General features: G+C 38.6%; 50 protein-coding genes (1 of these 50 running past the window's edge). 9 read left to right on the forward strand and 41 right to left on the reverse strand.

The genetic code is table 11. The annotated features are described in order from the left end of the window. Positions 1-132: 132 nt before the first annotated feature. Both GVV20_RS03135 and GVV20_RS03140 read right to left on the reverse strand, forming a co-directional pair. Positions 133-876, reverse strand: coding sequence for an endonuclease/exonuclease/phosphatase family protein (locus tag GVV20_RS03135; RefSeq protein ID WP_159741499.1), 744 nt, complete (start codon positions 874-876; stop codon positions 133-135). 9 nt (positions 877-885) lie between these two features. After that, on the reverse strand, positions 886-1,521 hold the full coding sequence (locus GVV20_RS03140) for a M48 family metallopeptidase (RefSeq protein ID WP_159741498.1): 636 nt from the start codon (positions 1,519-1,521) through the stop codon (positions 886-888). Positions 1,522-1,618: 97 nt separating this feature from the next. Here GVV20_RS03140 and GVV20_RS03145 point away from each other — a divergent pair, with 97 nt between their 5' ends. Further along, entirely contained in the window at positions 1,619-2,389 is a 771-nt protein-coding gene (locus GVV20_RS03145) for an HAD family hydrolase (protein ID WP_159741497.1), read from the forward strand. Between the two features lie 8 nt (positions 2,390-2,397). After that, a complete protein-coding gene (locus tag GVV20_RS03150) occupies positions 2,398-2,964 on the forward strand; it encodes a hypothetical protein (RefSeq protein ID WP_159741496.1) in 567 nt (188 codons plus the stop codon). Positions 2,965-3,070: 106 nt separating this feature from the next. Here the strand turns inward: GVV20_RS03150 and glmS are convergent, their stop codons facing one another. From glmS to hrcA, 6 genes are all read right to left on the reverse strand, one after another. Beyond that, the gene (glmS, locus tag GVV20_RS03155) at positions 3,071-4,873 is read right to left on the reverse strand and encodes a glutamine--fructose-6-phosphate transaminase (isomerizing) (protein ID WP_159741495.1); all 1,803 of its coding nucleotides are present in this window, start codon (positions 4,871-4,873) and stop codon (positions 3,071-3,073) included. Between the two features lie 413 nt (positions 4,874-5,286). Next, positions 5,287-7,842 (reverse strand): ATP-dependent Clp protease ATP-binding subunit, encoded by a 2,556-nt coding sequence (locus tag GVV20_RS03160; protein WP_159812786.1) that lies wholly within the window; start codon positions 7,840-7,842, stop codon positions 5,287-5,289. A gap of 75 nt (positions 7,843-7,917) precedes the next feature. Further along, complete coding sequence (dnaJ, locus tag GVV20_RS03165; RefSeq protein ID WP_159812784.1) at positions 7,918-9,027, reverse strand: molecular chaperone DnaJ; 1,110 nt, start codon at positions 9,025-9,027, stop codon at positions 7,918-7,920. Between the two features lie 24 nt (positions 9,028-9,051). Beyond that, entirely contained in the window at positions 9,052-10,854 is a 1,803-nt protein-coding gene (dnaK, locus tag GVV20_RS03170; RefSeq protein ID WP_159812782.1) for a molecular chaperone DnaK, read from the reverse strand. A gap of 15 nt (positions 10,855-10,869) precedes the next feature. Then, positions 10,870-11,409, reverse strand: a complete 540-nt coding sequence (gene grpE / locus GVV20_RS03175; protein ID WP_201287528.1) for a nucleotide exchange factor GrpE — start codon at positions 11,407-11,409, stop codon at positions 10,870-10,872. Continuing rightward, positions 11,390-12,424, reverse strand: a complete 1,035-nt coding sequence (gene hrcA / locus GVV20_RS03180; protein ID WP_159638764.1) for a heat-inducible transcriptional repressor HrcA — start codon at positions 12,422-12,424, stop codon at positions 11,390-11,392. The genes grpE and hrcA overlap by 20 nt, the downstream gene beginning before the upstream one ends. A 215-nt stretch (positions 12,425-12,639) precedes the next feature. Between hrcA and GVV20_RS03185 the strand changes: the two genes are divergently transcribed. Both GVV20_RS03185 and GVV20_RS03190 read left to right on the forward strand, forming a co-directional pair. Next, positions 12,640-13,185: an NADPH-dependent FMN reductase gene (locus GVV20_RS03185; protein WP_159741356.1), complete on the forward strand. Its 546-nt coding sequence runs from the start codon at positions 12,640-12,642 to the stop codon at positions 13,183-13,185. 21 nt (positions 13,186-13,206) lie between these two features. After that, complete coding sequence (locus GVV20_RS03190; RefSeq protein WP_159741357.1) at positions 13,207-13,641, forward strand: MarR family winged helix-turn-helix transcriptional regulator; 435 nt, start codon at positions 13,207-13,209, stop codon at positions 13,639-13,641. 207 nt (positions 13,642-13,848) lie between these two features. On the opposite strand, the gene xerA is transcribed toward GVV20_RS03190, so the two are convergent. From xerA to GVV20_RS03255, 13 genes are all read right to left on the reverse strand, one after another. Continuing rightward, positions 13,849-14,709: a site-specific tyrosine recombinase/integron integrase gene (xerA, locus tag GVV20_RS03195; RefSeq protein WP_236261791.1), complete on the reverse strand. Its 861-nt coding sequence runs from the start codon at positions 14,707-14,709 to the stop codon at positions 13,849-13,851. Positions 14,710-14,716: 7 nt separating this feature from the next. After that, complete coding sequence (trmFO, locus tag GVV20_RS03200) at positions 14,717-16,006, reverse strand: methylenetetrahydrofolate--tRNA-(uracil(54)-C(5))-methyltransferase (FADH(2)-oxidizing) TrmFO (RefSeq protein WP_159741358.1); 1,290 nt, start codon at positions 16,004-16,006, stop codon at positions 14,717-14,719. Then, positions 15,987-18,017: a type I DNA topoisomerase gene (gene topA, locus GVV20_RS03205; protein WP_159741359.1), complete on the reverse strand. Its 2,031-nt coding sequence runs from the start codon at positions 18,015-18,017 to the stop codon at positions 15,987-15,989. The genes trmFO and topA overlap by 20 nt, the downstream gene beginning before the upstream one ends. 16 nt (positions 18,018-18,033) lie before the next feature. After that, complete coding sequence (dprA, locus tag GVV20_RS03210) at positions 18,034-18,762, reverse strand: DNA-processing protein DprA (RefSeq protein WP_159741360.1); 729 nt, start codon at positions 18,760-18,762, stop codon at positions 18,034-18,036. A 41-nt stretch (positions 18,763-18,803) separates the two neighbouring features. After that, complete coding sequence (gene rnhB, locus GVV20_RS03215; protein ID WP_159741361.1) at positions 18,804-19,418, reverse strand: ribonuclease HII; 615 nt, start codon at positions 19,416-19,418, stop codon at positions 18,804-18,806. Next, the gene (gene ylqF, locus GVV20_RS03220; protein ID WP_159741362.1) at positions 19,403-20,242 is read right to left on the reverse strand and encodes a ribosome biogenesis GTPase YlqF; all 840 of its coding nucleotides are present in this window, start codon (positions 20,240-20,242) and stop codon (positions 19,403-19,405) included. The genes rnhB and ylqF overlap by 16 nt, the downstream gene beginning before the upstream one ends. 5 nt (positions 20,243-20,247) lie before the next feature. Then, a complete protein-coding gene (gene lepB / locus GVV20_RS03225) occupies positions 20,248-20,814 on the reverse strand; it encodes a signal peptidase I (protein ID WP_159640187.1) in 567 nt (188 codons plus the stop codon). 63 nt (positions 20,815-20,877) lie between these two features. Continuing rightward, positions 20,878-21,225, reverse strand: coding sequence for a 50S ribosomal protein L19 (gene rplS / locus GVV20_RS03230; RefSeq protein ID WP_159638782.1), 348 nt, complete (start codon positions 21,223-21,225; stop codon positions 20,878-20,880). Between the two features lie 144 nt (positions 21,226-21,369). After that, positions 21,370-21,777, reverse strand: a complete 408-nt coding sequence (locus GVV20_RS03235; protein WP_159741632.1) for a pyridoxamine 5'-phosphate oxidase family protein — start codon at positions 21,775-21,777, stop codon at positions 21,370-21,372. Between the two features lie 133 nt (positions 21,778-21,910). Then, the gene (ffh, locus tag GVV20_RS03240) at positions 21,911-23,209 is read right to left on the reverse strand and encodes a signal recognition particle protein (protein ID WP_159741633.1); all 1,299 of its coding nucleotides are present in this window, start codon (positions 23,207-23,209) and stop codon (positions 21,911-21,913) included. Between the two features lie 20 nt (positions 23,210-23,229). Further along, positions 23,230-24,441: a tRNA uracil 4-sulfurtransferase ThiI gene (gene thiI, locus GVV20_RS03245; protein WP_159741634.1), complete on the reverse strand. Its 1,212-nt coding sequence runs from the start codon at positions 24,439-24,441 to the stop codon at positions 23,230-23,232. Continuing rightward, positions 24,428-25,576, reverse strand: a complete 1,149-nt coding sequence (locus GVV20_RS03250; RefSeq protein ID WP_159812780.1) for a cysteine desulfurase family protein — start codon at positions 25,574-25,576, stop codon at positions 24,428-24,430. The genes thiI and GVV20_RS03250 overlap by 14 nt, the downstream gene beginning before the upstream one ends. Continuing rightward, positions 25,557-27,296: a septation ring formation regulator EzrA gene (locus GVV20_RS03255; RefSeq protein ID WP_159812778.1), complete on the reverse strand. Its 1,740-nt coding sequence runs from the start codon at positions 27,294-27,296 to the stop codon at positions 25,557-25,559. Before GVV20_RS03255 ends, GVV20_RS03250 begins: the two co-directional genes overlap by 20 nt. A gap of 239 nt (positions 27,297-27,535) precedes the next feature. On the opposite strand from GVV20_RS03255, the gene rpsD reads away from it, so the two are divergent. Next, on the forward strand, positions 27,536-28,138 hold the full coding sequence (rpsD, locus tag GVV20_RS03260; protein ID WP_159638818.1) for a 30S ribosomal protein S4: 603 nt from the start codon (positions 27,536-27,538) through the stop codon (positions 28,136-28,138). 83 nt (positions 28,139-28,221) lie between these two features. Here the strand turns inward: rpsD and GVV20_RS03265 are convergent, their stop codons facing one another. The 3 genes from GVV20_RS03265 to GVV20_RS03275 are packed head-to-tail and all read right to left on the reverse strand — an operon-like array spanning position 28,222 to position 31,795. After that, positions 28,222-29,394, reverse strand: a complete 1,173-nt coding sequence (locus GVV20_RS03265; protein ID WP_159741433.1) for a PTS transporter subunit EIIC — start codon at positions 29,392-29,394, stop codon at positions 28,222-28,224. A 53-nt stretch (positions 29,395-29,447) separates the two neighbouring features. Next, positions 29,448-30,485 (reverse strand): MupG family TIM beta-alpha barrel fold protein, encoded by a 1,038-nt coding sequence (locus GVV20_RS03270; protein WP_159741432.1) that lies wholly within the window; start codon positions 30,483-30,485, stop codon positions 29,448-29,450. Then, positions 30,485-31,795, reverse strand: a complete 1,311-nt coding sequence (locus GVV20_RS03275) for a PTS sugar transporter subunit IIC (protein WP_159741431.1) — start codon at positions 31,793-31,795, stop codon at positions 30,485-30,487. Before GVV20_RS03275 ends, GVV20_RS03270 begins: the two co-directional genes overlap by 1 nt. 165 nt (positions 31,796-31,960) lie before the next feature. Between GVV20_RS03275 and GVV20_RS03280 the strand changes: the two genes are divergently transcribed. Continuing rightward, positions 31,961-32,185: a hypothetical protein gene (locus GVV20_RS03280; RefSeq protein WP_207948928.1), complete on the forward strand. Its 225-nt coding sequence runs from the start codon at positions 31,961-31,963 to the stop codon at positions 32,183-32,185. A gap of 47 nt (positions 32,186-32,232) precedes the next feature. Here the strand turns inward: GVV20_RS03280 and GVV20_RS03285 are convergent, their stop codons facing one another. From GVV20_RS03285 to sufC, 12 genes are all read right to left on the reverse strand, one after another. Next, complete coding sequence (locus tag GVV20_RS03285) at positions 32,233-33,231, reverse strand: S66 family peptidase (RefSeq protein WP_159741430.1); 999 nt, start codon at positions 33,229-33,231, stop codon at positions 32,233-32,235. Beyond that, a complete protein-coding gene (locus GVV20_RS03290) occupies positions 33,218-34,510 on the reverse strand; it encodes a serine hydrolase domain-containing protein (RefSeq protein ID WP_159741429.1) in 1,293 nt (430 codons plus the stop codon). Before GVV20_RS03290 ends, GVV20_RS03285 begins: the two co-directional genes overlap by 14 nt. A gap of 62 nt (positions 34,511-34,572) precedes the next feature. Next, positions 34,573-35,169 (reverse strand): membrane lipoprotein lipid attachment site-containing protein, encoded by a 597-nt coding sequence (locus GVV20_RS03295; protein WP_201287527.1) that lies wholly within the window; start codon positions 35,167-35,169, stop codon positions 34,573-34,575. A 10-nt stretch (positions 35,170-35,179) separates the two neighbouring features. Then, a complete protein-coding gene (tyrS, locus tag GVV20_RS03300; RefSeq protein WP_159741428.1) occupies positions 35,180-36,433 on the reverse strand; it encodes a tyrosine--tRNA ligase in 1,254 nt (417 codons plus the stop codon). Between the two features lie 11 nt (positions 36,434-36,444). Then, on the reverse strand, positions 36,445-37,692 hold the full coding sequence (locus tag GVV20_RS03305) for a citrate lyase holo-[acyl-carrier protein] synthase (protein ID WP_159638832.1): 1,248 nt from the start codon (positions 37,690-37,692) through the stop codon (positions 36,445-36,447). 226 nt (positions 37,693-37,918) lie between these two features. Continuing rightward, positions 37,919-39,076 carry an MFS transporter gene (locus GVV20_RS03310; RefSeq protein WP_159741555.1) on the reverse strand — a complete coding sequence of 386 codons (1,158 nt, stop codon included), beginning with the start codon at positions 39,074-39,076 and terminating at the stop codon, positions 37,919-37,921. Continuing rightward, positions 39,063-39,617: a 5-formyltetrahydrofolate cyclo-ligase gene (locus GVV20_RS03315; protein ID WP_159741556.1), complete on the reverse strand. Its 555-nt coding sequence runs from the start codon at positions 39,615-39,617 to the stop codon at positions 39,063-39,065. The genes GVV20_RS03310 and GVV20_RS03315 overlap by 14 nt, the downstream gene beginning before the upstream one ends. A gap of 16 nt (positions 39,618-39,633) precedes the next feature. Beyond that, on the reverse strand, positions 39,634-41,049 hold the full coding sequence (gene sufB / locus GVV20_RS03320; protein WP_159741557.1) for a Fe-S cluster assembly protein SufB: 1,416 nt from the start codon (positions 41,047-41,049) through the stop codon (positions 39,634-39,636). Next, complete coding sequence (sufU, locus tag GVV20_RS03325) at positions 41,042-41,482, reverse strand: Fe-S cluster assembly sulfur transfer protein SufU (protein WP_159741558.1); 441 nt, start codon at positions 41,480-41,482, stop codon at positions 41,042-41,044. Before sufU ends, sufB begins: the two co-directional genes overlap by 8 nt. Before the next feature lie 8 nt (positions 41,483-41,490). After that, complete coding sequence (locus GVV20_RS03330) at positions 41,491-42,699, reverse strand: aminotransferase class V-fold PLP-dependent enzyme (RefSeq protein WP_159741559.1); 1,209 nt, start codon at positions 42,697-42,699, stop codon at positions 41,491-41,493. Next, positions 42,690-43,502, reverse strand: a complete 813-nt coding sequence (locus tag GVV20_RS03335) for a SufD family Fe-S cluster assembly protein (RefSeq protein WP_159741560.1) — start codon at positions 43,500-43,502, stop codon at positions 42,690-42,692. The genes GVV20_RS03330 and GVV20_RS03335 overlap by 10 nt, the downstream gene beginning before the upstream one ends. Then, complete coding sequence (gene sufC / locus GVV20_RS03340) at positions 43,502-44,323, reverse strand: Fe-S cluster assembly ATPase SufC (protein ID WP_159638844.1); 822 nt, start codon at positions 44,321-44,323, stop codon at positions 43,502-43,504. The genes GVV20_RS03335 and sufC overlap by 1 nt, the downstream gene beginning before the upstream one ends. 213 nt (positions 44,324-44,536) lie before the next feature. On the opposite strand from sufC, the gene GVV20_RS03345 reads away from it, so the two are divergent. The 3 genes from GVV20_RS03345 (at position 44,537) to GVV20_RS03355 (ending at position 46,853) form a co-directional block, all read left to right on the forward strand. Further along, the gene (locus GVV20_RS03345) at positions 44,537-45,520 is read left to right on the forward strand and encodes a peptidylprolyl isomerase (protein ID WP_159812776.1); all 984 of its coding nucleotides are present in this window, start codon (positions 44,537-44,539) and stop codon (positions 45,518-45,520) included. 1 nt (position 45,521) lies between these two features. Next, entirely contained in the window at positions 45,522-46,373 is an 852-nt protein-coding gene (locus GVV20_RS03350; RefSeq protein WP_159812774.1) for a lipoprotein, read from the forward strand. A gap of 81 nt (positions 46,374-46,454) precedes the next feature. Continuing rightward, entirely contained in the window at positions 46,455-46,853 is a 399-nt protein-coding gene (locus tag GVV20_RS03355; RefSeq protein ID WP_159740658.1) for an HIT family protein, read from the forward strand. Positions 46,854-46,951: 98 nt separating this feature from the next. Here GVV20_RS03355 and GVV20_RS03360 read toward each other — a convergent pair whose 3' ends face one another. The 5 genes from GVV20_RS03360 to GVV20_RS03380 form a co-directional block, all read right to left on the reverse strand. Continuing rightward, positions 46,952-54,139: a discoidin domain-containing protein gene (locus GVV20_RS03360; protein WP_159740659.1), complete on the reverse strand. Its 7,188-nt coding sequence runs from the start codon at positions 54,137-54,139 to the stop codon at positions 46,952-46,954. A 227-nt stretch (positions 54,140-54,366) separates the two neighbouring features. Further along, positions 54,367-56,517 carry a polyribonucleotide nucleotidyltransferase gene (gene pnp / locus GVV20_RS03365; protein ID WP_159740660.1) on the reverse strand — a complete coding sequence of 717 codons (2,151 nt, stop codon included), beginning with the start codon at positions 56,515-56,517 and terminating at the stop codon, positions 54,367-54,369. Positions 56,518-56,601: 84 nt separating this feature from the next. Next, the gene (rpsO, locus tag GVV20_RS03370; RefSeq protein ID WP_159638196.1) at positions 56,602-56,868 is read right to left on the reverse strand and encodes a 30S ribosomal protein S15; all 267 of its coding nucleotides are present in this window, start codon (positions 56,866-56,868) and stop codon (positions 56,602-56,604) included. A gap of 144 nt (positions 56,869-57,012) precedes the next feature. Further along, entirely contained in the window at positions 57,013-57,522 is a 510-nt protein-coding gene (locus GVV20_RS03375; protein WP_159740661.1) for a DUF3592 domain-containing protein, read from the reverse strand. Between the two features lie 33 nt (positions 57,523-57,555). Continuing rightward, positions 57,556-57,671 carry the 3' portion of a hypothetical protein gene (locus GVV20_RS03380; RefSeq protein WP_159740662.1) on the reverse strand. Its footprint extends 1,177 nt past the window's final position, so 116 of the gene's 1,293 nt are visible here — the last part of the coding sequence; its start codon lies beyond the right edge, outside the window; its stop codon occupies positions 57,556-57,558.

The raw sequence follows: 57,671 nt of genomic DNA on the forward strand, positions 1-57,671 counted from the left end.
AGAATTTTACTAATATCAAACACAATGATACACTTAGAAATAAAAAAACCATCATCATATTTCTATGACGATGGTACTGACTCTAAATATGTCGGACTATCTCACCAACACTAGATTATAAAGAGCCTTTTTTTATGTTTGAGAAATTAAGCCTACAACTGGGAAATGATCCGAATTATAACGTCCTTGTTCATTCACTGCGACAACAATATCACTGGCATGAATTGTCCACGAATCGTCCAAGAAAATGTAATCAATTCGTTCCATATCCATGACATCCTTTTGAGTATCAAAATCATTAAACGTTCCAAACTTCGAATCTTTCGCAACACTCTGGTACTTTGCTTCTAAAAGTTGAATCGGGGCTGCATCAGGCGTCAAGTTAAAATCACCAGTGATAATTACAGGTAAATTTTTGTCCATCAATGTCATTAAAACATATATTTGTTTTGCTTGTGCATCCGTTACAATATGGTCAATGTGACATGACGCAAATTGAAATACAATATCTGAATTCTTAATTCGAAATGTCCCAATAGTCGCGACACGATTACAAGCTGAATTCTCAAATTTACTTGGCACATCTGGTGTATCAGACAACCAATACGTTTTGTCCTCAAGGCATTCCAATGTCTGTTCATGAAAAAGAATGGGAGATGCTTCACCTAAACCATCAACCTCACGGGCCTGTCCAACAAGCCGATATCCTGGAATCTGCGCTAAATCATGGTATTGCTTTGGGGTTACTTCTTGTAAACCAATGACATCATAAGCATCATTTTGCAAGGTTTCCATCAAGTACTGTGATCGATATTTCCAAGAATCAACACCATCATCGGCTAATAAACGAATATTATATGTTCCAACTTTCAACATTATAGTCTCCTAACGCCCCTTGCGTTCTTTAATTACATATTTATAGTCTGGCATTTGTTTTTCAATTATCGCATAGAAAGCTGCACTATGATTAAACTCTAAAATATGTGCACATTCATGCAACACGACATACTCAATGAAACGGTGATTTTCATGAAATAGGTACGTGTTAAAGGCTAACTCGCCACCACGGTTGCAGCGACCATGGATTCGCTTGTATTTTCTGATTTTATACTGTGGTACTTGGATTCCCAGCGCCAAAGCATAGTGGGTCACCAAAGCGTCAAGCTGCTTCTCCAACAAATCTTTAAAGTGAAGAATCACCATACGTTCTAACCGATCCACACTCCATGATGTCGGATACCTTAATATTAACGTATCTTCCTCCAGTTGAATTTCAAATTTAGCACTGGCATGATACGTGATTGGGTATGTCATACCAAATACCTTTAATGACGGTTGTTCCCACGTGAATCCTGCAGGTTCATATGCATCTAGATGTTTCATAATCCATTGTTCTTTTTCTTTCACGAATGATTCAATCAATGGTTTTGGAGTTTGATGTGGTGCCCGTACAAATACTGCCCCATCTCTAACATGTAACGCGAGTGTTTTCCTATTTGAGTATACAATTTCTATTTTCATAGACTTATCATATCATGTTCATTATGAATTATTAACGAAATTAATAAGTCCAACTTTTTCATTGCATAAACGTGGTATAATACGTTAGGTGATAAAAATGAAAAATTCAGAGATATTTTACTTTGACGTAGATGGGACGCTCTTAGACAACAAGAGTCATACAATTCCCGAATCTACAATTGAAGCTTTAAAGCAATTAAAAGCCGCTGGTTACAAAATAGCTTTATGTACAGGACGTAGCCTTTCTGGCGCATATGAGGTTGGTGTCGTTGATATGATGCATTGGGATGGATTTGTTCTCGCAAATGGTTCACAAATCTTAGATGCTTCTTTAAATACCATTAAAGAAACACCGCTTCCTGTAGCATGGCTTCATGACTTACTTAAAGTCCATGATGGTCCATTTTTAATGGAAGGTGATTCCCTCTTTTTAAGTAGTGAACCCAATCAACGTCTTGTTGATTCATTTGCACATTTTCACATTGATACTTACTACCCTGTACAAGCGTACAATGATGAAAAAATCTTCAATTTAATGTCGTATGCTTTTGATACAATTCCTGAAGCAATGCGCGAGGAATTGTTCAAAGATACAATAACCGTTCTTGATCAACTTGGAAATACAGAAATTATGAGCATTGAATCCGGAAAACATAATGGAATTCAATATCTAAATAAACATTTAAAGACTACACGTTATACAATGTTTGGTGATGGCGAAAATGATATGGATGCGCTCGCAGGTGCAACCTATTCTGTTGCTATGGGAAACGCAGTTGCTCACGTCCAAGAAAAAGCAAAATATGTGACCAAACCGGTAAATGAAGATGGAATCTACCATGCACTTAAAGCGCATGATGTCATTTAGGAGATACTATGAGTAAGAAAAAAAATGGATTAAGTGAACTAGAAGAATTATACCAATTTGGTATTATCAAAGATAAGAGACGCCGATTGATTTTAGTGATTCCCAACAAACAAGAAGGCTATCACCTTCAAGCGGGAGATATGACTAAAGTCCGTTTGCTTGATGGACAATATATTTGGGCGGCTTTACTCTTTGTTTTAGGGATTGGACTTTTAAAACTTCCGTTAATTGCCGTGACTGTATTTGCGGTTGCCGTAATTGTTGGATTTGAAGTGTTCAAACGTTTTGTCTTCCTTAAAGATAAGCAAATCATCAAAATTTCAGATACTGATTATGCTAAACTTGAATCTGAAGAAGCACTCCGTGCACTCAAGTCAGATCGCTTTATGGATTTCATCTTACCTATTTTCGTTGCTCTTGTCCTAATATCAAGACAATTCGAAATCGGGGGCTACCAAGGTATTGAAGCTACTGTCTTTAGTTTCCTCATCGCATTATCAGCAGGATTCTTTGCTTACAACTTCTTTAACTGGTTGAAGATTCTCAAAAAACTTAAAGCATTCAAAAAGAAATAAGCATAAAGCACATCGAGAGATGTGCTTTTTTAATAAAAAGCGATATCGAGCAGGATATCGCTTTTCGTCGTTCAGCGCAATCAGAAAGTGAGGACTGATTACTGGTTTATTCTACAGTTACTGATTTTGCAAGATTTCGAGGTTTATCGACATCAAGACCTTTCAGGTCACTGATCATATAAGCAATGACTTGCAATGGGATAATTGCCACAAATGGTGCGACCATCGCCGGAACATTCGGAATGATAACAATTGAGTCCTCCGGATCCAAGCGATACGCCTCCTTTTCTGTAATAACACAGAGAATTTGACCATCGCGCGCCTTTATCTCTTGAATGTTACTGATTGTTTTTTCGATTAAATGCGATTGCGTTGCAACTGCAACCGTTAATATTTGGTCATCTATAAGAGCAAGGCTGCCGTGTTTGAGTTCACCCGCTGCATAAGCCTCACTATGAATATATGTAATCTCTTTAAGTTTCAAAGACCCTTCGACGGCTAAGGCACTATCCAAACCTCTCCCCACATAAAAGGCACTATTTAGGTTAATATACGGTTGGACGATTACCTCAATATCGTTTCTATGTTGAATCATTGTGTTCATCGCATCTAACATTGTATTCACATCTGTCATGTTGATTGATGTTTGGGATAACTTGTGTGCGAGTAAATAGAAACATGTTATCTGACTCATATATGCTTTGGTACTCGCGACTGAACGTTCAATGCCAGCCTTTGTGAGTATCAATGCATCGACATCACGCGCAATTGATGAACCATCTACATTAACGATTCCCAGTGTTCTAATATTTTTAGATTTAGCCAAAGCTAAACATGCTAGTGTATCTGCAGTTTCTCCAGATTGACTTACAACGATTACTAAGTCTTGGGGATTTAGAATTGGATTGCGATAACGAAATTCACTTGCAACGTCAACATTTACTGATTTGCGCGCAAGCGTCTCAATCCAGTGCTTACCAACTAACCCTGCATGCATTGCAGTACCACAAGCAACAATATGAATCGTTTCAATGTTATCAAAAAATAGGTCATCAATTCCATCTGCTTCAAACGTTACAAATCCATCTTGAATACGATTTTGTAGGGACCGCCTTACAACCCTTGGCTGTTCAATAATTTCTTTCATCATAAAGAATTTCTCGCCTTGCAGGCCGACTTCATCAATATTCCATGATGCATGTTGTACATCAAATTGCTTCTCTTCACCACTGTCAACATCAAAAATTTCGAGCTTATTTGATGATACCATCGCAATGCTCGATTCATCCAATAAAACAAAATCTCGAGTATAGTCCAAAATTGGTGTCATATCAGATGCAATGAAATGCTCTTGATTGCCAATCCCAATAAGGAGTGGACTCCCCTTTCGAATTGCATAGATTGTGTTCGGTACATCTTTAAACATCACTGCAATTGCATATGAACCCTCGATACGTTTAAGAAACGCTTGAATCGTCTGTAATGGATGTTTGATCGTCGCATACATACTATCTAAAAGTTTAGCTGCCACTTCGGTATCTGTTTCAGATTCAAAATGGTACCCTTCGTTTACTAATTCTTGCTTTAATGATTGGTAGTTTTCAATTATTCCGTTATGAACCAATGTCACCAATTTACCACGGTGGGGATGCGCATTGTGCTGCGTTGGTTTTCCATGAGTTGCCCATCGCGTATGTGCAATTCCTACGCAAGGTTGAAGCAATTGAACCGATCGACTGGGTTCAACAATGTTTGCTACACGTCCCAGTACTTTGACCGTGCTAAAATCTGTATCCGTTGCAACAGCAAGTCCTACAGAATCGTAACCACGATACTCCAAATGAGACAAGCCCGCAATTAAAACATCGACTGCATTTCGTGCGCCGACATATCCTACAATTCCACACATAAAAAAATCTCCTTCGATTATGATTATATTTAAGTTTTAATATCGTTGATCGTATTATTATGATTGAATCAACATTGTAATGGTTAATAAGGGTTTTGTGTCTTTGTCCTTATCTAACGGTCCATTAACCGAAGAGGCATCCGCCGATATTCGATACTCCTCTTTCCTCGTCACTCTACTTTGAGCCGGGCGCTATAATTATCGTCTTTTTTATCTCCTTTCATTAGGGTAAAAGAATATCACATGCACTATCAAAGCACAATAAATTGGTATAAGTTTTCAATATTTTTCAAAATTATGTCCCTATTTAGTGGCGCATCGCTACGGCATTTTTATTTTTCATTGACTGAATGTATCGTTTTAAATATTTTTTTCAAAAAAAAAGACCGACTTGTGTCGGTCTTTCGATGTTCTTAATTTAGTAATTCAGCTGCATTGACTATGGATAAAACAAACGCACCATCTTCAACATCAACGACTATGGTTGCGTGTGGCGCAACATCTTGTTCAATTAGCAAATACGCGATACGTGTTTCGATTTCACGTTGAATAAAACGTTTCATTGGTCGCGCACCGTAAGTTACATCACTTCCCTGCTCAACGATTGCATTGATAGCTTCCGAAGTTACATCTAAGTTAATATCACGACGTTGAATTCGAAGTGCTAACTCGTGAACAAACTTAATTGCAATGTCACGTAAGACCACGTCATTTAATGCATTAAAGACAATAATCTCATCAATACGGTTGATGAACTCTGGTTTGAAGTGACTTTGAACTGCTTGCATATAATTGTTGTTGCGGATTGATGTATCCTTTTCAAATGCAAACTGACTTCCTAAGTTTGAGGTCATAATAATAATTGTGTTTTTAAAATCCACTGTAACACCTTTACTATCTGTGATTCGACCATCATCAAGAATCTGTAATAAGACATTAAATACGTCTGGATGAGCCTTTTCAATTTCATCCAATAGCACGATTGAGTAAGGATGACGACGGACTTGTTCCGTTAATTGTCCCCCTTGCTCATAGCCAACATATCCTGGAGGCGCACCAATTAAACGTGCCACACTGTGTTTTTCCATGTACTCACTCATGTCAATCCGTATGATTTGGTTTCGATCATCAAACAACTGTTCAGCAAGGACACGGGCAACTTCAGTTTTACCAACACCTGTTGGTCCCAAGAACATAAAGGATCCTAACGGACGGTTCTCATCTTGTATTTGTGCTTTCGATCGTAGTATCGCATCCGTTACGATTTGTAATGCATCATCTTGACCCTTAACAGATTTTTGAAGCTCAGCTTTGAGATTCAAGAGTTTTTCTCGTTCTGATGCTACAAGTTTGGTAATGTTGATACCTGTCCATTTCGAAATAATTTCAGCAATTAATTCCTCAGTAACGACCTCTTGGATCATACCACCTTCTTTTTCAAGCTCACTGTCCGTTTGGATTTGTTTCTCCAATGCAGGAATCGTTTCATATTGAAGGCGCGCAGCATCTTCATACCGTGCTTCATTTTGAGCACGCTCGTAATCTAATTTTGCTTTCTCGAGTTCTTCTTTAGCATCTTTTATACCATCGACAGCTTGCTTTTCTTTTTCCCATTGTGCAAATAAAATATCATGTTCTTCTTTTAGATTACTGAGCTCTTCCACTATTTCATCTAAGCGATCAAGTGCCCGATCATCCGTTTCATCTTTCAATGAAATCTCTTCAATTTCAAGTTGACGGATACGGCGTGTTAACTCATCCAACGCTTCAGGCATTGATTCCATCTCAACTCGAATCGAAGCACTCGCTTCATCAATCAAGTCAATCGCTTTGTCTGGCAAGAATCTGTCAGTAATGTATCGATCTGATAATTTCGCTGCGGCAACGATCGCTTCGTCCAATATGGTAACACCATGGTGAGATTCAAAACGATCTTTAAGTCCACGTAGGATGGAAATGGTGTCGTCTACAGTTGGCTCTAAAACTGTAACACGTTGGAAACGACGCTCTAATGCTGCATCTTTTTCAATGTTTTGACGGTATTCATTAAAGGTGGTTGCTCCAATCAAATGAAGTTCACCACGTGCAAGCATTGGTTTTAGTAAGTTTGCCGCATCCATGGATCCTTCTGTCTTACCTGCACCAACAAGATTATGTATCTCATCAATAAAGAGGATGATATTTCCATCTGCTTTTTCAACTTCTTCAAGTACCGCTTTGAGTCGCTCTTCAAACTCACCACGATATTTAGCACCAGCAATTAGAGATCCCATATCCAGTTCGATAAGCTGTTTGTTTTTCAAACTGTACGGAACATCACCACGCATAATACGCCATGCTAAACCCTCCGCAATCGCTGTTTTACCAACCCCAGGTTCACCGATTAAAATTGGATTATTCTTTGTTTTTCGACTCAAAATTTGGATGACGCGACGAATTTCATCATCGCGACCAATGATTGGATCGACTTTACCGTCACGAACATCTTTAACGAGATCGCGACCATATTTTAATAGTGCATCGATGTTATTTTCTGCTTGCGGTGAATCAATAGTTCGTCCACCACGATGCTCAAGCATCACTTTCTCAACTTCATTGTAAGGCAGTAAGTTTTTATAGACTGATTCTAACTCGACAATGGCTAAGAAAATTGCATACAAGGATACATAAACATCGCCTTGTTTCTTTGACCATTCCGTAGCTTTCATCATCATCTGTCCAAATTCATTACTTGCACCAAGCTGAGCTCCTTGAACCTTTGGCAAACGCGATAATGCCTCTTCAGTTATATTTGATAACGCAGCTTTCTCGACATTGCTTTCCATAAGAATAATGTCGAGGTCATTGGTGTTTAAGATTGCTTTCATCACATGAAGTGGTGTCAGCGAACTATGACCCATTGCGGTTGCGTAGTTTACAGCCTCCATAATGGCTTGTTGAGATTTTTCAGTTAAGTTATCGTTGTTCATTGCTTTACCTCCTTTGTGTTTTAGCAATTAAACTCTATGAGTGCTAATTGATAGTTTAAAGAAAAGTGATTTGCATCACTTGAACGCGTTTTTAAAACGGTCAAAGACGCTCTCACCTTTTTCTTCTCTTAGTGTTTCATAAGTTTCACGTTCTTGACGTGAAAGTTTTGTTGGGACTTCCAATTTAACTTCTACGAATTGGTCTCCCATACGTGAGGAACGTAAATCTTTAATTCCCTTATCACGCATTCTAAATTTCGTATTTGGTTGGGTACCAGCAGGAATTGTAAGCGTCACATCCCCATGAACTGTTGGAACATCAATTTCAGTTCCCAAGGCAGCATCAACTACTGAAAGTGGGATTTGAATGTGGATGTTGTTTCCATCACGTTTGAAGTGTTTATGCGGTTTTACACCAATCTCTACGAAGAGATCACCATTCGGACCACCATTTAAACCACGTTCTCCTTTACCAGAGACGCGAAGTTGTTGGCCTGATGCAATACCCGCAGGAATTTTAATATCAACGTTTACACGTTTGCTATTGAATCCTTTACCACCACATTCTTTACAGAATTTCGTGATTGTTTTACCCGTTCCACCACAATCTGGACATGTTGTCGCAGTTTGGAATGTACCAAACGGTGTTCGTTGTTGTGTTACAGTTTGACCAGTTCCACTACAACGGGAACATGTTTTAATATCTTCTTTTGAATGGGCGCCTGTTCCGTGACATACATGACATTGTTCATCAACATTTAAAGTAACTGTTTTCTCTACTCCAAAAACAGATTCCATAAAGTCAATGTTCATACTCATGAAGCGATCTTGACCTTTTTGTGGTGCATTTGGATCGGCACGGCGTGTACCGCCGCCACCGAATCCGCCACCAAAGAAGGAACTAAAGATATCGCCAAAGTCATCGAAGCCTGCAGCACCACCGCCACCATATCCAGCGTTTTGATCAAATGCAGCATGACCGAATTGGTCATAATTTGCACGTTTAGAACTATCCGAAAGAATATCATATGCTTCCTGAACTTCTTTAAATTGTGCTTCTGCTCCATCTTCTTTATTGACATCTGGATGATACTTTTTCGCAAGCTGACGATAGGCCTTTTTAATTTCTTGATCAGATGCACCTTTCGATACACCCAAGACTTCATAATAATCGCGTTTAGCCATATCTAACCTCCGTATTCAAATTCATTAATTTTTTTCTTCAAATTCAGCATCAACGACTGTTTCATCAGTTTCAGGTTGTGCTTCACCTGCTTGTTGTGCTTGTTGCTCATACATTGCTTGTGACATTGCTTGAGCAGCTTGTTCGAGCGCATCAAGTTTTTCACGTAATGTATCCATATCATTTTCGTCTAATGCTGATTGTAATTCATCACGTAGTTTCTTAACTTCTTCTTTTTGTGCCTCATCAACGTTTGCATCTTCATTTTCTAATGTTTGATCAATTTGGTTGATAAATTGTTCTGCACGGTTTTTGAGCTCTGCTTCTTCACGAAGTTTAGCATCTGCTTCAGCATTTTCTTCAGCTTCACGAACCATACGATCGATTTCTTCATCGCTTAATCCTGAACTGTTTGAAATTGTGATTGATTGTTTTTGGTTAGTACCTTTATCAAGTGCTGACACGTTAACAATACCGTTAACGTCAATATCAAATGTAACTTCGATTTGAGGAACACCACGACGTGCTGGTGCAATACCATCAAGTTTAAACAAACCAAGTGATTTATTATCTTTCGCCATTGGACGCTCACCTTGTAAGACATTAATATCTACCGCTGGTTGATTATCCGCATAGGTTGAGAAGACTTGTGATTTCGATGTTGGAATCGTTGTGTTACGTTCGATCATTGCAGTCATAACACCACCTGCAGTTTCGATACCTAAAGATAATGGCGTTACGTCTAATAGTAAGACGTCTTTAACATCACCTGAGATAACACCACCTTGAATAGCTGCTCCCATAGCAACAACTTCATCAGGGTTTACTGATTTGTTTGGTTCTTTACCAAGTTCTGATTTAACAGCTTCAACGACAGCAGGAATACGTGTTGATCCCCCTACCAAGAGAACTTGATGAATGTCATTGCGTGTTAATCCTGCATCTTTCAATGCTTGGCGTACAGGAATCATTGTGCGTTCCACTAAGTGTTTTGTCATTTCTTCAAATTTAGCACGTGATAATGTTGTTTCTAAATGGAGTGGTCCTGCTTCACCAGCTGAGATAAATGGTAATGAAATTTGTGCATTTACAGTTGATGATAAGTCTTTTTTCGCTTTTTCAGCTGCTTCTTTGAGACGTTGCATTGCCATTTTATCATTTGTTAGATCAATGCCATTTTCTTTTTTGAAAAGTGCTACTAAATGATCCACGATAATGTGGTCAAAATCATCTCCACCAAGTTTGTTATCACCTGCAGTTGATAATACTTCGAAAGTTCCATCTGCTAATTCTAAGATTGAAACGTCAAATGTACCACCACCTAAGTCAAAGACTAATACTTTTTGTTCGATATCTGTTTTATCGATACCAAATGCTAATGCTGCTGCTGTTGGTTCGTTAATAATACGTTCTACTTCTAATCCAGCAATACGTCCCGCATCTTTTGTTGCTTGACGTTGAGCATCGTTGAAGTATGCTGGTACTGTAATAACAGCTTTTGTTACTTTTTCTCCAAGATAATCTTCTGCATATGATTTAATGTATGACAAGATCATTGCTGAGATTTCTTCAGGTGTATAGTCTTTACCTTCAAGATGTACTTTTTCACCTGTACCGATTAAACGTTTAACGGATACTGCTGAGTTTGGGTTCGTTACAACTTGACGCTTTGCAGCATCCCCAACGATACGCTCTCCGTTTTTAAAACTTACGACTGAAGGCGTTGTACGATTTCCTTCAGGGTTTGTAATAACTTTAGCTTCGCCGCCTTCCATGACAGCTACAGCTGAGTTTGTTGTTCCTAAGTCAATTCCAATTACTTTACTCATAATTTATATTCTCCTTTACTGACTCACTTTTACAAGACTCGCACGTAAAATGCGATCTTTTAACATATAACCTTTTTGTAATTCCATAACGACGGTGTTCGGTTCAACACCTTCGACTTCTTCCATCATCATCGCTTGATGAATATTTGGATCAAAGGGTTGGTTCAATGCTTCGATTGGCTCAACACCCTCTGCCAGCAATGAAGCCATGAGCTGATCATAAATCATTTTCACACCTTCACGGAAGGCTTCATCACTTGTATCTTGACTCAAAGCGCGCTCCAAGTTATCAATCACTGGGAGGACACTCAACGCAAAGCTTTGGATACGATACTTGCGTGTTTGTTCATGTTCGCGTTGTAATCGTTTCTTCAAGTTTTCTGTGTCTGCAAACGTTTTAAGATAATCATTTTTTAATGTTTCAATTTCAAGCAACAATGCTTCATTGATTTCTTCCAGCGTCGGCTCTTCTGTTGCCTCTTCTACTTTTTCAGCAACTATAGCTTCTGTTTCTAAATTTTCTTCATTTGTTGTTTCATTCTTCGTTTCGTTCATTTGGACCACCTTTCCCATACACTTCATTTACCAATTCTGAGACGTAATCAATGAGCGACACGACTCTGCCGTATTCCATACGGTTTGGACCAACTACCATCAACTGGTGTTCAGAATCATCACCAAGTTTTAAGGTGCTTGATACAACCGCCATATCATCGACCCACATTAATTCACTATGCGTTCCTTTTTGGAGTCGAATATTCTCATGATTAATTGAGAGTTCTTGCCACATTTGACTGTTTTCCAACATGGCCATGAGCTGTCTCAATTTCTCAATATTTGAGAACTCTGGTTGATAGAGCATATTATGTTCACCACTTAAGTAAACTTCACTTTGGGCAAACTTCACAAACGCACCGACAAAGGCCTCAAACAGCACCTCATATTGGTGTAACTTCGCAGCTAGCAAAGGACGAATGCTTTCCATTTTTTCAACGACATCACCCAAACGTGAACCTTTTAAGCGCTCATTAAGGATAATTGTGCATTGTTCGATATCTTCAATACTAACTTGTTGTTCAAAATTAAAGATTCGATTCTCTGCATGGCCAGTCTCTGTAACAAAGACTGCCATCGCTGACAATTCATTCAACGGAATCAGCTGAACACTTTTTAGAATTTCAGCTTCTGCACTAGGACCTAACACAACAGCTGTTAAGTTGGTCATATGTGAGATAATATCACTACTTTGACGAATGGCTTCATCGATATCTAAACGACGGTCAGAAAAGACTTGGGCAATCGCATGTTCAACGCTGGCATTCTCTTGGTCTTCCATGAGATGTTCAACGTAGAAACGATAACCTTTTGTCGAAGGAACCCTTCCAGACGATGTATGTGTCTTTTCAATAAGTCCCATTTTTTCTAGATCTGACATTTCATTGCGTATCGTCGCAGACGAGTACGGTAAGTTAAATTTATCAATCAGTGTATTTGAACCAATTGGTTCTGCTGAGTTAATAAATTCCGTAACAATCGCTTTAAATATTTCTACTTTACGCGGTGTTAGCATATTTTTTCTCGCCTCCTAAACACACATTTCTGTGCCTGTTATTATTATAGTACACGAGTTTAGCAGTGTCAACGCCAAAGTGCTAAAAGTTCCTTTTTTTATCTAAAATCATCATGATAAAAATTATTGTGAGCAAGTTAGTTGAAAAGTGGACTATTTTTGATTTACACTACTTACATAGTTCGTGATACAAAAACTAACAGGAGGTACACACTATGAATATCGGAGTTATTTTAGGAAGCGTTCGCGAAGGACGCAATGGCGAAGCCGTAGGAAAATGGGTAATGGATTATGCAGCAACTCGTTCTGACGAAAATGTTACATATGAACTCGTTGACCTTAAAGATTATGACCTGCCACTTTTAGGAACACAACCCACAGAAGCTCAGGGACAAGCAATCCAAAATTGGTCATCAAAGATCGCTTCATTCGACGGATATGTTATTATTACTGCAGAATACAATCGTGCAGTTCCTGGAGCATTAAAAAATGCACTTGACTATTTACATCCAGAAGTACACAATAAACCAGTCGGATATGTTGCTTATGGCGGACTCGGCGGTTTATCTGCAATTCAGACACTTCGCTTAGTCGCAGCTGAACAAGAAATGGCTTCAGTACGAACAATGGTAACATTCTCATTAATGGCAGACTTTGAAAACATGTCAGTATTTAAACCACATGACTACCATGCCGTTAATGCTGAGAAAATGTTCGATCAAGTCCTTCTTTGGGCTAAAGCATTTAAAACCATTCGTTAATTTTAAAATAAGGGGGTAATTATGGACACCAACGATCTTTCTATTATTTATGATAAATTACTTGTCATTCACCAAATGATGAATAATAACTTAAACGAGCAAGCAAGATTATTGGGCTACAATACCTCAGAGTACCTTGTGCTGATGGATCTTGCAGTTCACCCTGATACAGATTTAACCAGTCTCTACAGTCGCTTAGGCATGAAGAAAAGTGCTGTTTCCAAAATTGTACAAAATCTTGTAGAGCGGGATATAATCACACGTCAGGAAGATCGTGACGATAAACGTAAAGTTCATCTCGCGTTATCTGAGAGTATCGCAAATACAATTTGCAAACACAGTGCGGTCAAACAAGCTTTTGCAGGCATTGAACAAAAACCATGTGACCTTGCAAATATTCAAAATGCACTGGATGACGTCATTGCGATGCTAGACTCGAAAAATCAAACACTTTAAACCTCTTCTTACCAAGAGGTTTTTTTATTACAAAAAAGCACTATGTTGGGGACATAGTGCTTTTTTCATATTTTTGGGGAAAGAATATGTGTATGCGTGTTATTTCTGATAGGAGAAGAAATATTCATACTTAGTAAGATGTATTATCTCTTACACCTACGAGTATACACATGCAATGTGTTAGTAAAACGATAGCACAATGTTAGATTATGTGAGTGGCAATTGTTTCATTGCCGCATCATACGCTTCACGAATTTTTTGAATCGATACATGAGTATATATTTGAGTTGTACTCAATGATTCATGACCGAGTAGTTCTTGTACAACGCGAAGGCTTGCACCATTATCCAACAAATGGGTCGCAAAACTATGTCTTAGCATATGGGGGTGAACTTTTTTCCGTAGACCTGCTTTCTCCCCTTGTTTTTCGAGAATGTACTGGATACCCCGAGGTGTTAAAGGTTTCCCCGAATTATTTACAAAGAGTTGTTCAACATTGTCATGAACAAAAGACGATCTATAAAAGTCTATGTATCGACTTAGCTTTGGCACAAGCTCTGGATAGATAAACAAGATACGCTCTTTGTTACCTTTACCAATAACACGAATTGTTCGTGCCCCTAAATCAAGATCTGATATACGAAGATCAACCGCTTCACTGACACGTAACCCAGCTGCATACATAACTTCAATAATCATTTGATTTCGGACACCTAAACCATCATTCTCACAACTCAAAAGTAATTTCTCAATTTCATCATACATCAGAAAATCTGGCAACTTTCGACTTCTTGATTTAACTTTAATTAGTGTAAACGGATTGTTTAAAGCACCATAGTTAAGTTGTAGGAATTTTAAAAATGAACGCAAGCTCGAAACCTTTCGCGCAACACTTGCTGATGAAAGACCGCTTTCGTATAGTTCACTCAGAAATCCATACGCAACTTCTTGGGGTAAATTTAGTACATCGTAATCTGAACCGATAAATTCTAAAAATTGAGACACATCACGGTGATAAGCATCCGTCGTATGATCCGAAGATGTGTTTGTCAGCGCAATGTGTCTCAAAAATTCATCAAGATAATTGTTCAAGTAGATGATTAATATGTTCCAGACTACGAACTGCCATCGCTTCACGATCTTTAAGTCGGTTCCCTAAAAGACCAAAGTTAGCATTCATAGGTTGGAAATGATTCGGATTCGCATTCGCAATATACTGTGCCATCGAACCCATAACAGTTTCAGCGGATAAATTAATTAGTTCTTTACCTTCAAGGTAATGCATCATATTCAAGGCAGCATATAACCCACTTGCCGCCGATTCCACATACCCTTCAACACCACTTATTTGTCCTGCGAAGAACAAGGAGTCACGTTTCAGCGTTTGAAAGTGTTTATTAAGAATTAGTGGTGATTTAATAAATGTATTTCGATGCATTACACCATAACGTACAATCTCAGCATTTTCGAGGCCAGGAATCATTTGGATGATTCGTTTCTGATCACTCCACTTGAGGCGTGTTTGGAATCCTACTAAGTTATAGAGAGAACCCGCAGCATTATCCTGGCGCAATTGAACTACGGCATAAGGTCGTGTCCCATCAGGTTTCTCAAGACCAACTGGTTTAAGTGGACCAAATAGCATCGTTTTAATGCCACGACGGGCCATAACTTCAACTGGCATACACCCTTCAAATACTTTAATGTCTTCGAAATCACGGGCCGCTCCTTCTTCCGACTCAAGAATTGCACGATAAAATGCATCAAACTCATCACGCGTCATTGGACAGTTAATATAATCTTGCCCATCCCCTTTGTCATATCGTGATTTACGATATGCAATATCAAAGTTAATACCTTCTACCGATACAATAGGCGCTATTGCATCATAAAAATGTAATTCACTTTGTCCCAAATAGTTCATTAAGTATTCCGAAAATGCATCCGAGGTTAAAGGACCAGTAGCTACAATTGTTGGAACATCATCGAGTTCTACAACTTCTTGATTTATTATTTGGATATTATCCATTGTTCGAATTGCCTCAGATACTGCTTCACTGAATCCAACACGGTCAACGGCGAGGGCACTTCCCGCAGGAAGCTTATGCTGTTCACTCATACACATAATTAGACTATCAAGCATTCTCATTTCCTGTTTCAATAATCCTACAGCATTCGTGATGTCGTCGGAGCGAAATGAGTTTGAGCATACAAGCTCCGCAAAGTTTTGAGTAACGTGCGCAGGTGTCATTTTAACAGGTCGCATTTCAACGAGTTCAACATGATATCCGCGTTTCGCTAATTGATATGCTGCTTCACTACCTGCTAATCCTGCTCCAATAACTCTAACTTGCGCTTGTTTCATCTTCTGCCTCTTTTTTCTTTGCTTTTTTCTTACTATTTTCATTTGGTTGAATGTAACGACATTTAGGGAATGATGAACATCCTACAAACCAAGTTCCATAACGACTCTTGCGCTTAACTAAATCACTTCCACATTCTGGACATAGTTCACCCGTTTTTTCTGGTTCCGGACGACTTTCTTGCTCCAATGCACGGTTATAGCGACATTCTGGGAAATTCGCGCAAGCAATAAACTTACCATAACGTCCGAAACGGTAGACAAGCTCTCCACCATCTAGAGGACATACTTCACCAACTTTTTCGACTTCAACTTTTTCCATTTTTTCATCAGCTTCAGCAAGCAATGGATAGAATTTATCAACAAATCGTTGAAGTGCTTCGATATTATTCATATCTCCCTCTGCGATTTGATCCAATTCACTTTCCATTTCCGCTGTATAGTGAACATTAATCACTTCAGAGAAATGCGACTGAAGGCTATCGTTGGTTAAAACACCTTGTTCTGTAGGTTTGAATACTTTCGTACGCGATGTCTCAGAAACCGCACCAAATGTCGCATAAGCGCGATAAACTATAGTATCAAGAATCATTGAATAAGTACTTGGACGACCAATGCCTAGTTCCTCAAGTTCTTTAATGAGACGGGCTTCAGTATAACGAGATGGTGGTTGAGTAAAGTGTTGGTTTTGTTCGATTTTGCGAGCTTTATAGGCTTTCGCTTCATCAAGTTCACCAAGCATTTTATCGGTACTCTTCTCATAATCATAAACTTTGAGGTAACCGTCAAATTTCAACGTGGATCCACTACCATTAAAGTCGTAGTCATTTTGACTGAAAACAACACTTACCGCATCATATTTCGCGGCCGACATGAGTGATGCAACAGCACGATAATAGATAAAGCGATATAATTTATACTCGTCAGGTGTTAGATATTGTTTAACGGATTCTGGTGTACGATCAATGCTTGTTGGACGGATTGCCTCATGGGCATCTTGTGCATTATCATTTTTTTTACCTTCACGGTATTTACCGACATATTCTTTGCCATGTGTTTTTAAGATATATGCTTTGGCATCAGAAACAAATGAGTCACTTAGTCGAGTTGAGTCGGTACGCATATAAGTAATCAAACCTTCTGCTTCTGAGCCCATTTGAATTCCCTCATAGAGTTTTTGTGCAACACGCATCGTTTTCTTTGCTGCAAAACCAAGTCGCGTTGAAGCCTCTTGTTGCAGCGTTGATGTAATGAATGGTAATTTCGAATCTTTCTTACGTTCTTTTTTCTCAAGTTTTGTAATCGTAAATTCGCCTTGAACCGCATCATACACGACTTGAGCCGCTTCAGCATTTTTTATTTCGAGTTTTTTTCCTTTATATCGTTCCGCACTGGTTTCAATTAGGTATTCTTGATTCTCAAAGAACGCCAAGACTGACCAATACTCTTCAGGAATAAATGCATCAATTTCTTTTTCACGATCGACAATCAGTTTTAAAGCAACCGATTGGACACGACCAGCACTTTTACTTTTAATTTTTGATTGAAGTAATTTCGAAAGTTTAAAACCGATAATTCGATCAAGGATACGACGCGTTTCCTGTGATTTGACTAAGTCCATATCGATTTTACGTGGCTTTTCAAAAGCACTAAGAACTGCATCTTTTGTGATTTCATTAAAAACAACACGATTGGTTAAATCCGTGTCAATTCCCAATTCATCTGCCAAATGCCATGAAATAGCTTCCCCTTCACGATCGGGGTCAGTTGCGAGATAAACATTATCTACTTTTTTTACTTTCGCTTTTAATTCTTTAACGACATCTTTTTTGTCTTTACTAATTTTGTATGTTGGTTCAAACTCATTTTCAAAATCGACACCTAAACCATCTTTACCACGTGTGGCAAGATCACGAATATGTCCTTTTGATGAAACGACTTCAAAGTCACTTCCCAAATATTTTTCTATCGTTTTTGATTTTGATGGTGACTCAACAATTACCAGATTTTTCATAGTTGTCACTCCTTATTTATATATTGGATAATTCTTTAATATTTGTCAATACCGTCGCACCTTCTTGTATGAGTTGGTTACAACCGCTCCCAGATTCATCATGAATTGGATGTGGAAGGACGACAATCTCGCGATTTAATGATAACGCAATGTCAACAGTACCCATTGTACCACTTTTTTGACGCGCACTCATAATGTATATACATTTACTTAAACTTGCGATTATACGATTCCGAAACGGAAAATGATACCGCTCAGGATTCACACCTCTAGGATATTCCGAAATAATGAGATGATGCTTTCCTATTTGATTGAAGATATCACGGTGAGCCATGGGATAACAAATATCCAAACCACATGCTACTACCGCAATAGTATGATGATGTATCGCACAAAGATGGGCACATACATCAATGCCATACGCTAAACCCGAAACAATCGTGTAGCGTTCTCGAAGTACCGCAACCGCTTCATACGTTGCTTTAACGGCATATAAAGAGGGTTTGCGACTACCAACCACACCAACACACGAACTGTTCAATAAACTCAAATCACCTTGATAAAACAATATGAATGGCGGTTGGTCTAACTCCAACAGACGTTTCGGATAGGCTGCATCTACAATCGTCAAATACGTATCTACACACGGATAATTGGCTACTGGCTTCTTTTCAAGGAGATGCCGGTGCATTTTAGCATAATCACCTTTGCACAAAATTGCAACATTTTTTATATAATTTCTCATAACTATCACCCATAACAAATAGTTATAAAAAAAGATAAGTCCTAAATATCCAGTGATATTTGATCCTCATCTTTAAACTTGAATGTTTTACGATGGTGTTTCGTGCGTCCATACTTTAAGATGGCTTCACGATGTGCTTTCGTACCATATCCCTTGTGTTTAGCAAAGCCATATTCTGGATACATTCGGTCAAGTTCAACCATTAATGCATCCCGATACGTTTTAGCGAGGACACTAGCGGCAGCAATTGACATGGAACGTGCGTCTCCTTTTACGATAGACTCGAATGGCTGGCGAGAATTCAAAAGGGGCATTGCATCGGTCAAGACATAGCTTTCCGGTGCAGAGTTCGCAATTTCTTCCATTGCCATTTGTGTTGCTCGATGAATATTGTGCAAATCAATCTGATCAACATCAACCACTACAACTTTGTACCACAAAGCATGTTCTTTAATTAATGAGACAAGTTCATCACGTTTCTTAGGTGATAATTTTTTTGAATCATTAATATCTGCATGGTAATAGCCTTTGGGAAATACGACTCCAGCAACTACACAAGGACCCGCCATCGGACCACGTCCAGCTTCATCGATTCCACACACACTATGATTTTCTTGCCACAGTATGTTTTCAAACTCGTCTATAAGCGATCCCATGTTATCCGTCCCAGTTTTCCATTTTGAATATCACTCAAGAACGTGCTACGAGTTCGATCTAACTCTACCTCGCCGCCTTCTTTGATATATCCACGATGAATTCCAATTTGAGGATAGAATGTCATAATATCAAAATCTTTCATATTGTATCGCTCAACCAATACCTCACGATTTTCTTGCAAGAAGTAATCGCGTGCATAATTTGTAACGAGTTCAATTGGATATCCTGTTTCTTTAATTGATCCAATGAGTGCACAATGAATACCCATGGTCTCAGACTCAAATTTCGGCCATAAAACTCCCGGAGTATCGACCAACTCAAGTTGTTCGGTTACTTTAATGAGTTTTAGTGCTTGAGTCACACCCGGACGATTTTCAACACCCGCGGCTTTTCTTGACGCTATTTTATTAATGATACTGGATTTTCCAACATTCGGAACACCTACGATCAATGCTCGTGCTGGGCGAGGACGAATGCCACGACGCTCATCCCGTTGACGCTTTTCTGCCATCACGATATCTGTTTTTTCAACCATGAGTTTTTTTACATCATCTTGTAGTACATTGACCACCAATACCTCATGACCTTCATCTTCAAGATGCTTTACCCATTTTTCAGTTTCTCGGGGCTCAGCTAAATCTTTCTTAGTTAAAACAATAAGACGTTTCTTTTGTCCAATTGAATATGATAAAGCTGGATTTCGGGTTGACATTGGTGCTCGTGCATCACGACACTCAATGACAAAATCAACCACTTTTAATTGTTCTTCGATAAGACGCATGGCTTTTGCCATATGTCCTGGATACCAATGAACTTGTGACATATTATCTACCTTCCTACTGGGCGTAGTTTATTTAAGGGCAAGAATACAAAAACACCCTTACTTATGATTTCTTCATACGCAAACGCACCATACTGACGTGAATCAGACGAGTTACGGCGGTTATCTCCGAGTACAAAGTAATGTCCTTCTGGAACAATAAATTCCGGTTCGTCTGCAGTAAATACAAGATCGTTATCTTCAACCCATTTTTGTTTAAACGGGTTATCTAAAAACGGTTCTTCAACTGCAACGTCATTGACATACAATACATCTTTTTCATAACGAATTTTCTCGCCTGGAAGTCCGATAACGCGCTTTACGATGTTTCTATTTTTTTCTTCCATGTGAACGACAACTACATCAAATCGTTCAATATCCGAAACTTTCAATCCAATCACATTAGAAAATCCAAATTCGTTATCGTTAAGGGTTGGATACATAGATAATCCCTCAACACGAACTGGTCTCGCAATAAACTGTGTAATGATAAAGACAGCAATTAAACTTATTATTAAACTCTTAATAAAATCTTTGATTAAGAGTAAAAATTTATCATCTTGTTTTTCTCGCATAGTTGTGACTCCTTTGGAAACAATAAAGAAAAAGCCGTATAAATACGGCTATTAGCGAACTTCTTAACGAATTTCTTTAAGACGTGCTGATTTACCTGAACGCTCACGTAGGTAGTATAGTTTACTACGACGAACTTTACCACGACGTAATACTGTTACGCTGTCGATAATTGGTGAGTGTACTGGGAATGTACGTTCAACTCCAACACCTGAAGACATTTTACGAACTGTGAACATTTCAGCGATTCCGCTTCCTGTACGTTTGATAACAACCCCTTCAAAAGCTTGGATACGTGTTTTTCCACCTTCTTGGATACGCACGTCAACGCGAACTGTTACACCTGAACGGAATTCAGGGATATCTGTACGCATTTGAGATTTTGTAATTTCATTTACTAAATTTAATCCCATTTCGATTCTCCTTTTTCTATATCTTAAACTGGCTCATAAATCCGAGATCAGCGGAACCAGAGTGCATGAATGCTTTAATAATTTAACACATCTACTGTAATAATGCAAGATAATCCGCATTTTTATTACATTATCCGTAGTATATTATAAATCAATAACTTCTGTCGTCATATTACTGAAAAATTTGACTTTATCAGCAGTAAAATGAAGCACACAGTACGTTTTGGGATCAACACCTTTCGCAAACACAGGAGCATTCTCTGTCTCCATAAGTTCTTGAATAATTGTTGGATCTGTTTCGACAGTCATTGTCCCATAGAATGAAGCCGTTTGAAAACGTGCCTCATCCATAAAATAGACCATTGCCTGTTGATTCGCTTCGTATGATTTCACCATCTGTGTATTATTGTGTGTTGTAAAATACATCGTCTTTAGTCCATCACGTTTACGAGGAGATCTCACAACTTTTACAGTTGGATAACCAGCGTCATCGATTGATGTTAAGAATGCATTTTCTTGTCTTGTAATAAGTGCGTCAATATGTTTATTCATAGTCCCTCCAAAATGATTACTAGTTAAATGATATAGCAATTAGACTTACTTTGCAATTTAAGATTTCATTGCCGTATGAGTCTCATTCTTTAATAGAAAAGTATCCTTCGGGATACTCTTTTATTATGTATTATTATTTTCCCATCATGCGGGAGAACATACGCATTTGTTTTTTCATCTTATCGTATTGACTTAGTAATCGGTTAACATCAGTTGTCGTTACCCCAGATCCTTTGGCAATACGGTGTTTACGACCGGAACGAATAATCGTTGGATCATTTCGCTCTTCTTTCGTCATACTTTGAATCATAGCCTCAGTTTTTTTCATACCTTTTGACGCATCGTCATCATCGATTTGATTTGCCATTTGGTTTGCCCCTGGAAGCATTTTTAATAATCCTGAAATTGGACCCATTTTTGAAACTTGTTGTAACTGAATCAACATGTCATCAAGCGTGAACTGACCGTTCATCATACGTTCGGCTGATTTCTCACTTGCTTCAATGTCCATTTTCTCTTGAGCTTTTTCAACGAGTGAAACAATATCACCCATTCCCAAGATACGGGATGCAGTTCGATCTGGATGGAATGCTTCTAGTTCTTCGATGCCTTCACCAACCCCAACATATTTTACAGGAACTTTGGTCATATATCGAACAGAAAGGATTGATCCACCACGCGAGTCACCATCAAATTTTGTCGCAACTAATCCCGTTAGATTTAGTTTTGACTTAAAGCCGTTCGCAACATGAATAACATCTTGTCCTGACATCGCATCAACACTTAAAAGGATTTCTTCAGGTTTCGCGAGTGCTTGGATATCAACCAATTGTTGCATCAGCGCTTCATCAATTTGGAGTCGACCTGCGGTATCAATAAGGATAACATCGAAATCTTTTCCATAACTTATTGCATCCGTAACCACTTCAACTGGTGTGCTGTTTTCTTTAGCAAAAACCTCTACGCCGATACGTTCACCAAGAATCTTCAATTGTTCAATAGCTGCTGGACGTGCAAGGTCTGCTGCAACCAATAACACTTTTTTGTCTTCTTTGACTTTGAGTTCACGCGCTATCTTGGCAATACTTGTTGTCTTACCAGAACCTTGAAGACCAACCATCATCATGACGCCAGGTTTACGCGTAAATGCTAACCCTTGGTGTTCTTCACCTAAAATTTCAACTAATTTATCATTAACAATTTTGATGAACATTTGTGATGGATCAACATCACGAACAACTTTCATCCCCATTGCTTCTTTACGTGTATAGTCTAATAGTTCATTAATAACTTCCAAACTAACATCAGCTTCAAGTAGTGAAATACGAATTTCACTTAATGCATCCGCGATGTTTTTTTCTGTAAGTTTTCCCTTACCCGTTAAGTTTTTAAATGTATCTTGTAGACGATTTGTCAGATTATCAAATGCCATAATTGCCTCCTATTAATAAATTATAAGAATGAGTCTGTAACTTCTGCTGTAGCTTCAGCCATTGCTTTCGTCACTTCGATTATTTCAATATTTTCCATTGCTTGATCAATGAGATCTTCAATCACAAGTTTTGACTCAAAGAGTTCAACTTTTCGTGGATTGGGTTTCGTTGTTGGTTTTGTTGGTGTAAATATTGTACAGCAATCTTCAAACGGAAGGATTGATGTCTCATATGTATCAATTTTACGCGAAAGATCAATAATTTCAACCTTATCATATGTAATTAATGGTCGAAGAATTGGTAATGTGCTGATATTTGTGATTTCCTTCATGCTGTGAAGTGTTTGCGAAGCAACTTGACCTAAACTCTCCCCATTAGCAATTGCTAATGCATGACGCTCATTCGCAAGACGTTCTCCGATGCGAAGCATATATCGACGCATCATTGTAATTGCGTAGCTTTCTGGTACCTTTTTGTAAATTTCGAGTTGAATATCTGTAAATGGCACAACGTGTACTTTAATCGATGATTGATAGTTTGTAAGTTTTTGTGCAAGATCTATGACTTTTTTCTGAGCTTCTTGCGATGTATACGGCGGTGACGCAAAGTGGACCGCTTCGAGTGTAACACCACGTTTCATCATAAGATATCCCGCAACTGGTGAGTCAATTCCACCTGAAAGCATCAACATGACTTTTCCTTGAATACCGACCGGATAACCACCAGCACCTTCGATTTTACCCATCATGATATAAGCAGCATCGTTGCGAATCTCTACAATGATTCCGATATCAGGATTTTTAACATCTACTTTAAAGTCTGTATTTTGTAGTATACGCGTTGCAACATGACGATTTATAACATCGGAAACGTGTTCGTAGTTTTTATCGTGACGACGCGCAAGGATTTTGAATGTTGAACCACTTTCTTGTTGAATGAGTTCGGTTGCAAGTTGAGCAATAACTTCTAGATCACGCTCAACTTTGATTGCTAGTGAAAACGAACTGAGTCCAAATACATGTTTCAGCTCTTCGCTGACCGCTAAACCGTCTTCTTCATGAAGTGTGATATACAAGCGATCATATGTTTCTTTAAATTCAAGCATTGGGAACGCTTTTAATTGTGCGCGAACGTTACGAACAAGTTGTGCTGTAAAGTTACGGCGGTTTTTTCCTTTTGTTGAAAGTTCACCATAGCGGCAAACGATAAATTCATAATTAGTGGTTGACATATTTCTTAATCTCCAAAATTTCTTGAACGACTTTTTCTAATTCTTCCATTGTCGTTAAATGGGATAAACTGATTCGAATACTACTTAATGCAGCGCTGTCACTTTTCCCCATGGCTTTTAAAACATGTGAGGGGGCCAGTGATTTTGAGTTACATGTACTTTGCGCAGATACCGCAAATCCTGCGGAGTTTAATCCATTCATCATAATTTCCGATCCAACATTCAGTATTGAAACGTTAAAGATGTAAGGCGAACCTTCGTAGGATGAGTTAATAATAACGCCTTCCATGTTTTCGAAAGTATCATACAAGTATTTTTGCATCTTTTCAATCTTTGGCAGAGCTTTCGCATTGTCCTCTCGTGCGAGACGTAAGGTCTTTGCCCAAAGTATTGCCGCAGTATTATCGATGGTGCCACCACGAACACCATATTGTTGCTGCCCGCCATTAATAAGTGGAAGTGCATGAACATTCGATCGTTTCAACCATAGCCCACTGCCTTTTAATCCGTAAATTTTATGTGCAGAGTAAGCGACAGAGTCAATCTGAGTCATATCAAAATCATGACGTGCTAAGGCTTGAACTCCGTCAATATGAACAAATGCATTGGATTCTTTCTTCACGAGTTTTGCAAGTGCTTGAACGTCGGTTATTGCACCTACTTCATTATTAATCGCAATCACAGCAACAAGAACGGTATCCTTGCGTAGCTTTTCACGAAGTTCATCAAAGCTGATATTACCTTGATCATTAACATGGAGATAATCCACTGTATAACCAAAATAATCTCGAAGTTGTGCCACAGCACCCATGGTTGAGCTGTGTTCAACTTCAGTTGTAATAATATGTTTACCAATATGTTGATTCGCGAGTGCTATCCCTTTAATTGCAGCACTGTTTGACTCACTCGCCCCTGATGTGAAGATAACCTCTTGCGGTAAGACTCCTAACTGATTAGCGAGTGTATTTCGTGATGCAGTCACTAAGTCAGAAACACGCTGACCCCCAAAATGCAGTGAGTCAGCGTTTTCGTAGTATTCGTTCATAATCTTAAATGCATCTTGAGCAATTTCAGGACGCGTTGGGGTTGTACTTGCGTAATCTAAATATATTGGTTTATCGTGCGCTTTTTGCATTGTCACGAATCATCTCCTCATAAGCTGTGTTAGGTCTGTATTTATCAATTGCATTGATTACAGTTGTGAGTGCTTGGGTGTACTCACCATTGTTGAACGCGAGTTCTGCACGCGTTAATTCAGCGTCAATATCTGGCACAAAGGCGCGAAATTTGTTTGCATAGACAATAGCATTTTCACACATATCGACTGCACCAACTAAATTGTTAACGTTGTTGTGGAGCTTATATGTATAATCAATGGCTTCATCGACCGTTTTGTTCAATGTTTCGACTTCAATCATGTCGTGTTTTAAGATATCGGAAATTTGACGCGTATAAAGTTGTGCTTTTTCGACATCTTCTCGGTATGATTCAGAAATCATTGGTAACGAGCGCTTTTTCATGCGAACTTGAACATCATTAATAATAAGGTATAACTTCATTAATTGACGCTCTGCGCGTAATTCATCTGCATTGGCTTGTTCGACCTTCTCAACGAGTTTATCAAATTCACCACGGAAGATGGAAACATCTTGCCCTAATTCATTGACTGAAATAAGAATTGTTGTTGCAGGAATTTTTTCTTCTTGAATCATTCTCATGATTTTTGCACGCATTTCATCTTGTGTTTCAATAATTGCAGCATACTCTTCAACTTGGGCTACATATCCTTCGAAGCCGAAGCGTACTTCAACTTTTTCGGCATCAGTTTTGATATCTTTAACAGCTTCCACTAGATATTCAAGTGTCGTAAACAACTCCTCCGAAACGCCTTGGAGTTCTGTATGTGCCTTTTCTTCTTTTTGGATTGCAATTCCTAACTGTTCCAAACGTTTTTGACTTTCAATCAAGCTTTCTTTTGATTTTGAAATATTCCCTTCGCGAATCCCAATTAGGTCGTCCTTAAGAATTTCACTGAGAACACCAATATTTTTGGGAACTTCCAAGTGATCAACATAGATACCCGATTGACGTACCCCTTGGTACAATTTTGATACTTCATCTAATAATTGAGGAATGTAGCCTTTGGCAACTTCGTACAGTTTCGGAATCGTTTTAATTCGTGCTTCTAAATCATCCACACTTTCTTTTGTTTCATCACTAACATCTTTTGCTTTTTGGAAGTCCGATGCGTACATCCATTCTTCAAAAACTGAAAAGGCATGCTCAATATCGCGGATTTGTACTTCTATTTGTCCATATGCATCACCTAAAACTGCAGATTGATCATTTGCTTGTTGTTTGATTCCTCTGAAGCGTTCTTTGAGATTCGTAATTTCAAGACGTTGTTGTGTCTCTTGTTCTAACAGTGATTCTAGTTCTTTGTTTAAGGTTTCAGTTTGTTCTAATGATTCAGTAATCGTTTCTTCTAAATCAACCAAGTAGTATTTTGCGTCTTTTAGCTTCCCGTATGCTAATGCATCTTCAGTATCTGCCAAGAGTTGTGTCACCACTTCTTGTTGGCGGTTGATTTGATTGAAAAGATCCTTACACTCAATCACTTTATTTTCAACCTCTGGGTTTAATTTTGCGAGCCCAGTTGCTTTGTTAATCTTAAAAAGAACTGGAATACTCATAAGTTCATTGTAGCGAACTTCTAGGGCATCAAATTGCTTTCTTAATCGTCGTTTTTTGTTTGATCTCGATATAAAAAATACCATAATGACAACCACAACAACTACAATTGCAATTGGCACTTTGTATTCAATTATAAAACTCGGAATAGATTGTAAGTTCATAGGTCCACCTCTTTGTGACATTGTATCATATTTTAGTGTTTCTTGGTAAGTCCTTGATTGACTTTTACCGCTATCTTTTGTATATTAGTAAGGTCATGAAAAATCAGCACACAAAGTTGGTAGCCACGCGTTCATCCCGCGGCAGGAACTAAAGTACCTTAGCTGAATAAGGGAAACAGTAATAGATGAACTCAACTATTAGTAATTTGTGGTTGACTCGACATATAGGAGGTCAGCAAATGGCAACAGTTAATGGTCCAGTATGGAAAAAATCACGTCGTCTTAGTTTCTCAATTTTAGAAACAGGTAAAGAATTACAACGTCGCGATTACGCTCCAGGACAACACGGAAAAGCACGTCGTCCAAAACTATCAAACTACGGTTTACAACAACGTGAAAAACAACGTATTCGTTTCACATATGGTGTTACAGAAAAACAATTCTACAACACATTCAAAAAAGCTGTAAAACAAGAGGGTGTTGCAGGTCACAACTTCTTATTCATGCTTGAATCACGTTTAGATAACGTCGTATACCGTATGAACTTATCACGTACACGTCGTGGTGCACGTCAATTAGTAAACCACGGTCACATCCTTGTTGATGGAAAGAAAGTGGATATCCCTTCATTCCAAGTTAAACCAGGACAAACAATCGAAGTTAAAGAATCATCACGCTCAATGGCATCAATCAAAGAAGCTATGGAAGCATCAGTTGGAACAGTAGCATACGTTACTTTCGACGCTGACAAGATGAAAGGTGAATATGTTCGTTTACCAGAACGTAGCGAACTAAACCAAGAAATCAACGAAGCACTTGTTGTTGAGTTCTACAACCGTTAATCTTCAGATTAAAAGAGGCATCCGCCTCTTTTTTTATTGAGTACCTAAAAAGAACTTTGGGTTTAACCACAAAGTTCTTTTTGTTATCTTTGTTGCTCCTGTGCTTGGAGCTCACGATCATATCGTTTAAAAAATGGAAAATAGACTCCAAATGAGATCACAATCAAGATTAACGATAACACGACACTTCTAAAGTCTCCTAAGCTTGAAATGAAAATCCCTAGCGGCGCAGGCAAGACCCACGGTGACACAATACTAGGTATCGAGACATAACCCCACGCCATAGCACCATACCCTACTACTGCACATACAATCGGCGCGGCAAAGAATGGCACTCTAAAGTTTTTGTTATCTACAATTGGAACACCAAATAAAATCGTCTCATTAATATTGAATAGACTTGAGTTGAGTCCCACTTTCCCAAAAGACTTAAGTTGTTCACTTTTAGCGAAGAAGCGAATTGCGATAGCTAAGCCAAGGGTACATCCTGAACCTCCCAACCAAACGATCCACTGGAAGAAAGTCTCACTTCCAATATACAAGATTGGCTGTTTTGTAATCACTTGATGGCCATTCACAAGCATCATATAAAACCAAAATGGCCGTAACAAGGTTCCAATCACCGCAACACCATGAATTCCCAAGACCCAGAACCCACAGATTAATAGAATTGTTGCAATCACCATACCAAATGATGCTACAAAGCGTGTAACATACACCAAAAGACTCGCTGATAAATCTACAATAGCTGTGAACTGGACTAAGATTAAGACATTAAGAATCAAAAGAATTACGATAGGGATTAACTTCGTCATGTAGTCGTTCACGGCTTGTGGCACATGTTTTGATTTGAACTGTATCCGCGACAGTTTCTCGCTCGCTAGAATCATGATCCACGCAAGAAACAATGCAATGATTGGAAACTCGAGGAAGCGATTGCTTTCCATAAATCGAACCCCATACATCATCACAAAGAATGTTACGGTATAAATCTGATATTCACGTTCAACAGGAATCAAAGCCTGTGCCATTACAAATGCAAAAATGATACCTAGCAGTATGCAGTAATACGCATAATAGAGCGGAACTTGATTGAATACCTCTGCACTTATCATTGCGCGTTGTTCAAACACATGAATCATGAAAATTGCAAGTGCGACCCCTATTTGAATAAATGCCACTTTAATAATGGCTGTTTTCATTGCATTTAAATATTTATTTTGTTGAATCCCATTCACAATGGTTTCAATTGTCATACTTTTACTCCTTTGTGCACCTTATTCATAAAAAAGAAGGAATAAATTCCTTCTTATGAAATAGGTACAAATACAATTTGTGTATCGCGTTCCATATAATGGACTAAATCAATATAATCAGGATGAATGAATCCGATGACGTTTGTACGTGCATCCATCATGAAATCTTTTTTAGTCAATTGGATTTCTCCGCTATAACGTCCTGATAACGTATTTTCAATTGTAATCGATCCTTTATTACGATAGTTGTTATTGTTAATCGCAATGTCTGGGATACGTGGTGTTGCAAGTCGAATAACGTTTTCAGATAAGTCTTTACGGATAGCATACGATTGCTCGTACATTGATGCATATGCTTTATCTAAGTAGACTGGGATATGCATTGTTTTGTCTTCCATATAGCTTTGAATGTAACGCAGTGTTTCATTATGTGCTAATGAATCACCAATCAAAATATCTTGAATACCGCAACTGTGGATTAATTCAACAGCAGCAACATATGGATGTACTTGACGGTGTTTCTCAACAGTTGGCAATCCTTCATACAGTGGGAATCGTTTCAAACGATCACCTGGAACAAATGCCATAATTGGAATGTTGTATTTAATGAATGCTTCATTCTTTTTATTGAAGTAGTCTAAGGATAGACCGGTCTCAGTTTTTGGATAGAAGTTATGCATTACTGAAATGTGTGTAAAGTCTACACCATGGGCTTTAGCGTCAATAATGTATTGCTCATCCACAACACTTGCATTAAGCACAAGTTCAAAATCTTGAAGCAATGTTTTAATAATTTCAAAATCATCGAAACCATAGTCTAATCGCAACACTTTGAATCCTTTTTCTTTCAAACCAACATAATTGTTTGGCTCAATATTGAGCTTCTCAAATGTCATTGGTGAAATATCAGGTACTAAATTTAAGTTCAATTCCTGACATTTATCGAGAAATTTTGGAAGCATTGTATCTAATTGGGATAAGTCTTCTTCTGGAATGTGAAGCGAAGTAAAGACATACTTCGCTCCCAAATTCGCAGCATATTCCAGATAGTCATAATCCAAATCTTTGAAATAGCAGGAAATTCCTAACATTAGGCTGCCTCTGTTTTATGTGCTTCTTCTTCAGCTGCTGCGATTTCTTTCAAGTCTTGTTTTTCTAACGCTTTTACGAATGGGTAGAATGTTAAGTACATGAAGACCCATCCAGCAAGAACGAATAATACTGCCGTAATACTTCCGCTCGTCGCTAACCATGTTTTAAGTGGTGCTGGCGTAATCCAAGAAATAATCATTACCGGAACTGGTAGAACACCGGTTAATGTTAAGATAATCGCTACGATTGCAAGAACCATGTATGACAAGATAAATGGAATCATCATCAATGGGTTTAACATAATTGGAAGACCAAAGATGAGTGGCTCACCAATGTTAAAGAGTGCAGCAGCAATTGACAGTTTTCCAAGTCCTTTGAGACGTGGTGATTTTGAACGAATTAATGCTACAGCGAGTGGGAATAATCCTGTCCAAATATAGTTATCAATCCATACTGATGTAAATGTATATGGCAATTCTTGCATTGCTTGAAGTGCTTGTAAGTTTTCTTGAGTCATTTGGCCCCAGAATGTTCCACCTACTGAGTTAACAATATTTGAACCATGGATACCAACTGCCCATAGAATACGATTTAAGAATGTTGAAATCAAGACTACGACTGGGCTATCTCCAACTCGTACAAGTGGTGTAAAGATACCAGCAATTGTTTGTGGTAAGTTAATCTTGAAGACTGATCCTACAAACCACCACATGATAATAACAACAAATGATGGAATTAAAGCGATGAATGATTGAGAAACCATTGGTGGAACACCTTCTGGCATCTTAATTACTAATTTACGGTTAATTACAAAACGGTATACTTCAACAGTTACAATTGCAATAATAAGTGCGGCAAACACTCCGACGGCACCTAAGTATGCTGTTGGAACTCCTGTGAATTTTCCAGGCTCTGCAATACCTTCAATTAATGTTGTGACTGTCTGAGCTGGATTTAGAAGTAAGAATGATGCTACTGATAAGATCATTGGTTGGATGATATCATGGTTTTCACCACGTTGTTTGTTATAGAATTCAACCAAACCGTATGATGCAGTGATTACTGTGTAAAGTGCAATAAATGATGTCCCCACACCAGATGCTGCTGCGATTACCCAACGGAAATCTCCTAAGAATTTCAACCATGGGTCAAACGGAAATGATGCTACGAGTAAGAATACTGATCCTACTACCAGTAAACTCATAATACCAAGTCCGGTACGTTGCATTACTTGAACGTATTTCAATTGTGAAAATTTGATTAGCGGTGGTGCTATACGTTCTTCAATAAAGCGTGTTAAAGCTTCCATATTACTTTTCCCTCCTGATGCACTGATAGTGCTTACACCCATAGGATACACTGTTCGAAAATAATTTTCAACACCTTTTAGCAATTATTGAAAAACTTTTTTAATTGGATTGAAAATAATTTCCAATATTGATATGATAGTAGAGAAGTTAATGGAGGCATTATTATGATTATCGTAAACAGTCCGATCATGCAAAGCAAAATTCAAACAATTTTGGAATCTATGGAATCACCTACTTTTACATTTGTAAAAAAAGATGGTATCCGCCTTTACTTTGAAACAAGCGAACAAGATACAGAATTGGCATGTAAAATTGCGAAAGCAGAAATCAAAAAAGACCCTATGGCAGGGGCTATTATGTTCACTGTTAAATCAGAAGAATATATCTAAGAGTAACTATCTACTCCACAAAGAAGAGGCAATCGCCTCTTCTTTTTTTATTGTTTGATTGTGAATGTTTTTTGAATGGGATCAATAATCCCAATACCGCCATAAGGTATCGAAAACATTGGTTGGGTATGGCCAAAGTTCATATTGGCGACAATGGCACCCTGGTAGTCGATTTCTTGTACAATTTTTTCTATAATTTCTCGGTATTCTTGATAATACTTATTATTATAGGGCTTCCCAAAAATGATACCGGAAGTCCTTTCGAGAGTTCCTACCGTAACCAATGCCCGTAGCATATCCTCAAACAACCACGGTTCTGCCATCACTTCACTGGTTTCGAGGAAAAGAATTGCCTCGTCGAAAGACTCATATGACGGCCATATATCTGTACCTCTTAAGTTACTGAGCACTTCGATACACCCGCCAATTAGAGGCCCACTAACCACTTTATCACCCTGGATAAAATCGAAACCGTCATGCGGATTCATCGTTTTTGTCTGATTTTGATTTTCTATTAGCCACGGAATTCGCTCACTCGTCCATTGCGTTGCCGCTTCAATACTCACACTTGCTTCTTGATTTAATACAATCCTTTGGAAATAATCACGGCTGTATTCAAACATCCCATTATTCTCAGAAAACTCTGAAAGAATCGACGGGCCATAATATGTTTTGATGCCTAGTTTATTAAGATACAAGTGTAGTGTTGTGGAATCTGAGTAACCAATGAATGGTTTTGGATTATTTATAAAGATAGTATCATCTAAATACGGTAGTATCCGAACACTCTCTGATCCACCAATACATGATAGGACCATAGCAATGTCATCATCTTTATATGCATCCATAAGATCTTGAGCACGGTTTTGTGGATTCTGATACACCGACTCACTACCATCGAGTGTATGGGTCATTGGTAAGACCTCGATATCAAATGTATCCTTGAGGTATTGAACCCCTTTTTCATAGCGCCAGCGTATGTCCTTATCCCCTGCGCCACCCCACGATAAGCTGACACTTGCGGCTTTTAATCTAGTTTTTATCATTTGTTTTCTCCAATATTCTTAATCCAAATCGAATGCCAATAACGTCTGTTTCTTCAAAAATAATTTTCAAATAAATCGGATTATTGCCAGTAGCTACCCTAATATAGTCAAATTCACATGTCGTATAGCTATGATTTTCGCCTTCAATTGTTACTGATTCTTTTGAAATTTCAACGTTATACCCCTCTCCAGCACCATAACTTCCGCATAAGGAATCCATTTTTTCTAAACTCCACGATACTTCATCGGGCGTATCTTTCGTCGTAGTATCTAGCATCATAAGCGCTAATTTCTGCACAGGAATATCGCTTGTATTACAGAGTACGATGGCTGCTTCAGTTTTCGTTTCATTTATAAACAATGCACTTGATACTCCGGTTAGCGAACCTGCATGTCCTACCACTTTACCTATTTCTGTTTGAATGTATTGACTTCCGAATCCATACTGGCTCCCATATCCAACCTCACGTAAATGCGTCTCAAGTTGTCCTAACATGTCGTTTGATGGTTGCATAAACCACGTTGCTAATTTCCCCATGTCATGAAGCGTTGATTTAGCAGCGCCACCGCCTTGTAAAGCAAAGGCATTGTCATAGTAGTCCTTTATTTCGATACATTGGTGCTCATTCCAATAATATTGGAAGGTAGTTTGGTCGCTTTTGTTCACATCTAGATACGTTGTCGTTGAATCGTGCATACCAAGTGGTTTGAAAATTAAGTCTTGAATTGCAGCTTCATAATGAACATATGGGCTTGCAACACGAATTACCTCTCCCAGTAATGCAAATCCATCATTGAAGTAACTCACATGTGTTCCTGGGTAACTGTGTTGCTTTTTCTCTGCATTAAGCTGATCAATGAGAATTGCTACTGCCTGGTCCATATATTCAGTTGATAAACCACAGTCATGAACTTTTTGCATAAATCCTGTCTTGTGGCATACTTGAGTTATTGTTGTGCGTGGTTGCGGATAGTATCCTGAAGTGTGGTTCAAAAAATGATGGATTCGAATATCTCTTCTGTCAAAACTTGGAAAGTAATCAGATATAGAATCGTCAAGCGACCACCAATTTGATGTCGCTCCTTTAAGCATGACGATGGCTGTCAGCAGTTTCGTTATTGAAGCAATGCCATAGCGTGACTGTTCTGCGACCGGATGCGGACACATGGCCTCATTGTATACCTTTTTGTACTTCCATTGGCCATTGTGGTCTACAATCCCCACACAGGCTCCCTGCGCCTTATATTGCGCTAAAAAAGATTCAATCATTCTATCCATTATCCTACCACCTCTCCATTATTTATAAAAAGAAACTACCTTGTGGTAGTTTCTTTCAAATGTTACGCTTCCTCGTCTGCCGGAGCATCTTCAGCAGGTGCATCCTCAACAGGTGCATCTTCAGTTGGTGCCGTCGGTGCAACTTCTACTGGCACGACTGGGGCATCTTTGTATTCGAGATTGAATTCAAGGAATTCTCGTGTTGTTTCAAGATGAGAATAATCTTTCCAACTTACAAGAATTTTTAAGTTTACGGTTGACTGACTTGTTTCACCATTGAGCTGGAATCCACCAACAAATGATTTTTCCGTATCCGTCTGATTTGGAATCATTGAATATTGTCCATCAAATATTCCAGCGGATGGCATCATAGTTTCTTTGTTGTAAGGTTCATTGTTTGCAACGACTACAACTTCAACTTCGTACAGTGCAATCCGTGGTTGATCCACAACGATTTCATAGACATAACCATCACCTTTTTTACCCATAGTTGCTTTAACATTGAAGTATGGTGATGACGCCACAAATTTATCTTGATCTAAGATGGCTTTCCAGGATGACTCATAGCGTTTTACTTTTTCAGCGTAAAGACTCTTCTCGCCGAATGAACATCCAGTAACAAGTAATGCAAGTACTATTAATGTAAGGAACTTTTTCATCAAGGCCTCCTTAGACGCTAACGTGGTTGATTAAATGATATGTTTTCTTACCACGTCGAATGACGGTAAGTTGTTCGCCAATTGCGTTTTCTTTTGTAATGATAAACTCGGCATCGTTCACAACTTCGCCATTGACACGAATCGCACCATCTTTAACAAGTTGACGTGCTTCGCGCTTACTTGGAAGAATCTTGGTGTCAACGAGTAAATCAACGATTGTTTTTGCTTCCGCAACATCGAGTGAGCTACTGCCTTTAAATGCTGATCGAAGTTCTTCTACAGATAAGTTTTGGACATTACCAGAGAATAATGCTTCTGTCATTCGTAATGCCATGTCAAGACCGGCATCACCATGAACAATTTGTGTCAATTCTTTTGCAAGTTCTTTTTGAGCATGTCGTAAGTGCGGTGCTTCTTTAAATGCATCTTCGATTGCTTCAATTTCCGCAACTGATTTAAAGGATAGACGTTTGGTAAAATCGATAATGTCTTCATCACTTGTATTAATCCAGAATTGGTAGAACTCATAGGCATCGGTACGTTCAGGATCTAACCAAATATTTTGCCCTTCACTCTTACCAAATTTAGTACCGTCTGACTTCATTATCAAGTGTGATGTGACACCATAAACTTCGGATTCATGTCCTTCAACACGACGAATTAACTCAGTACCACTAACCAAGTTTCCCCATTGATCAGATCCACCAATTTGGAGTTGTACGCCTTCATTCTTAAAGAGATGAAGGTAATCAATCGCTTGAAGAATTGTATATGAGAATTCTGTATATGAAATCCCTGTTTGAATACGTTTCGCAATCGTATCTTTTGAAAGCATCGTCGCAACACTAAAGTGTTTTCCATAATCTCTTAAAAAATCAAGCATGGATAAATCGCCCAACCAATCACGATTATTTAAAATACGAACTGGATTATTATCTGAACTGACAATGCGTTCAATTTGGCTTCCAATTCCCGCAATGTTATGCGCTAAATCTTCGTCAGTAAGCATTGAGCGTTCAGTCGTTGGTCGTGGATCTCCAATCATTCCCGTAGCACCACCAACTAGCGCAATAGGATGGTGTCCTTGTGCTTGGTATCGTTTTAGAAGGATAATTTGTTGGAGATGGCCAACATGCAATGAATCCGCTGTTGGGTCAAATCCGCAGTATAGTGATATTGGATTTTCAAGACGTTCATTCAAAGCATCTCGGTTTGTAACGTCTTTAACAAGACCGCGCCATTCTAATTCATCTAAAAATTTCATTATTTCCACCTTTATTTTTCTTGTGTATCAAATAACATTTTTATCTTCAGGTAATAACGTTGCATGATATCTAACATACATGTTATCACAAGTAGGGTCGTATCGTCATAGGGGTAAATGTAACTTGAACTACAGAATTTGTCCAATTCGATCCATTTATCCTCTTTATGAATCAAGTTCTTCGAAAGAAACTGAACTTTTAACAAGTTTTGGTCGCCATTGTGCAAAATAATCGACTGATCATCATGACGGCTCATGATATAAAGCAGGGTTGACGTGATTGATTTATTCTTTTGAAGAAACGGAACGTAGTGATTAAAGACTTCACGCATCCCGGTCTCCACAAATTCATAGCGTTTTGGATCTTCATCAAAAAAGCCATGTTGTGCAAATCCTTCACCAAATTGTTTGACCTGCTTGGTAATATCTGCATACCCTCTTGAGTTTATAAACGCAAACATAATAATACTTGTCATAAAGACAGGATATTTATATGTCTGTTGGTTTAAAACAGCACGTTGAATTTTTGTTTCAATGTCATGCTGATATCGGTTTATATCGGAAACATTATGACTGTTTACGTTAAAAATACGATGTGCTTCATCTTTGTAGGCACGTACTAAATGAATAAACTTCTCGAAGTTCATTTGTTCGTTACTGCCTTTATAGTTAGGGCCATACATTCCAAATCCAAGTTCTTTGGTATATGCACTGACATATCCATAAACTAAAATATTGGAAAGGATTGTTTGCTTATCGCCTTTAACAATATAGCCTTCAACACGTTTAATATAGTTATCAATGTATTTAGGATCTACAACAATATCATTCATGAGTTCATCCAAAGCGACTTTAAAATACTCATCACGGCGTGGTGTTAAGCCAAGAGAATCTCGGGTCCACTCTTGTGTAGCATCAAAAACATCACTATCGATAGCAAAGCCTATTGGATGGTGATCTTCATAATGGACAAGGATGTCTTTAACTTTTTTGGCATCTTCATCCAGTTTAATGTAAAAAATAAGTCCTTCTTCATCAAATGTATAGGACCATGATTCCATATTAAACCTTTCCCATATTTCAAAGAAAATTGTGAACACTGCATACGATACAACGTTTCTTTGTCGGTCATTCCCTGCGAACGATCCTCCAAGGACGAGGAGTGATCCTTCTTGACCTTCAATCATGCCACGCATAATTCCATTACGTTTCGCACGTAGCTCTCGAATTGATTCCGAAGTTAATTGAACAATATTCATATCGATCCCTCTTTCAATATCCCTATTTTACCATAAATACAATCTTTTTCTTATCAAAATATCAATTATTTTCACAAAGTTTGAAGAAAAAAAGGGCTCGCGCCCTTTTCTCTGTTATTACAGGTATGAAATCTATTCCTAGGATAGAGAAATAGGCTTCTGCAAACCAATTGATTTACAGGATTATTGTAGCGTTATAATTTGTAAATGTGATGATAAGCATATGTTAAACTGTGTGATTATCTGGTTTATAAAAGAGCATTAATGTTGCTGGAATAACCATCAATAAACCAAACACCGTGAGTGCTGTTCGAATCGTTGTCATCTCGACAATTGTTGCGGCAAAAATTGGTGTAAATACAGCACTTAAACCAATTGTTATCGATATCGCTACCATTTGACCGGTCGAACGCAAATGCTCAGGCACTTCACGATAGACAAGATCCTTTTGTGAAATCAGTAAGAATGGATAAGACAGCATTTGTAATACTGTCATGATTAAGATGCTTGTGACACTGGGAGCCATTGCATAAAGGAAAAAGCGCATGGCCGTAATCACTGATGCAAAAATCATGAGTTTCTTACCGCGATATTTTATCAAGAGACGTCCCATAATAATCATCATTGGAATCTCACTAATGGCTTGTACAAACCATTTGGTCCCAACATTTGACGCATTACCACCTAAATCAAATATCAAATCGATAACGGTGATACCGTCTGCATTGTAAACAAAGTATGCGACAAAATAAACAACTAGCAGTAGCACATAGTTTTTATTTTGAAACAGTGCTGCCATATCTTTAAACTTGATGGGATCAGGGGATTCAGTTTTAGCCTCTTCAAGTCGAAAAGACAAAAAGATAACGCACAAACTAAGCACACCTGATAGAATACCAATACTATGAAATCCCATACTGGTTGCAAGGTACCCACCTACTAAAGATGTTAGTGCCCACCCGAGCGAACCCAAAGAACGAATGCGACCAAACTCATGATACAATCCATCAGTCTCTAAAACCCACGTATCGTATAAGTTACTGGCAATCCTCGTAAATCCAGCCATTGTTCCAACGACAAAGAAGTGGAACCAATAATTGGCACCGTCAAAACTAAAGGCCATCAACCCAGTCATAAACAGAATAAAGGTTGTATAAATAAAGAATCGCTTAATCGCTCCAAATCGGTCACTGAGGTACCCGACTAAAATTTGACCCACAATCGATACCACCGCAAAATATGACAAAATATATCCTCTTTGCGTTCCCGTATATCCAAGTTGGGTTAAGTATGGAATCATTTGTGTAAACATAATTGCATGGGATGCATACACAAGGAACATTACCACACTAAACTTAAACATTTTATTTCTATTGTTTTGCATGTATTACCTCTCTATTTGTAATGATTGCATCACACGGTATATCCTGCACTTCTTCAAAGGAAACCGTTGTTTCTTGGAAGTCATATGCAAGTCCAATTTTGATGAAATCAGTATCCTTTAAATATCGATCGTAATACCCCGCCCCATAACCTATACGATATCCATTTCGGTTGAATGCTACCATTGGGACTAACATCATGTCAATATCTTTTGCGTCAATGGTCACGGCTGTCGTAGGTTCAAGGATTCCAAGTTGTCCTGGTGTCAAATCTTGAAACCCTGTAACGGGGTGAAAGGTCATCACCTTATTACTAATTTTAGGCAAGACTAACGTCAGTGTGCGATCCCACCACAATGTCTCCATGATTGCGTATGTATCAACTTCATGGTTAAATGCAGCATACAAGGCAACAACCTTATGCCCTGATGTTCTTTCTATCACTTGGTCATGGATTGCTTTATCCCACGGCAAGCGTGTTTCGACATCATATTTTTTTCGCTGCGCAATTATTGCGGCAGCAATGTCTCGTTTCACTGACATAAGCATGTCCTTTCTATTACCCAACAGATCCTTCCATTTCCATCTTCATCAATTGATTTAATTCGACGGCATACTCCATTGGTAATTCGCGTGTAAATGGTTCTAAGAAACCAAGGATAATGGTTTCTGACGCTTGTTCTTCGCTAAGTCCACGACTCATCAAGTAGAAGAGTTCTTCTTCAGAGATTTTGGAAACGCGTGCTTCGTGTTCAATAATGGAAGCATTAGTTTCAACAATATTTACAGGCATCGTATCACTCATCGATAGTTGGTCCAAAATGAGCGTGTCACACTCGATTTTTGTTTTAGCATTTATAGCGTTTTTATCGTGATGGACAATTCCACGGTAGTTTACAGTCCCGCCATTACGTGAAACAGACTTTGAGATAATGGTACTTTGCGTATTGGGTGCTTTATGAATCATTTTAGCGCCAGCATCTTGCCACTGATTTTTACTTGCGACAGCAATCGAAATCGTCATTCCTTTCGCAGCGTTTCCTGCAAGAATGCAAGATGGGTACTTCATGGTCTTATAAGCACCAATATTTCCGTCAATCCATTCCATCACTCCGTGTGCATCAACTGTTGCACGTTTGGTTACGAGATTATAGACATTGGTTGACCAGTTTTGAATGGTAGTATAGCGACATTTTGCGTTCTCATGCACAAAAATTTCAACGACAGCAGCATGCATTGAATCTTTTGAATAGATTGGTGCTGTACACCCTTCAACGTAGTGAACATCGGCGCCCTCATCAACAATAATGAGTGTACGCTCAAATTGGCCCATAGATTCAGCATTAATTCTAAAATAGGATTGCAATGGTTTATCCAATACAACACCTTTTGGAATATAGATAAAGGAGCCTCCAGACCACACAGCAGTGTTGAGCGCAGCAAACTTATTATCATTGTAGGGTACGAGTTTATTAAAGTATTTTTGAACAATTTCTGGATAATCCCGCAGTCCTGTATCCATATCAAAAAACAGGACCCCTTTTGCTTCAACTTCCTGCAGCATATTGGCGTAGACAACTTCTGAGTCGTATTGAGTCGCAACGCCCGACAAGTATTTCGCTTCAGCTTCAGGAATTCCTAGACGATCAAACGTGTTTCGAATCGTTTCAGGAACATCTTCCCACAACGTTTCAGCACGATCGCTTGGTCGTAGGTAATAAATATAGTCATCAAAATCGATGGCAGATAAATCAGCTCCCCACATTGGCATGGGTTGTGCTTTAAAGTGTTCGTATGCTTTGAGACGCAAGTCTAGCATCCAATCTGGTTCTTGTTTAATTCGAGAAATTTCACGCACGACATCTTCATTAAGCCCTTTATCAAATTGTACTACAGCTTCGACATTATCATGAAATCCGTATTCGTACGTTTCGCTGGGTAAACGATCACGATCGCTAATTTTTTCTTCACTCATCTTGATCCCTACTTTCTTCAATTAATTCCGTAATGCCACGCCATCCTAATGTAGCACAATGAATACGGTTGGCTTGACGTCCAACATTTTTAAATGCATTCGCTTCTTGCAAGACATCATGATCATACATATCGAGGTGGAGCATTTTATTGTATTCAGCAATAATTGCGGTTGCTTCGTCGACAGTTTTATTTTTAAGTAATTCTGTCATTATCGACGCTGCCGATGTCGCAATCGTACATGCTTGACCTTCAAATGCAACATCCACAATCGTTCCATGTTCAATTTTGGCTTGAATCAAAAGATCATCAATACATGAGTCTGTACTCATTTGGATACTTGGATAGTCTGATTCCATGCGTTTATTTCGCGGATTTTCGTAATGGTCCATGATAATTTGTCTTAAAAATTGTGGGTTATCAAAATAATCCATACACCCTCCTATAAATATAAATCGATTGTTTTTTCAATCGTAATTGTTTCGACTGCTTCAATGAAACGGTTCACATCATTTTCATTATTGTAGAAATAAAGTGACATTCGGACACTTTTCTCTGCTTTTAAAGCACCATTTAACATTTTTGCGCAATGTTCGCCAGAGCGAACCGATATTTTCAAACTATTGAGGTATGCCGCAACATCTTGAGCAAATATTCCTTTCACGGAAAATGAGATAATCGCATTATCAGCTTGCGGATTATATACCGTTACATGATCCATTCTAAGCAAAGCATTTAAGGCTTTCGAGTGGAGTGGTTTAATCGTATTATGAATCGTTTCAAATCCAATGCTTTGAAGATAATCAATTGCGCTCCCAAAGCCAATGACACCTTCAATATTTGGTGTTCCCGATTCGAATTTTGCAGGTGCTTTTTTGAGCACTACATCACCGCATGCACTGTAACGCACATTGTTGCCGCCACCAGTATTTAGTGGTTCCATAATTTCAAAAATTTCCGGTTTCGCATACAAAACACCCACACCAGTTGGGCCGAGCATTTTATGGGCACTGAAAGCAAAGAAATCAACATCAAGGTCACTCACATTGACGGCGGTATGACCGACTGATTGCGCGCCATCCACACAAATAAGGGCACCAAATTCGTGAGCAATTGTTGCGAATGACTTAATATCATTCTCATACCCTAATACATTCGAAATATGAGCAATGGAAACAAGTTTAACGCGGTCATGCATTGCTTGACGCAGCGCATTTGTTGAAATTTTTCCATCATTATCTAATTTAATGAATTCAACTTCAATCCCGAGTGTTTCGCTTAAGGCGAACCATGGAAGTGTATTTGAGGCATGTTCGGCTTCGTTAAGGAGCACAACATCCCCCTTCTTGAGATGGTGTAGCCCATACCCATGCGCCACCAAATTCAAACTTTCACTCGCACCGGAAGTAAAGACGATGTTCTTGGGTTCCGTATGGATAAATGCTGCGACTTTTTTTCGAGTCAACTCGTACAAATTACTGGTTTCCAGTGATTCGTTATAATCCCCACGATGAATGTTGGATGATAAGCGTTCATAGTAATCGACAACTGCATCAATTACCGCCTGGGGCTTCAAATTTGTTGCTGCATTATCAAGGTAAGCAACATCGGGGTGGTGCTTATAAAAGGGGAAATCATCTCTTATTGCCATTGGTTATTCACCTTCTCTGTAATTTCTTGTGTTAATTGTTCTTTAATTGCAGGATCATCAATACCATCAACAATCGGCATCAAATAGCCCGTTATAATCAGTTTTAAAGCATCAAGGCGCGATAAACCACGTGATTGCAGGTAATAGATATGTTCTTCATTCGGTTGACCCACCGATGCTGCATGAGATGCTGCAACGTCATTCTCATCAATTAAAAGCATCGGGTAAACGACACCGTGAACCGTCTCACCTAAATTCATGATACGACTCATTTGGTGGGTCTCTGATCCACCATTACCTTTAGCAATAGATCCAATAACTTCTAAGTGAAGTTTTGCTTCATCTAAAACGATTGCATTGCAGGTTACCATCGCATAACTCTTCTTCGCTTGATGATCTGCTTTTATCGTCCATTTGAGATTATTGAAGCTGATAATAGCACCTCTAAAATCAACATGACTCCCCGCACCGACATATTCAATGTGTGTTTTTTTATGATGATCTCCAAGGGACATTTCACCATAGTTTGCGACAAGATGAGCATGCTCATTTAAAATAAGGTGTTCATCAACAACTAATGCTTCATTACTCTGATTGATCCATAGATATTTCCAATTGGAAGATACTTGGGCATCGAGTGTAAACGCTAAATTGCCTGAACCACTCACAACAAGGTAAACACTACCTTCGGTATTGGTTGGAATGGTTAAGCTCACATTCATGGAATCGTGGACATGTATATGAACTTCATTAAAACCTGATTCGAGGCTTACGTTTTGTGATGTTTCAATTACGATTGCCATTATTTGTTACCTTGGATTCGATCTTTTATAACACACGATTCTAATGCAATTCGTTGCTTATGTTCTTTTTCTGTTTCCGCTGGTTTTGCTTCAATCCAGTCATAACCTTCACGGTCAATCTTGGTGACGAGTGTTTCATCTGAACTTAAGACAATTTGACCGTCCATCATGATGTGGGTATGCGTGGGTTTAATCAATTCAAAGAATCGCTCATAGTGACTGACAATAATCAGTCCCATTTGACGTTTATCTTGTTCTTCTTTTAAGACTTCAGCAACGAGTCCGAGTGCATCAATGTCCAAACCTGAATCGATTTCATCAAGCATTGTAAAACGAGGTTGCAACATCATCATTTGTAGAATTTCGTTGCGTTTCTTTTCACCACCTGAGAAGCCTTCATTTAAGAAACGATGTGCTAGATCCTCTTTCATTCGAAGACGTTTTACACTGGATTCCATTCCTTTTACGAATTCAAACAATCCGATAGGTGTTTCACGACGTGCGTTTAGCGCTGATTTCAAAAAATCAGAGTTTGTAACACCCGATACTTCTTGGGGATACTGCATCCCTAAAAAGAGTCCCAATTTACTTCGTTCATCCACTTCAAGCTCCAAAACATCTTCTCCATCAAATGTAATTGAACCTTCCGTTACTTCATAGCGGGGATGTCCCATTATTGCAGAGAGTAACGTTGATTTACCATTTCCGTTAGGCCCCATGATTGCATGAATTTCACCTTCATTGACAACCAAGTTAACTCCCTTCAAGATTTGTTTTCCTTCAATTTCAACATGAAGGTTTTCAATACGTAATTGTGCCATGATAATTCCTCGCTTCTTTATACTTTTATCATTATATCACAGTGGTTCAATTCTTAAACGTGCCAACGCAATTCTCTTGTTAATAATTAATTAAAAAATACATGCTTTTTCACACGAAGTTCATTCACTTGTGAGACACTCATTACATTGCCGTGTTTTATTGCAATGGGGTTGTAAATAACCTATAATGAGAAAGTTAAAAGGAGGATTATAATGATTGACAATTTAAAAAAATATTGGTTTGTCGTCGTTATCTGTTTAGTACTAGTTGCCGGAATTGGCTTCTATGCAAAACAGCAAATAGGTACTGTTTTACGCGGTAAGACAGTCGAGGGGAAACAAGTCGTCTCCGAAATCGCTGGCGTTAATTATTTTGCCGAAGACTATAACAAAGATCTTAAAGAGCGATATGGTTTGACTCAAACATATGCACTTTTCGAACGTTCCGTTTTATCTTCAATTGAAACGACACCAGAAATTGCTAAGAAATCAAAAGAAATTGCAGAAACAGCAAAAGCTGGAACTGCGCAACAACAAGGTCAAGCAGGAATGCAACAACTTGAAAGCTATGTCATTTCATTAGGCTATACAGGGCTTGATGAGTTAAACATTGTTTATGAAGACATGGCAAAACGTGATCAAATTATCTTAGATTACGTGAATGCGAATAAAGAAACATATTTAGATCCTTATGTTGAAGCAAGCTCACCACGCATGGTTAGCCACATCTTGATCAAAATGACCGATTCAAAAAATCCAACAGCCGAGGAACAAGCGAAGATTGATAAAGTTAACGCACAACTTGCTGAAGGAAAACCATTTAACGAAGTAGCGATGGCCCTATCCGATGATACTGCATCCGCACAACGTGGTGGTAGCATTGGATTTACAGATAAATCCTCACAATTAGTACCAGAATTTTTAGCAGCTGCACTTGCAACTGAAGCAGGACAAACATCAGAATGGACCGCTTCACAATATGGAATGCACTTAATTAAAGTTGATTCAACAAATCCAGAAGACTTTGTAAGTAATGATGAAGAAAAAGCAAAATATATCGCATCACTTACAGCTTCAAACAAACAAATTGTTTACAATGCAATTTGGGATAAAGCTAAAGACTTAGATATTAAATTCACTGATGACGCCGTCAAGAAAGAATTACTCACATTAATGGGTATCGAGGAAGGACAATAATATGAAAAAAATTACAGCATTATTAGTCGCTCTTCTTGTTCTTGCAGGATGTTCTGATGCGCGCGTCAAGCCTGCATCAAATGAAACAATTTTTACAGTTGGTAACCAAACGGTCACAGAAACACAGTTGTTTGAAGTGATGAAACGTCAAGACAACGGTGCTACTGTTATTCAAAACGCAGAGCAATCTGTAACCAAAGACATTAACGACCCTTCAATTGAAGAAGCAGCTCAAGCACAACTCGCTGAAGCAAAATCAATCCTTGGCGATCAGTTCCCACTCTTGTTAGAACAATTAAACATGGGTTCAGAACAAGATTACCTTGATAAAGTCGTTTATCCAACACTGAAAATGGAATTCTTAGTCAAACAGACTATCGAAGCAGATTTTGATACACTTGTAAAAGAGTATCAACCACGTAAAGCAAACATTGTTCAAATACAAACAGTTGACCAAGCAAATGAAGCGTTAACACGTATTCAAGCAGGTGAAAAAATGGAAGATGTTGCTAAAGATGTTACAGTAGCAAATTCCCAATATACTGGAAAATCAGCTATCTACAATCTTAAAGGAACACAGTTCCCATCACCTGTTTCACAGTTCATGAACCAACAACAAGGTCCTGGCTTGAGTGGTGTATTGAAAGATGAAACAAACGGTACTGCTTATATTGTTGAAATCGTCGAAACCGATGCAAACAAATTTAAAGATGATCTTTTAAACCAATGGAAGAAAGATCAAGCACTTACAAAAACATACCGTGCTAAAGTCTTTAGCGATAATAACTTCAAAGTTTATGATAAAGATATCTTGGATGCAGTTACTAAATCATATCCTGGATACCTCGCTTAATTTTCCATATCAACACACCTTAGGGTGTGTTTTTTTAACACTAAAATTTGACTGTGCTATACTAATCAAAAGGAGAAATTTATGACACTATTCCAAAAAATTATCGATCGGGAGATTCCTGCATACATTATTTATGAAGATGAATTTACGCTTGCGTTCCTCGATATAACCCAAGCAACGCCAGGACACACTCTCGTTATCCCTAAAACAGCCACAGACTCGTTTATGAGCGCTGATATCGAAACCCTGGCACATGTTCAAGCAACAGCACAACACGTCGCTAAGAAGCTTCAAGTGGCTCTTAACGTCAATGATTTTAATATCATCAGCAATGCCGGTCCTCTTTCAGGACAAACTGTCTTTCATTATCATGTGCACATTATTCCACGTTACAGTGACAAAGACCTTATCATTGAACACGGATCGCATGCAGATGCCATTGAATCTATCTACCAAAAAATTAACACAAACACTAAATAGCAGCACATTCAGTGATCCTAATTTTTACACAGAAAAAACCACCCATTAAGGAATACGGGTGGTTTTTCTTCGTTGGTATCTTAACGATGAGTCACGTATTAAGCTTTACGTTTTTTTGAGAATAGTAAAGTTACTGCACCTGCAAGAACAATCAGTATTCCAAAATATGGTACTTGTGTTGCCATACCTGTTTCCGGAAGTTTTGTAGGATTTTCTGTATTAGTGTTTGTCTCTTTCTCTTCTTCTTTCTTCACAGCCTCTTTAATGGTTACCGTAACACGCTGTACAGTTCCATCTGATGATGTGAATGAAATTGTTGTTGTTCCTGTTTTTAGAGGAATGAATGTTGCAGGTGAATTGAATGTTGCTGCAAAGAATTCAGCATCAAAAATCCATCCTTCACCACCCTTCAGATCATCAAATTCTGGGTAAAGTGTAAATGCTTCCCCAACTCGAATCACATCAGGCAGTCCTTTAAAGCCTTCAATTACGCCACCATTTACTTTAACTAATTGGTTTACGGTACTTTGTAAGTGTGCGACTGCTTCATCCAATGCTATTTGTGTACTTAATGGATTGTTTGCAATTGCTTCCGCTTGCGCTTTTGCAGCTAACATTGTATTCCAACTGGATTCTGTATACGACTCAGGTGATAATGCATCAATTGATTCTAGGAGTTTGTTCAATGCATCTTTATTGAGTGTATTTGGTGTTATTTCACCATCTGGATTATGGATCAGGTCCATGAGTGATGGAATCATTTCTAGGTATGATTTCGCATCGAGGTCTGATAGGTTTTCTTGAGCAAGTGCATCCGTGAATGTTGATGCAGCTGTCGTAATCGTTTCAAATGTTGTTGCTTTATAGTCTTTTGCATTTAATTTCGCAACGACGTCAATGAAATCTTGAAGCGTTTGTCGTTGTGTTGGATTTGCTTTTACAACAAGTCCATTATAAGCCGTTTCAAGTGCTGTAAGTGCTTCATTGAGAGTTTGTTGGGTTGTTGCTGTTGATAGGGCATTTTGTGCCGACTCAAGCGCTGTATTAAGGGCAGATACACTTAGTGGTGTATAACGCGCTGTATCAAGTGCGGCGACTGTGTTGACAAGCGTGTCAAGTGCCTGGCGATCTAATCGAACCATGCTTGCTTGTGCTGTTTCCATTTTTGCTACAAATTCAGCGACAGTATCCAAGTTTGCAAGAATATCATCTAGCATTTCAACTGCTTTTTCTTGGAGTTTAATGAATGCAGATGTAGTACTTGAATCATACTCTGCAAGATCCATCGTAGCTAATGTTTCAAGTTGAACGACACTTCCATTATGTGCTAAATCATTGAATGCTTTTTGAAGCGTGTTGTAGTGTGTTTGGATGTCATTTGCTGTAACTGATTGAGGATCAGATTCAAATGCCTGAATTAATGTCGTCGCAGCATTAAGTGCTCCATTCACTTGTTCATAGAGTGCTTCATGTAACTGTTCAACATATTCCGTATCTGAGAGTTTGGTTGTTACTTGTTGTGCAAGTGTCTTCAGACTGTCGATATTGATCGCTTTAACAGATATGGAAAGTGCATTGGATGCGACTCCCTTAGTAGAATGTGCCTGAACTGTAACAACACCAGGTTTGTGAGCTGTTATGACGCCATCTACGACACTTGCGATTGTCTCATCACTTGATGTCCATGTGAATGCTTCTGTCGCATCAGCTGGTGTTAATGCAGCGTTGATAACTTGGGTGTCATTGATGTTCAATTCAGTCTTGTCTGCAGTTAGTACGATGGATTCAATTGCAATCTCTGTATCCATCAATTCACCGAAGAGTTTCATCTCAGCCATGGATGCGAATTTATTCATTTGTGCTACCGTTGAACTTGTTCCTAAGGATTCAAGGGCAATGAATTTTACATAACGTGCTGGAATCTTATCAAATTTTGAAACTTGATAGTTTGAACGACCGATGAGTCCACTTACGTCGTATGGTAATGTATCTTCAACGACCGGTTCAAAGGTTACTCCATCGAGACTTGTTTCAATACGGTAGCGAACAATGTCCCCATTACGATTTCGCGTATTAGGCAAGAAATTAAGTTGTTCTAAATTATAGATATGTTTGAGATCAAGTGTTACTGAAATTGGTAATTTTGCATCGGTTCCATAACTCGTATGCCAAATTGTTTCTGGATCATTATCGAGAATATTTGTGACATAGTCAGTATCGGCTTGGTTTGTGAAATCGACAATTTCAGCATTTCGCGTATCAATTGGATGGATACTATCGACTTGATCAGTATTTGATCCTTTTAATTGGAGTTTTGAGAATGCAAGATTTAATTTAATGGTTGCATCTTCAATTTGAGAGATTGTTTGTGGATTATCAAGAACAGCTTGAGCTACTGTACGTGCATCCATAACTGCTGTATACGATGCTTCAGTATAGAGACGTTGATGTAAGCCATCTGTTTTTGCTAGAACTGCTTCAAGCATTGTTGTATCAAATCGATCACTCACAGTTAAATTATGGTCAACTGTGATGGATGCGTCAGCAAGTGATGTTGCTGTCAGTACAACATTTCCAGCTTTTTTACCAGTAATATAATACTCATAGCCTTTTTCAGTCACAATTTTGGTAATCGTTGCGACACTTGGGTCAGAACTGGTTATTTCGTAGAATGGGTTAATCGCATTCTTTGGTCCTACATTCGCTTGGATACGTGTTAGGCTCTCAAGACCGATGTGGTCTGGCGTTGCAGCATCAAATTCAATGGATGATACAGCTGCTCCGATGTTTGAAATAAAGTCTATTTCATATAGCGATAGCATTCTATTTTCAACCGTTCCTGTTGTTGTTCCAGTTGCTGATCCTGATGCTGTAAGTGGTGTAATTTCGATGCGATCAATAGCCTGACCTTCTGGAACATTCCATTCAAAGATGGATTTAAAGGTGCTAATCGTACCTAAGTCAATCACTGTATCGCCACTATAAGCTGTTGCTTTAATTGATGTAACACTTCCATTTGATCCAGAAGGACGGTTATGAACGCGAACTTTTGAAATTGGGTGTGATTCTTTCAACTTAAAGGTCATTGTAGTTGGGAGTTTGACATAGTCTGGTAAATCACCATCTGATGGTTTCCATTTGAACTCAGCCAATTCCCCGACTTTGCCATCAAATAAGAGTGATGCATAGTTTCCTTGTTGCCATAATTTCGCACCATTGGTACCATCATCTGTTGGCATCAAGTCATTGGTGAAGGTCATACCTTCGATTTCGTTAAGCGTTAGCTTCGTTTCAGTACTTGGTAATACAGGCTCTTCAACTTCATTAAGTGCGTTAATCGTACTTAAGTTATCACCAACAAATTGAGCACTTTGTGGTGTAATTGCTGTTGGACCCGCAAATTTCTGAGTCATCTTGAAGCTACCAATCACACCGGTTCCATTTAGGGTTTCGGTGGGCCCAACATTAGTAAAGATGAGATAGTTTACACGTGATTTATCAGTGTGCAAACGATCTTTACTAAAGCTCTTCATAAATTGAGTTAAGACAGATGTACTGTTCGATTCGAATTTGTATTCTGTATCGTTGTATGGAATTGCAAGGTCTAAGGCATAAACATTTTCCATACCCATTCCATAAACAGTATATGTCACAACGTCTCCAGCTTCCGCTTCAGTTACGGATGGCACAATGAGAACTTGCCCTTGGACTTTGTTCTTTTGAGGTGTGACACCGCCGTTAAGTTGTCGTGCAACAAATGAAATATCGTACGCATCAATTTTATTATCGTAGTTTATATCTGCTGCATCAACGTAACCTTCAAAGTCAGCATCTCCAAATTTAAGACCGGCATAGTTTTCAAAGAAAATGAGATCTTCTTCATCTAGCGTGCCACTGTTGTTCCAGTCACCAACAATTTGTGATGGTGATCCTTCGACAGCATATGGGCGCAATTCATGTGCAGTGAAGAAACCACCGACTGAATCTTTAACACTGATTCGTAAGTAGCGTGCACGTAACGGCTGATCGAACGTAAGTGTCTTCATCGTTTCGCCTGTGGAATAGCTCCATGCTGGTGTATCAACCCCAACTTTAGCACCTGATTTCCATGTTTCGCCATCAAGACTATAGTCAACTTCAAACTTGCGTATTGTACCGTTACCAAAGTCTGGTCTTGGGACATATTCAAGTTTTTCAATTTGATAACTCTTTTGCATGTCAATTGTGAAGGTATTGGTGTAAGCATCCCCTCCGGTTGCGGAGTGGAATTGTGTCGCTTCATCACCATCTACGGCATCTTGTGCAACAGTACCAGCATAACCACCGCCACCAGTCCATGTCGCAGTCATATTTTTGGGAACATTTCGGTATGGATCGAGGGCTGTTTTAACTGTAATTGGCGCTGTCCACTTCGAATGCCCGGTTTCATTAACCGCACGAACTCGGTAACTATACTCAGTGTCATAATTGAGTTCGTTGTGTGTGAATGTAGATGTTTTAATATTTGAGAATACAGTACCATCAATTTCTACATCGTATGTTTTCGCATCATTAACATCATCCCAATCTAATGTAATTGTTGATGATGTTTGCGCTGGTGATGTGAGATTTGTTGGAACTGCGAGATCTGGTGATTCAGTATTTGGTGAGACGTCCTGGTCATTTGCAAAACCATCTACTGTAACTGTGAATTCATGATCTTGAACATTAATTTTGTCTGTTGATTTGATAAATACTTTGGGACGTGTTGTAAGTTTGTTTGTATCAAAAGTTGTACCTTCGGTAGCATACTCACTAACAATTGAAACCGGAGCTTCATCATAGAAGTAAACATTACCCGTCGCAGCATCATAAGCTTCTTTTGACGTTACTTTTGTAAAAGTCACGTCATTTCCAGCTACATTTCCGCGAACACCTTGAGGTGCTTGAGATACGTTCACGATCATTTCAGTATCACGGTCTGTGACCATATTAGGATAAGTTCCCGTAGCTTTACCAATTGATAAAATTGCTTGATCGCCACTAACGGATGATGAAATGACGGTATTCGTCGATGCACCATCTAAGGTAATTCCATCGTCTTCATAAAGACTAAACGTTGTATCACCGTTTGGATAGAACTCAACGATTCGGTGTGATTTGTCCAATCCTTTTGGATTTGATTCACTGACCGGACGTGGGTTATTGTTTTCTGCATACATTGGAACAATTGATCCATTTTTGACAAATACTGGTGTTTTCCAGATTGGTGCATCAAAGTTATTTAAAACTGAGCCACCTCGGTATTGATCACCTGTAAAATAATCAATCCAAATTTGTTCTGAATCTGGAAGATAGATGTCATTACGGATGTCATTTCCTTGTGCGTCTGAAGCTGTATCTTGATAAATCGGAGCTACAAGGAAAGAACTTCCCCACATGTATTGATACTGTGTTGCTTTTGTGTAAGTATGTGCATCTGGATACTCAAGCATCATTGCGCGAACAAGCGGCATTCCTGTTTGGGATGCTTCATGCGATATCGTTGAGATATACGGCATCATTTCTGCTTTTAATTTAAGATAAGCACGGTTAATCGAAGTTGTGTCTTCACCAAACTCCCATGGATTCTTTTGAGAAGCACCCCATCCATCCATATCCAACATATATGGTGTAAATGCTTTCCACTGGAAGTCACGCGTTTGAATAATTGGATTTTTACCACCAAAGATTCCATCTAAATCACTTCCAATATTTGGCATTCCCGATAAACCAGTTCCAATGTATGTAGGAATATGGAAACGAATATACTCCCAATTACCACCAGATTGGTCTCCTGACCAAATACCAGCATAACGTTGGGTTCCAGCCCAACCATCAAGACTGATAATGTTTGCTTTTGACCCTGAAAGTTCAGTAATCGCATTGTAAGCATGTTGTACGCCATCCAATGCCATCGAATATCCCGCACCGACCCAAGCAACGTCTGTCTTTACAGCACGTACGCCAGCATCTTGAACTTCACGTTGGATATCACGTTCACCTTTTTTAGGATTTTCTTTATCACCAGGCCATAAGTTTGCTTGGGTCCAAAGACCAACTTCAAGACCTTTACTATTTGCGAAATCTGTGAATGCTTTCAGTTCAGCAATATCACCATCAAATGAATCTGACTGACCATAACCACATCCATACCCATCATTTGGATAAAATGCCCCTATTGGTAAATCATATTCTTCATGGAGTTCAATCTGACGTTGAGCGGTAAATGTTTTATTACCATCTTTCTCCATTAACGACTCTTGAACTTCACCTGGCTGAATTTCACCAGTTTGTGCTTGACGTTCTGTATAGTATTGACCGTCAATCTTCTTACCATTTGTACCTGATGCTGGTTTCCAAACATCACGGTTATAACAGTTTAAATGTGCAAGATAGAACGCATAATCCGGTTGTTGTGCCGGTTTTCCGGTTAAGTTTGTATATGAATTTAGAATTCCCTGTGGGTTGTCATCAACCATAATGTAAGCATCAAATCGTGATTCATTATGCGTTGCAGAGACAACTCCTGGTAATGTTTTTCCAAAATCATATTCCCCTGGTTTAAAGGTGTTACGGACAATTCCATATCCTTTCGTTGTCCAATAGAAAGGATTCGGACTTGCTACACCACCATCAACCCAGTTATTGCTGTTGATAGCTTTAACAATTTCCCCTTTGTGCGAGAAACGACCGTTTTGTGTTCCTCCACCGTAGAAGTATTCGTCACTTTGTTCAACTAAGGACTGAATTGTTTGATTGTTTTTGTACATAATCGGTGCAGCTTCCTGCATGACAATCGAACCGTTTGTGCGGCGTACAGTCATTTTTGAACTTGATTTTTCAACTTCTATCGTTATTTTGGATGTTTTAATTTTAAGAACATCGCCATCCTCAACAGTAATTTCTACACCGTTGTTGGCTGCAACTGTGTCATCATCGTTGACAACAATATTAGCACGGTGTTCCTTTTTGTTAGGAGTTGGATATTCTTGAAAATCTGAGTCATTGATGTCGACATAGTATCTAAAGAGATTTTCATCAATAACGGAAATTCTTGTTTTATTACCATCACTGTGTGTCAATGTTACCTTGTTATCTGTGACAGAAACACTTTCAACAGAACCTAATACTTCATATCCCGTCTGATCGACTGTTGGAATATCAGTAAGTTCTTCTGTTGTTGCAGAGATTGCGATTGTCATATTTGGACTAATAAGACTCATAGCAATCAATAAACTTAAGAAAAGACCACTTATTTTCTTCACTACTTTCCCTCCTCAGCGTGTTACCGCTTACATCATCAGTCTAAGGAAAATAGCACTGCGAATATTTGCACTTTTGAGTAGGGTATTTATATTTATAAGCGATTTGTTAATTAGGATAAGGAAACTGTTGATATGTATAAATCGATCCATGACAATAATCATTTCGCTCTTTTCAAATCACAAAGTTTTATAAAAAAAAGATGCATCCAAGATGCATCTTTCTATTTTTATGATTTCGTTTCTGGTGTTTCTGTTGATTCTGGTTTTTTGACTTCTGGTTTTGGTAACAATGCTTTACGTGATGCATTGACACGTCCACGATCGTCAATTTCAGTAACTTTAACTTGGATAATATCACCGAGTTTTAACACATCTTCAACATTTTCTACACGCTCGTGCGCAATTTTTGAGACATGAAGCAATGCGTCAGTTCCTTCAAACAACTGTACGAAGGCACCGAATTTTTCAATACGGACAACCTTAGCGTCGTAAATTTCACCGACTTTAGCTTCGCGCACAATGTTTTCGATAATTGATTTGGCTTTATTGATAGCTGCCATATCACTATGGTAAATAACGACACGTCCATCATCTTCGATATCAATTTTGACATTATCGGCATCTTCAATGATTTGGTTAATAATTTTTCCACCAGCACCAATGACATCACGAATCTTGTCTGGAGCAATTTGTAGTTGCGCAATCTTGAGTGCATACGTACCAACTTCAGGACGTGGTTCAGAAATAACAGCATCCATCGCATCCATCATTTCAGCACGACCAATTTTTGCTTGAGCAAGCGCTTCTTGTAGAATTTCACGGCTCAATCCTTTAATTTTAATATCCATTTGAAGTGCAGTGATCCCATTTTTAGTACCCGCTACTTTAAAGTCCATATCTCCGAAATGGTCTTCCATTCCTTGGATATCTGTAAGGATGGTGTAATCATCACCCAATTGAACAAGACCCATCGCAATACCACTCACTGCTGCTTTGATTGGAACACCCGCTGCCATTAATGCAACAGATCCAGCACAGATACTTGCTTGTGATGATGATCCATTGGATTCTAAGACTTCAGCAACTAAACGAATTGTATATGGGAATTCTTCGATTGTTGGTAAGACGTATGACAATGCGCGTTCACCAAGCGCACCGTGACCAATTTCACGACGCCCTGGAGCACCCATGCGTCCGGTCTCTCCAACTGAGTATGGAGGGAAATTATAGTGATGCATGAAGCGTTTTTCTTCAACATCGGAAAGGTCATCAATAATTTGAGTGTCTCCCATTGCACCTAAAGTAGCAACAGAAAGGACTTGTGTTTCCCCACGTGTAAATAAACCACTTCCGTGAACACGTGGAAGAATATCCATTTGGACATTCAATGGGCGAACTTCCGCAACACCACGCCCATCAGGACGAATTTTCTCAACAGAGATTAAACGACGAACTTCACCCGCAACAATCGCATGTGTATATTCTTTAACATGCTTCAATGTCTTCGTTTTTGTTTTTTCGTCTTCGTATTCTTTAGCTTCGAAGTGTGATTGTGCTTGTTCTTCCAAGTCATCAATTGCACCATAACGTTCAAGTTTTTTCTCGATAGCAACAGCTTTACGTAAAGATGCTCCTACAAGTGCTTCAACTTCTTCTTGAATTGCTTCAGGCACTTCGTACAAGGAAACTTCCATTTTTTCTTTAGCAACTGCTTGCGCAATTTCAATTTGATAATCGCATAATTTTTTGATCCATTCGTGACCAAACATCATAGCATCTAGGAATTCTTCTTCAGAAACTTCTTGTGCTCCAGCCTCAACCATATTGATAGCATCTTTAGTGCCGGCAACAACTAAATGCATGCGTGATTGTTCTTGTTGTTCAAGACTTGGATTTACAATGAATTCACCATCAATCATCCCAACGGTAACACCGGCAATGGGTCCTTCGAATGGAATATCGGACACACATAATGCAAGAGATGCTCCGAACATTGCTGCCATGTCTGGCGCATTATCTTTGTTTACTGAAAGTACAGTATTTACAACTTGTACTTCATTTCTAAACCCTTCCGCAAAAAGAGGACGAATTGTACGGTCGATAAGACGTGATGTCAGTGTTGCATGCTCACTGGGTCTTCCTTCTCGACGTAAAAAACCTCCTGGGATTTTACCAACAGAATATAATTTTTCTTCATAAGTCACTGTTAGTGGGAAGAAGTCAATATCCTTTGCTTTTTTACTTGCAGTTGCTGCTGAGAGCACCACTGTATCTTCATATCTTACTAATACGGATCCACCTGCTTGTTTTGCAAGTTCGCCGGTTTCAACGATTAATCGTTTACCATCGAAATCTAATTCGAATACTCTCTTGTCCATAGTTCACCTCATATTTATCTTTATCAATTTTATCATACTATTGCTGTAATGCCTATTAAAAAAGGAGCGTTGCGCTCCTTTCGATTATTTTCTTAATCCTAAACGTGTGATTAATTCACGGTAACGGTTGATGTCCTCGTTACGTAAGTATGTTAATAAGTTACGACGACGTCCAACTTTTTTAAGAAGTCCACGGTTTGAGTGGTAATCTTTCTTATGTTCTTTCATATGAACTGTAAGAGTATTGATTTCTTCTGTTAATACGGCTACTTGTACTTCTACTGAACCTGTATCTTTTTCATCACGAGCGAATTCTTTCATGATTTCTTGTTTTCTTGCTTTTGATAACATGTATTTGTCCTCCTATGCTTCTAAGCCCTTTGAAACCGCGTATTCCGTCGAGGAGACGTGAAACCCAGTCACAAAGCTTATTTATAATATCATATATCTTCCATTACAACAACATTATATCCAAATAATTTCTCTTTTATTGGCTTAAACAAACACTAAGTATGTTATCAACATCGCAATTGCAGAAATAACCGCAGCAATTGTTACAATCAATGGAACATACGAGCGAGCATATCGCTCCACATACGCGATTTTGGGATGTGATTCATCATAGTAAACATTCAACGTTGAACCAAGCGGAAAATGATCACGCATCACTGTATTAAGCGATACCATCGAGTTTCCGCGTAATCGCAAGACTGTATCAAGTAGATCCGTTTCTGCTTCTGTTTTAACGCGATGAAATGGTGTACTAACCGATTTTACGTAAGAATATTTTAATGCTTTACGATACGGAACACCATCGACGGTATATTCAACGACAGGAGCCCGTGAGTCATTTATTGAATACTTGACAACTGTTCCTTTGGTTTGTACCTTATCGTCTGATTTGTATTTATTGTCACGTCGCTTTAATCCGATTGCAAAACCTACAAGTATGGCCAAGATTAAACCATAAATTGTTATCATAATATTTAAAAGTGTATGCGACATAACGAATCCCTACTTTCTTTATTCCGTATTTGACTATTGATTTTCAAGTGCTTCAATGTCATTAAAAGATCCCGCGTGATAGCGGTAGTATGTGATGTCATAGGCATGCTTCACGCCTTTTACGTTTATAACAATTGTATCTGTATTGG

The organism is Erysipelothrix aquatica (assembly GCF_009828775.2).
Taxonomy (GTDB): domain Bacteria; phylum Bacillota_I; class Bacilli_A; order Erysipelotrichales; family Erysipelotrichaceae; genus Erysipelothrix; species Erysipelothrix aquatica.

Bases quoted from the DNA above. Each gene is read 5' to 3' on its own strand.
- GVV20_RS03135 (WP_159741499.1), bottom strand. From the start codon at position 876: ATGTTGAAAGTTGGAACATATAATATTCGTTTATTAGCCGATGATGGT.
- GVV20_RS03140 (WP_159741498.1), bottom strand. From the start codon at position 1,521: ATGAAAATAGAAATTGTATACTCAAATAGGAAAACACTCGCGTTACAT.
- GVV20_RS03145 (WP_159741497.1), top strand. From the start codon at position 1,619: ATGAAAAATTCAGAGATATTTTACTTTGACGTAGATGGGACGCTCTTA.
- GVV20_RS03150 (WP_159741496.1), top strand. From the start codon at position 2,398: ATGAGTAAGAAAAAAAATGGATTAAGTGAACTAGAAGAATTATACCAA.
- glmS (WP_159741495.1), bottom strand. From the start codon at position 4,873: ATGTGTGGAATTGTAGGATATGTCGGCGCACGAAATGCAGTCGATGTT.
- GVV20_RS03160 (WP_159812786.1), bottom strand. From the start codon at position 7,842: ATGAACAACGATAACTTAACTGAAAAATCTCAACAAGCCATTATGGAG.
- dnaJ (WP_159812784.1), bottom strand. From the start codon at position 9,027: ATGGCTAAACGCGATTATTATGAAGTCTTGGGTGTATCGAAAGGTGCA.
- dnaK (WP_159812782.1), bottom strand. From the start codon at position 10,854: ATGAGTAAAGTAATTGGAATTGACTTAGGAACAACAAACTCAGCTGTA.
- grpE (WP_201287528.1), bottom strand. From the start codon at position 11,409: ATGAACGAAACGAAGAATGAAACAACAAATGAAGAAAATTTAGAAACA.
- hrcA (WP_159638764.1), bottom strand. From the start codon at position 12,424: ATGCTAACACCGCGTAAAGTAGAAATATTTAAAGCGATTGTTACGGAA.
- GVV20_RS03185 (WP_159741356.1), top strand. From the start codon at position 12,640: ATGAATATCGGAGTTATTTTAGGAAGCGTTCGCGAAGGACGCAATGGC.
- GVV20_RS03190 (WP_159741357.1), top strand. From the start codon at position 13,207: ATGGACACCAACGATCTTTCTATTATTTATGATAAATTACTTGTCATT.
- trmFO (WP_159741358.1), bottom strand. From the start codon at position 16,006: ATGAAACAAGCGCAAGTTAGAGTTATTGGAGCAGGATTAGCAGGTAGT.
- topA (WP_159741359.1), bottom strand. From the start codon at position 18,017: ATGAAAAATCTGGTAATTGTTGAGTCACCATCAAAATCAAAAACGATA.
- dprA (WP_159741360.1), bottom strand. From the start codon at position 18,762: ATGAGAAATTATATAAAAAATGTTGCAATTTTGTGCAAAGGTGATTAT.
- rnhB (WP_159741361.1), bottom strand. From the start codon at position 19,418: ATGGGATCGCTTATAGACGAGTTTGAAAACATACTGTGGCAAGAAAAT.
- ylqF (WP_159741362.1), bottom strand. From the start codon at position 20,242: ATGTCACAAGTTCATTGGTATCCAGGACATATGGCAAAAGCCATGCGT.
- lepB (WP_159640187.1), bottom strand. From the start codon at position 20,814: ATGCGAGAAAAACAAGATGATAAATTTTTACTCTTAATCAAAGATTTT.
- rplS (WP_159638782.1), bottom strand. From the start codon at position 21,225: ATGGGATTAAATTTAGTAAATGAAATTACAAAATCTCAAATGCGTACA.
- GVV20_RS03235 (WP_159741632.1), bottom strand. From the start codon at position 21,777: ATGAATAAACATATTGACGCACTTATTACAAGACAAGAAAATGCATTC.
- ffh (WP_159741633.1), bottom strand. From the start codon at position 23,209: ATGGCATTTGATAATCTGACAAATCGTCTACAAGATACATTTAAAAAC.
- thiI (WP_159741634.1), bottom strand. From the start codon at position 24,441: ATGTCAACCACTAATTATGAATTTATCGTTTGCCGCTATGGTGAACTT.
- GVV20_RS03250 (WP_159812780.1), bottom strand. From the start codon at position 25,576: ATGCAAAAAGCGCACGATAAACCAATATATTTAGATTACGCAAGTACA.
- GVV20_RS03255 (WP_159812778.1), bottom strand. From the start codon at position 27,296: ATGAACTTACAATCTATTCCGAGTTTTATAATTGAATACAAAGTGCCA.
- rpsD (WP_159638818.1), top strand. From the start codon at position 27,536: ATGGCAACAGTTAATGGTCCAGTATGGAAAAAATCACGTCGTCTTAGT.
- GVV20_RS03265 (WP_159741433.1), bottom strand. From the start codon at position 29,394: ATGACAATTGAAACCATTGTGAATGGGATTCAACAAAATAAATATTTA.
- GVV20_RS03270 (WP_159741432.1), bottom strand. From the start codon at position 30,485: ATGTTAGGAATTTCCTGCTATTTCAAAGATTTGGATTATGACTATCTG.
- GVV20_RS03275 (WP_159741431.1), bottom strand. From the start codon at position 31,795: ATGGAAGCTTTAACACGCTTTATTGAAGAACGTATAGCACCACCGCTA.
- GVV20_RS03280 (WP_207948928.1), top strand. From the start codon at position 31,961: ATGATTATCGTAAACAGTCCGATCATGCAAAGCAAAATTCAAACAATT.
- GVV20_RS03285 (WP_159741430.1), bottom strand. From the start codon at position 33,231: ATGATAAAAACTAGATTAAAAGCCGCAAGTGTCAGCTTATCGTGGGGT.
- GVV20_RS03290 (WP_159741429.1), bottom strand. From the start codon at position 34,510: ATGGATAGAATGATTGAATCTTTTTTAGCGCAATATAAGGCGCAGGGA.
- GVV20_RS03295 (WP_201287527.1), bottom strand. From the start codon at position 35,169: ATGAAAAAGTTCCTTACATTAATAGTACTTGCATTACTTGTTACTGGA.
- tyrS (WP_159741428.1), bottom strand. From the start codon at position 36,433: ATGAAATTTTTAGATGAATTAGAATGGCGCGGTCTTGTTAAAGACGTT.
- GVV20_RS03305 (WP_159638832.1), bottom strand. From the start codon at position 37,692: ATGAATATTGTTCAATTAACTTCGGAATCAATTCGAGAGCTACGTGCG.
- GVV20_RS03310 (WP_159741555.1), bottom strand. From the start codon at position 39,076: ATGCAAAACAATAGAAATAAAATGTTTAAGTTTAGTGTGGTAATGTTC.
- GVV20_RS03315 (WP_159741556.1), bottom strand. From the start codon at position 39,617: ATGTCAGTGAAACGAGACATTGCTGCCGCAATAATTGCGCAGCGAAAA.
- sufB (WP_159741557.1), bottom strand. From the start codon at position 41,049: ATGAGTGAAGAAAAAATTAGCGATCGTGATCGTTTACCCAGCGAAACG.
- sufU (WP_159741558.1), bottom strand. From the start codon at position 41,482: ATGGATTATTTTGATAACCCACAATTTTTAAGACAAATTATCATGGAC.
- GVV20_RS03330 (WP_159741559.1), bottom strand. From the start codon at position 42,699: ATGGCAATAAGAGATGATTTCCCCTTTTATAAGCACCACCCCGATGTT.
- GVV20_RS03335 (WP_159741560.1), bottom strand. From the start codon at position 43,502: ATGGCAATCGTAATTGAAACATCACAAAACGTAAGCCTCGAATCAGGT.
- sufC (WP_159638844.1), bottom strand. From the start codon at position 44,323: ATGGCACAATTACGTATTGAAAACCTTCATGTTGAAATTGAAGGAAAA.
- GVV20_RS03345 (WP_159812776.1), top strand. From the start codon at position 44,537: ATGATTGACAATTTAAAAAAATATTGGTTTGTCGTCGTTATCTGTTTA.
- GVV20_RS03350 (WP_159812774.1), top strand. From the start codon at position 45,522: ATGAAAAAAATTACAGCATTATTAGTCGCTCTTCTTGTTCTTGCAGGA.
- GVV20_RS03355 (WP_159740658.1), top strand. From the start codon at position 46,455: ATGACACTATTCCAAAAAATTATCGATCGGGAGATTCCTGCATACATT.
- pnp (WP_159740660.1), bottom strand. From the start codon at position 56,517: ATGGACAAGAGAGTATTCGAATTAGATTTCGATGGTAAACGATTAATC.
- rpsO (WP_159638196.1), bottom strand. From the start codon at position 56,868: ATGTTATCAAAAGCAAGAAAACAAGAAATCATGAAAGAATTCGCTCGT.
- GVV20_RS03375 (WP_159740661.1), bottom strand. From the start codon at position 57,522: ATGTCGCATACACTTTTAAATATTATGATAACAATTTATGGTTTAATC.